General features: G+C 58.4%; 57 protein-coding genes and 3 tRNA genes (2 of these 60 only partly in view). 18 read left to right on the top strand and 42 right to left on the bottom strand.

All coding sequences use genetic code 11. The features are described 5' to 3' along the window. From NH398_RS09610 to ettA, 4 genes are all read left to right on the top strand, one after another. Window positions 1-1127, top strand: partial view of an MFS transporter gene (locus NH398_RS09610; RefSeq protein ID WP_253018117.1) — the 3' portion only. The gene continues 187 nt to the left of window position 1, outside the view; only the last 1127 of its 1314 coding nucleotides appear in the window; the start codon falls outside the window, past its left edge; its stop codon occupies window positions 1125-1127. A gap of 187 nt (window positions 1128-1314) precedes the next feature. After that, window positions 1315-1752, top strand: a complete 438-nt coding sequence (locus tag NH398_RS09605) for a PAS domain S-box protein (RefSeq protein ID WP_139526853.1) — start codon at window positions 1315-1317, stop codon at window positions 1750-1752. 241 nt (window positions 1753-1993) lie between these two features. Further along, complete coding sequence (locus NH398_RS09600; protein WP_044628513.1) at window positions 1994-2206, top strand: PA3496 family putative envelope integrity protein; 213 nt, start codon at window positions 1994-1996, stop codon at window positions 2204-2206. A gap of 186 nt (window positions 2207-2392) precedes the next feature. Further along, window positions 2393-4054 (top strand): energy-dependent translational throttle protein EttA, encoded by a 1662-nt coding sequence (ettA, locus tag NH398_RS09595; protein WP_253018115.1) that lies wholly within the window; start codon window positions 2393-2395, stop codon window positions 4052-4054. Between the two features lie 78 nt (window positions 4055-4132). Here the strand turns inward: ettA and NH398_RS09590 are convergent, their stop codons facing one another. From NH398_RS09590 to phaR, 5 genes are all read right to left on the bottom strand, one after another. After that, on the bottom strand, window positions 4133-4474 hold the full coding sequence (locus NH398_RS09590; protein WP_253018113.1) for a histidine triad nucleotide-binding protein: 342 nt from the start codon (window positions 4472-4474) through the stop codon (window positions 4133-4135). 51 nt (window positions 4475-4525) lie between these two features. Then, window positions 4526-5398, bottom strand: a complete 873-nt coding sequence (locus NH398_RS09585) for a phosphoribulokinase (RefSeq protein WP_159342745.1) — start codon at window positions 5396-5398, stop codon at window positions 4526-4528. Next, on the bottom strand, window positions 5398-5838 hold the full coding sequence (locus NH398_RS09580; RefSeq protein ID WP_253018111.1) for a thioesterase family protein: 441 nt from the start codon (window positions 5836-5838) through the stop codon (window positions 5398-5400). Before NH398_RS09580 ends, NH398_RS09585 begins: the two co-directional genes overlap by 1 nt. A 47-nt stretch (window positions 5839-5885) precedes the next feature. Then, window positions 5886-7172: a phosphoribosylamine--glycine ligase gene (gene purD, locus NH398_RS09575; RefSeq protein ID WP_253018109.1), complete on the bottom strand. Its 1287-nt coding sequence runs from the start codon at window positions 7170-7172 to the stop codon at window positions 5886-5888. Window positions 7173-7241: 69 nt separating this feature from the next. Next, on the bottom strand, window positions 7242-7706 hold the full coding sequence (phaR, locus tag NH398_RS09570; RefSeq protein WP_159342748.1) for a polyhydroxyalkanoate synthesis repressor PhaR: 465 nt from the start codon (window positions 7704-7706) through the stop codon (window positions 7242-7244). A gap of 135 nt (window positions 7707-7841) precedes the next feature. Here phaR and NH398_RS09565 point away from each other — a divergent pair, with 135 nt between their 5' ends. Beyond that, window positions 7842-8552, top strand: coding sequence for a 16S rRNA (uracil(1498)-N(3))-methyltransferase (locus NH398_RS09565; protein ID WP_253018107.1), 711 nt, complete (start codon window positions 7842-7844; stop codon window positions 8550-8552). A 19-nt stretch (window positions 8553-8571) separates the two neighbouring features. Here NH398_RS09565 and NH398_RS09560 read toward each other — a convergent pair whose 3' ends face one another. From NH398_RS09560 to hemH, 13 genes are all read right to left on the bottom strand, one after another. Beyond that, a complete protein-coding gene (locus tag NH398_RS09560) occupies window positions 8572-9069 on the bottom strand; it encodes an ATP-dependent zinc protease (protein WP_253018166.1) in 498 nt (165 codons plus the stop codon). Window positions 9070-9194: 125 nt separating this feature from the next. Next, window positions 9195-10478, bottom strand: a complete 1284-nt coding sequence (locus tag NH398_RS09555; protein WP_253018105.1) for a lytic murein transglycosylase — start codon at window positions 10476-10478, stop codon at window positions 9195-9197. A gap of 59 nt (window positions 10479-10537) precedes the next feature. After that, window positions 10538-10984 (bottom strand): DUF3429 domain-containing protein, encoded by a 447-nt coding sequence (locus NH398_RS09550; RefSeq protein WP_253018103.1) that lies wholly within the window; start codon window positions 10982-10984, stop codon window positions 10538-10540. 2 nt (window positions 10985-10986) lie between these two features. Beyond that, a complete protein-coding gene (locus tag NH398_RS09545; protein ID WP_253018102.1) occupies window positions 10987-12408 on the bottom strand; it encodes a DASH family cryptochrome in 1422 nt (473 codons plus the stop codon). Further along, window positions 12392-12568, bottom strand: a complete 177-nt coding sequence (locus NH398_RS09540; RefSeq protein ID WP_083025732.1) for a DUF2256 domain-containing protein — start codon at window positions 12566-12568, stop codon at window positions 12392-12394. The genes NH398_RS09545 and NH398_RS09540 overlap by 17 nt, the downstream gene beginning before the upstream one ends. A 194-nt stretch (window positions 12569-12762) precedes the next feature. Further along, a complete protein-coding gene (gene mnhG, locus NH398_RS09535; protein ID WP_044628503.1) occupies window positions 12763-13167 on the bottom strand; it encodes a monovalent cation/H(+) antiporter subunit G in 405 nt (134 codons plus the stop codon). Then, entirely contained in the window at window positions 13160-13429 is a 270-nt protein-coding gene (locus NH398_RS09530) for a cation:proton antiporter (protein ID WP_044628502.1), read from the bottom strand. The genes mnhG and NH398_RS09530 overlap by 8 nt, the downstream gene beginning before the upstream one ends. Beyond that, window positions 13429-13902, bottom strand: coding sequence for a Na+/H+ antiporter subunit E (locus NH398_RS09525; RefSeq protein ID WP_159342754.1), 474 nt, complete (start codon window positions 13900-13902; stop codon window positions 13429-13431). The genes NH398_RS09530 and NH398_RS09525 overlap by 1 nt, the downstream gene beginning before the upstream one ends. After that, on the bottom strand, window positions 13899-15500 hold the full coding sequence (locus NH398_RS09520; RefSeq protein ID WP_159342755.1) for a Na+/H+ antiporter subunit D: 1602 nt from the start codon (window positions 15498-15500) through the stop codon (window positions 13899-13901). Before NH398_RS09520 ends, NH398_RS09525 begins: the two co-directional genes overlap by 4 nt. After that, on the bottom strand, window positions 15497-15844 hold the full coding sequence (locus NH398_RS09515) for a Na+/H+ antiporter subunit C (RefSeq protein WP_159342756.1): 348 nt from the start codon (window positions 15842-15844) through the stop codon (window positions 15497-15499). The genes NH398_RS09520 and NH398_RS09515 overlap by 4 nt, the downstream gene beginning before the upstream one ends. Window positions 15845-15877: 33 nt before the next feature. Then, a complete protein-coding gene (locus NH398_RS09510) occupies window positions 15878-16309 on the bottom strand; it encodes a Na+/H+ antiporter subunit B (RefSeq protein WP_159342757.1) in 432 nt (143 codons plus the stop codon). Then, entirely contained in the window at window positions 16302-18650 is a 2349-nt protein-coding gene (locus NH398_RS09505; RefSeq protein ID WP_253018101.1) for a putative monovalent cation/H+ antiporter subunit A, read from the bottom strand. Before NH398_RS09505 ends, NH398_RS09510 begins: the two co-directional genes overlap by 8 nt. Before the next feature lie 200 nt (window positions 18651-18850). Then, on the bottom strand, window positions 18851-19930 hold the full coding sequence (gene hemH, locus NH398_RS09500) for a ferrochelatase (protein WP_253018100.1): 1080 nt from the start codon (window positions 19928-19930) through the stop codon (window positions 18851-18853). 109 nt (window positions 19931-20039) lie between these two features. Between hemH and NH398_RS09495 the strand changes: the two genes are divergently transcribed. Further along, complete coding sequence (locus tag NH398_RS09495; protein ID WP_253018099.1) at window positions 20040-21653, top strand: cryptochrome/photolyase family protein; 1614 nt, start codon at window positions 20040-20042, stop codon at window positions 21651-21653. Continuing rightward, window positions 21650-22054 (top strand): DUF393 domain-containing protein, encoded by a 405-nt coding sequence (locus NH398_RS09490; protein ID WP_159342761.1) that lies wholly within the window; start codon window positions 21650-21652, stop codon window positions 22052-22054. Before NH398_RS09495 ends, NH398_RS09490 begins: the two co-directional genes overlap by 4 nt. A gap of 13 nt (window positions 22055-22067) precedes the next feature. On the opposite strand, the gene NH398_RS09485 is transcribed toward NH398_RS09490, so the two are convergent. From NH398_RS09485 to rnr, 9 genes are all read right to left on the bottom strand, one after another. After that, on the bottom strand, window positions 22068-22370 hold the full coding sequence (locus NH398_RS09485) for a DUF6482 family protein (RefSeq protein WP_253018098.1): 303 nt from the start codon (window positions 22368-22370) through the stop codon (window positions 22068-22070). 139 nt (window positions 22371-22509) lie between these two features. Then, window positions 22510-22803: a hypothetical protein gene (locus NH398_RS09480; protein WP_044628494.1), complete on the bottom strand. Its 294-nt coding sequence runs from the start codon at window positions 22801-22803 to the stop codon at window positions 22510-22512. A gap of 82 nt (window positions 22804-22885) precedes the next feature. After that, complete coding sequence (gene dnaB, locus NH398_RS09475) at window positions 22886-24274, bottom strand: replicative DNA helicase (RefSeq protein WP_139526810.1); 1389 nt, start codon at window positions 24272-24274, stop codon at window positions 22886-22888. Window positions 24275-24432: 158 nt separating this feature from the next. Then, a complete protein-coding gene (rplI, locus tag NH398_RS09470; RefSeq protein ID WP_044628492.1) occupies window positions 24433-24879 on the bottom strand; it encodes a 50S ribosomal protein L9 in 447 nt (148 codons plus the stop codon). Between the two features lie 15 nt (window positions 24880-24894). Then, window positions 24895-25746: a hypothetical protein gene (locus NH398_RS09465; RefSeq protein WP_253018164.1), complete on the bottom strand. Its 852-nt coding sequence runs from the start codon at window positions 25744-25746 to the stop codon at window positions 24895-24897. Window positions 25747-25758: 12 nt separating this feature from the next. Then, window positions 25759-25986: a 30S ribosomal protein S18 gene (gene rpsR / locus NH398_RS09460; protein WP_009097135.1), complete on the bottom strand. Its 228-nt coding sequence runs from the start codon at window positions 25984-25986 to the stop codon at window positions 25759-25761. A gap of 33 nt (window positions 25987-26019) precedes the next feature. Beyond that, on the bottom strand, window positions 26020-26397 hold the full coding sequence (gene rpsF, locus NH398_RS09455; RefSeq protein ID WP_044628490.1) for a 30S ribosomal protein S6: 378 nt from the start codon (window positions 26395-26397) through the stop codon (window positions 26020-26022). 211 nt (window positions 26398-26608) lie between these two features. Continuing rightward, entirely contained in the window at window positions 26609-27403 is a 795-nt protein-coding gene (rlmB, locus tag NH398_RS09450) for a 23S rRNA (guanosine(2251)-2'-O)-methyltransferase RlmB (RefSeq protein ID WP_159342763.1), read from the bottom strand. A 2-nt stretch (window positions 27404-27405) separates the two neighbouring features. After that, window positions 27406-29790 carry a ribonuclease R gene (gene rnr, locus NH398_RS09445; protein WP_253018097.1) on the bottom strand — a complete coding sequence of 795 codons (2385 nt, stop codon included), beginning with the start codon at window positions 29788-29790 and terminating at the stop codon, window positions 27406-27408. A gap of 270 nt (window positions 29791-30060) precedes the next feature. On the opposite strand from rnr, the gene NH398_RS09440 reads away from it, so the two are divergent. The 3 genes from NH398_RS09440 (at window position 30061) to NH398_RS09430 (ending at window position 30454) form a co-directional block, all read left to right on the top strand. After that, window positions 30061-30147: transfer RNA gene (locus NH398_RS09440), tRNA-Leu, on the top strand. An 87-nt stretch (window positions 30148-30234) separates the two neighbouring features. Next, window positions 30235-30321: transfer RNA gene (locus tag NH398_RS09435), tRNA-Leu, on the top strand. A 46-nt stretch (window positions 30322-30367) separates the two neighbouring features. Beyond that, window positions 30368-30454: transfer RNA gene (locus NH398_RS09430), tRNA-Leu, on the top strand. 199 nt (window positions 30455-30653) lie between these two features. Here the strand turns inward: NH398_RS09430 and NH398_RS09425 are convergent. Together NH398_RS09425 and NH398_RS09420 are read right to left on the bottom strand one after the other, a co-directional pair. Further along, on the bottom strand, window positions 30654-31517 hold the full coding sequence (locus tag NH398_RS09425; RefSeq protein WP_253018096.1) for a DNA/RNA non-specific endonuclease: 864 nt from the start codon (window positions 31515-31517) through the stop codon (window positions 30654-30656). 64 nt (window positions 31518-31581) lie between these two features. Continuing rightward, complete coding sequence (locus NH398_RS09420; protein WP_044628486.1) at window positions 31582-31857, bottom strand: Lrp/AsnC ligand binding domain-containing protein; 276 nt, start codon at window positions 31855-31857, stop codon at window positions 31582-31584. A 252-nt stretch (window positions 31858-32109) separates the two neighbouring features. Between NH398_RS09420 and NH398_RS09415 the strand changes: the two genes are divergently transcribed. Further along, the gene (locus NH398_RS09415) at window positions 32110-32424 is read left to right on the top strand and encodes a high-potential iron-sulfur protein (RefSeq protein WP_159342765.1); all 315 of its coding nucleotides are present in this window, start codon (window positions 32110-32112) and stop codon (window positions 32422-32424) included. Window positions 32425-32508: 84 nt separating this feature from the next. Here the strand turns inward: NH398_RS09415 and NH398_RS09410 are convergent, their stop codons facing one another. The 5 genes from NH398_RS09410 to NH398_RS09390 form a co-directional block, all read right to left on the bottom strand. Beyond that, window positions 32509-34071: a SpoVR family protein gene (locus tag NH398_RS09410; RefSeq protein WP_159342766.1), complete on the bottom strand. Its 1563-nt coding sequence runs from the start codon at window positions 34069-34071 to the stop codon at window positions 32509-32511. Between the two features lie 20 nt (window positions 34072-34091). After that, window positions 34092-35381, bottom strand: a complete 1290-nt coding sequence (locus NH398_RS09405; RefSeq protein ID WP_253018095.1) for a YeaH/YhbH family protein — start codon at window positions 35379-35381, stop codon at window positions 34092-34094. A 71-nt stretch (window positions 35382-35452) separates the two neighbouring features. Continuing rightward, window positions 35453-37375, bottom strand: a complete 1923-nt coding sequence (locus tag NH398_RS09400; RefSeq protein WP_159342768.1) for a PrkA family serine protein kinase — start codon at window positions 37373-37375, stop codon at window positions 35453-35455. A 259-nt stretch (window positions 37376-37634) separates the two neighbouring features. Next, on the bottom strand, window positions 37635-38693 hold the full coding sequence (locus NH398_RS09395; RefSeq protein ID WP_253018094.1) for a low specificity L-threonine aldolase: 1059 nt from the start codon (window positions 38691-38693) through the stop codon (window positions 37635-37637). 140 nt (window positions 38694-38833) lie between these two features. Then, window positions 38834-40855, bottom strand: a complete 2022-nt coding sequence (locus tag NH398_RS09390; protein WP_253018093.1) for an NADPH-dependent 2,4-dienoyl-CoA reductase — start codon at window positions 40853-40855, stop codon at window positions 38834-38836. 214 nt (window positions 40856-41069) lie between these two features. On the opposite strand from NH398_RS09390, the gene NH398_RS09385 reads away from it, so the two are divergent. Next, window positions 41070-41987, top strand: a complete 918-nt coding sequence (locus NH398_RS09385) for a DMT family transporter (RefSeq protein WP_159342771.1) — start codon at window positions 41070-41072, stop codon at window positions 41985-41987. Window positions 41988-42030: 43 nt separating this feature from the next. After that, window positions 42031-43599 carry a bifunctional GNAT family N-acetyltransferase/carbon-nitrogen hydrolase family protein gene (locus tag NH398_RS09380; protein WP_159342772.1) on the top strand — a complete coding sequence of 523 codons (1569 nt, stop codon included), beginning with the start codon at window positions 42031-42033 and terminating at the stop codon, window positions 43597-43599. 135 nt (window positions 43600-43734) lie between these two features. On the opposite strand, the gene NH398_RS09375 is transcribed toward NH398_RS09380, so the two are convergent. The 4 genes from NH398_RS09375 to NH398_RS09360 all read right to left on the bottom strand — a co-directional run bounded on the left by NH398_RS09375 (window position 43735) and on the right by NH398_RS09360 (window position 47308). Further along, window positions 43735-44037 (bottom strand): MGMT family protein, encoded by a 303-nt coding sequence (locus NH398_RS09375; protein ID WP_159342773.1) that lies wholly within the window; start codon window positions 44035-44037, stop codon window positions 43735-43737. Between the two features lie 29 nt (window positions 44038-44066). Next, window positions 44067-44675 carry an NAD(P)H-dependent oxidoreductase gene (locus NH398_RS09370; RefSeq protein WP_253018091.1) on the bottom strand — a complete coding sequence of 203 codons (609 nt, stop codon included), beginning with the start codon at window positions 44673-44675 and terminating at the stop codon, window positions 44067-44069. A 185-nt stretch (window positions 44676-44860) separates the two neighbouring features. Next, window positions 44861-46312 (bottom strand): alanine/glycine:cation symporter family protein, encoded by a 1452-nt coding sequence (locus NH398_RS09365; RefSeq protein WP_253018089.1) that lies wholly within the window; start codon window positions 46310-46312, stop codon window positions 44861-44863. A 132-nt stretch (window positions 46313-46444) separates the two neighbouring features. Then, on the bottom strand, window positions 46445-47308 hold the full coding sequence (locus NH398_RS09360; RefSeq protein ID WP_253018087.1) for a LysR substrate-binding domain-containing protein: 864 nt from the start codon (window positions 47306-47308) through the stop codon (window positions 46445-46447). Between the two features lie 125 nt (window positions 47309-47433). Here NH398_RS09360 and NH398_RS09355 point away from each other — a divergent pair, with 125 nt between their 5' ends. The 3 genes from NH398_RS09355 (at window position 47434) to NH398_RS09345 (ending at window position 50344) form a co-directional block, all read left to right on the top strand. Beyond that, complete coding sequence (locus NH398_RS09355) at window positions 47434-48609, top strand: TauD/TfdA family dioxygenase (protein WP_253018085.1); 1176 nt, start codon at window positions 47434-47436, stop codon at window positions 48607-48609. Between the two features lie 32 nt (window positions 48610-48641). After that, window positions 48642-49580 (top strand): ABC transporter substrate-binding protein, encoded by a 939-nt coding sequence (locus NH398_RS09350; RefSeq protein ID WP_253018083.1) that lies wholly within the window; start codon window positions 48642-48644, stop codon window positions 49578-49580. 71 nt (window positions 49581-49651) lie between these two features. After that, a complete protein-coding gene (locus tag NH398_RS09345) occupies window positions 49652-50344 on the top strand; it encodes a TVP38/TMEM64 family protein (protein ID WP_159342778.1) in 693 nt (230 codons plus the stop codon). A gap of 8 nt (window positions 50345-50352) precedes the next feature. On the opposite strand, the gene NH398_RS09340 is transcribed toward NH398_RS09345, so the two are convergent. Next, entirely contained in the window at window positions 50353-52629 is a 2277-nt protein-coding gene (locus tag NH398_RS09340) for a glycosyltransferase (protein ID WP_253018081.1), read from the bottom strand. A 42-nt stretch (window positions 52630-52671) separates the two neighbouring features. Continuing rightward, complete coding sequence (locus tag NH398_RS09335; protein ID WP_159342780.1) at window positions 52672-53100, bottom strand: secondary thiamine-phosphate synthase enzyme YjbQ; 429 nt, start codon at window positions 53098-53100, stop codon at window positions 52672-52674. A 228-nt stretch (window positions 53101-53328) separates the two neighbouring features. Here NH398_RS09335 and NH398_RS09330 point away from each other — a divergent pair, with 228 nt between their 5' ends. Further along, window positions 53329-53820 (top strand): lipocalin family protein, encoded by a 492-nt coding sequence (locus tag NH398_RS09330; RefSeq protein WP_253018163.1) that lies wholly within the window; start codon window positions 53329-53331, stop codon window positions 53818-53820. A gap of 4 nt (window positions 53821-53824) precedes the next feature. On the opposite strand, the gene NH398_RS09325 is transcribed toward NH398_RS09330, so the two are convergent. Then, complete coding sequence (locus tag NH398_RS09325; protein ID WP_253018079.1) at window positions 53825-54742, bottom strand: LysR family transcriptional regulator; 918 nt, start codon at window positions 54740-54742, stop codon at window positions 53825-53827. 132 nt (window positions 54743-54874) lie between these two features. Here NH398_RS09325 and NH398_RS09320 point away from each other — a divergent pair, with 132 nt between their 5' ends. Further along, window positions 54875-55948 carry a tartrate dehydrogenase gene (locus NH398_RS09320; RefSeq protein ID WP_159342782.1) on the top strand — a complete coding sequence of 358 codons (1074 nt, stop codon included), beginning with the start codon at window positions 54875-54877 and terminating at the stop codon, window positions 55946-55948. A gap of 95 nt (window positions 55949-56043) precedes the next feature. Here NH398_RS09320 and wrbA read toward each other — a convergent pair whose 3' ends face one another. Next, on the bottom strand, window positions 56044-56124 hold the final stretch of the coding sequence (gene wrbA, locus NH398_RS09315; RefSeq protein WP_253018077.1) for an NAD(P)H:quinone oxidoreductase. The gene runs 519 nt beyond the window's last position; only the last 81 of its 600 coding nucleotides appear in the window; its start codon lies beyond the right edge, outside the window; the stop codon is at window positions 56044-56046.

Raw genomic sequence — 56124 nt, 5'->3', positions numbered from 1 at the left:
CCTGGCTGCTGGGTATCATCGGTGCGCCGGTGTGGATGGTGGGCTTGCTCGTCCCCATCCGCGAAGCAGGCGCGCTGCTACCGCAACTGTTCGTGGCGGGCTTCATTCGTTTGAAGCCACAGCGTAAATGGGTCTGGGTCGCGGGCGCCACCGTGCAGGCAATCGCCGCCGCAGGGCTTGCTCTGCTTGCTTTGATGGGAAGCGGTGCGATGGGCGGGGCGCTGGTCTTGGCGGCGCTCATACTGCTCTCACTAGCGCGGGGGCTCTCTTCGATTGCCACCAAGGACGTACTGGGTAAGACCATTGCCAAGCGCCGTCGCGGTACGCTGATGGGTTGGAGTGGCAGTATCGCCGGTGCTGCCACACTGGTGGCCGGCGGAATATTGGTAGCCTTCGGCGACCGACCTGGCCATGTTGCCTTGGCTACCCTATTAGGAGTCGCTGCCGGCGGGTGGTTGCTCAATGCGCTATGCGCGGCGCGCATCAACGAAGTGCCCGGTGCCGTGGAAGGCGGCGAAAATGCCTGGGACAGCATCAAGCTCGGGATGTCTCTAATGCGCGAGGATGCCACGTTCCTGCACTTCAACCTTGCCCGGGCACTGCTGCTATCAAGCGCACTCGCTTTGCCCTACGTGGCCCTGCTTGGCCAACAGCAAAGCGGCACCGAACTTGGCGGGCTGGGCATTCTAGTCGTGGTCTCGGGGTTAGCCGCTATGGTGGCCAGTCCGATTTGGGGGAAACGAGCGGACCGTTCCAGCCGCCGGGTGATGCGTGACGCGGCCATCGGCACGGCCATTTGCTGCCTGTTGGGTGCTCTGATTGCGTGGTTGCCGGGCAGTTGGACACAGAGCGTACTGCCCTACGCGGGCGTGTACGCGTTACTGGTGGTGGTTCACCATGGCGTACGTTTAGGGCGTAAAACCTATTTGGTCGACATCGCTAATCAAGACAATAGAGCCCTGTATGTCGCGCTTTCCAACACCTTCACCGGGGTGCTAATGCTGGTCGTTGGTGGCATGATGGGCGCATTGGCACAGTGGCTGGGCAGCGCTATGCTGCTGGTGATATTAGCCTTGACGGCCATCGGCGCCATGCTCAGCGCACAGCGCCTCCCGGAGGCCGAATAGCATTGCCGATTGCAAAGCCGAACCACGCTCGCCATGATGGTCAGCAAATCACGGTGGCTAGCTGTTTTTTTGCTATCCTACCTTTGTTTGATGGTGTGAAAGACTGCATCGTCCTGCACTTAAGAGCGCCCCGCGCTGACGCACAGCGCCACGGCGAAGAAAGACGAGAAGCAACAGGAACCCATTGATGAAACGATCTCCCTTGATAAGCCCGGAGTTACTCGAACGCATTGTTGACGCTTCTGAAGATGGCATCGTCGTTGCAGAGCAGGAAGGTGACGAAAACATCCTGATTTACGTGAACAAAGGTTTTGAACGTTTAACGGGCTACAGTGCGGATGAAATCCTCTATCGCGACTGCCGCTTCCTTCAAAACGAAGATCGTGATCAAGATGCCCTCATGTCGATCCGTGAGGCGCTTCAGGATGGCCGCCCTTCTCGTGAAGTGCTGCGTAACTACCGCAAAGACGGCACGATGTTTTGGAACGAGCTATCGATCACGCCGGTTTACGACGAAGCCGACAAACTGATGTACTACATCGGGGTACAAAAAGACGTCACGGAGCGTGTCGAAGCGCAGTTGGCGCTGGCAGAATTAAAAAAACAGCAAGAGCACGCGGAGTAACGGTTAGCCGCCGTGGGCGCTTACCTTTAGCAAAGAGACTCGAACGCGCGCCTACTGCCCCCATGCCCGCAGTGCTGCAAACATTCTTCAAAAACGCTTGAACTTCCAACCCAGTGGCGCTATATAGCGCCTAGGCGCTTAATGAGCGTTAGGCGCTTCTTGCTTCATACGACGGTCGTATCGGTATGGCGCAAGAAGCCGTTGTGATGCCGGTGCGCCGGCTTGGGTTGGAGGGCATACCATGAGCCGTGACCCCTTAAATCGTGAAACCTACACCAACGACGGGCTTGACGCAGACGAGTTCGACAACCTGGATGCCGTTAACGACGATCACTACGGTAAAAGCAAACCCAGTAAAGCGGATACACTGCGCGCCCGTCGCCAGGTAGAAGCGTGGCTGGAAGAGCGGCGTTTACAGCGCGCAATCGAAGACGATTGGGATGAAGAAGAGTAACGCCTTGCCAATCTGCCAAGCAGTTCCAAGGTAATGACGACCCGAGGGGCACCGAGCGCGTGCCCTTCTTTTTTGGCGCTGCTTGCGCCGCCGGTTTACTGGCCTTTAGCCGCGCTGGGCACTATCATCTGTGCACCAAGCCAGCCTCGTGCTGGTCTCGCTTTTACCACAACCTAACGGATTTCCATGGCGCAATACGTATTCACCATGAATCGGGTTGGCAAAGTAGTGCCGCCCAAAAAGCAAATTCTCAAGGATATTTCCCTCTCGTTCTTTCCTGGCGCCAAGATTGGTGTGCTGGGCTTGAACGGTGCCGGTAAATCCACGCTGCTGCGCATTATGGCCGGTGTCGATAAAGAGTTTGAAGGTGAAGCTCGTCCGATGCCCGGTATCAATGTGGGCTACCTGCCCCAGGAGCCGCAGCTCGACGACGAGAAAAACGTCCGGGATACCGTCGAAGAGGCGCTGGGTGCCATCAAAGAAGCACAGGAAAAGCTCGACGCGGTCTACGCCGCCTACGCTGAACCTGACGCGGATTTCGATGCCCTGGCCAGCGAGCAAGCGCGCCTTGAGAACATCATCGAAGCGGCCGATGCGCACAACCTCGAGCGTAAGCTGGAAGTGGCCGCAGAGGCGCTGCGTCTGCCGCCGTGGGAGGCAAAAGTCGGCCACCTCTCTGGGGGCGAGCGCCGCCGTGTGGCGCTATGCCGCCTGCTGCTCTCCAGCCCGGACATGCTGCTGCTGGACGAACCAACCAACCACTTGGATGCCGAGTCCGTTGCTTGGCTCGAGCGCTTCCTGCACGACTACAACGGCACCGTCGTGGCAATCACCCACGACCGCTACTTCCTCGATAACGTCGCAGGCTGGATTCTCGAGCTCGACCGGGGGCAGGGCATTCCGTTCGAAGGTAACTACTCTCAGTGGCTAGAGCAGAAAGAGCAGCGCCTGACCCAAGAAGCGAAGCAAGAAGCGTCTCGTCAGAAAGCCATCAAGCAAGAGCTTGAGTGGGTGCGCAGCAATGCCAAAGGCCGCCAAGCGAAGAGCAAAGCGCGTCTTAACCGCTTCGAAGAGATGCAGTCGGGCGACTTCCAGAAACGTAACGAGACCAACGAGATCTACATTCCGCCCGGCCCGCGCCTGGGTGACAAGGTCATCGAGTTTCATAACGTCACTAAGCGCTTCGATGACAAACTGCTTTACCAGGACCTCTCCTTTACCATTCCGCCGGGTGCGATCGTGGGCATCGTGGGGGGTAACGGTGCCGGTAAATCGACGCTGTTCAAGCTAGTGACCGGCAAAGAGCAGCCGGATAGCGGTGACGTGGTGATCGGCGACACCGTCGATATTGCCTATGTCGAACAGTTGCGGGACGCGCTGGATGACAAGCAAACCGTTTGGGAGGCGGTATCCGATGGTCAGGATATCCTCAATATCAACGGTTATGAGGTGTCTTCACGGGCTTACGTGGGTCGCTTCAACTTCAAGGGTAACGACCAGCAGAAGCGTCTGGACGAGCTCTCCGGCGGTGAGCGTGGCCGCCTGCAGTTGGCTCAAACGCTGAAGCAGGGAGCCAACGTCCTGTTGTTGGATGAACCCTCGAACGACCTGGATATCGAAACCCTGCGCGCGTTGGAAGAGGCGCTGCTCGCCTTCCCCGGCTGCGCGATGGTGATCTCTCACGACCGCTGGTTCCTGGATCGTATCGCCACGCACATCTTGGCGTTCGAAGGCGACTCTGAAGTGGTGTTCTTCGACGGCAACTACACCGAGTACGAAGAGGATCACAAAAAACGCGTGGGCAATGACACACCTAAGCGCATGAAGTACAAGCGCATCGACGCCTAACGTCGCGTTGCTCGACACAAAAAGCCCTGCTGATGCAGGGCTTTTTTTATGGCGATGGGATCGCGTCTGCCGAATGATTCATCCAGCGGGCCACGTAAACTCACGCCCGCCCAGTAGATGCATATGAATATGGTAGACGGTCTGCCCTCCCATCTCGTTGCAGTTCATGACTACCCGGTAACCCTCTTCGGCAAAGCCTTGCTGCTTGGCGAGCTGCGCCGCGGTGTGCTGTAAGCGACCCACGAGCGCCAAATCGTCGGCTTCGATATCGTTCAGCGTAGGGATATGCTTCTTGGGAATGATGAGCTGATGTGTCGGCGCTTGAGGACTGATGTCATTGAACGCCAGAACGTGCTCATCCTCGAACACGATGTCCGCTGAAATATCGCGGTTAATGATCTTACAGAACAGGCACTCCATCGCAGCCTCCTTACGTTTGGCGCGTTTATGGTCGGTTCGGGCAGCACCGCGTTAGCGAAAACGGCGCTGGGAGAGCAGGTGGCGAACCAGGGGAGCGAGAATCAGCTCCATCGCCAAGGACATACGAGCACCGGGCACCACCAGAGTATGCGGGCGAGTCATAAAGGCGTCTTTGATCATCGCCAGCAGCCAAGGAAAATCCACCGTCGAAGGGTCTCGGAAACGAATCACCACGAACGACTCAGCATCGGTGGGAATATCCTGTACCTCGAAAGGGTTGGACGTATCGACCGTGGGCACTCGCTGGAAATTGATGTGGGTGCGAGAAAACTGCGGCTGGATATAGCGCACGTAGTCATCCATACGCCCCAAAATCGTGTCGATCACCGCTTCCTGGGAGTAGCCGCGCAACTTGGTGTCGCGGTCGATCTTTTGAATCCACTCCAGGTTCATGGTGGGCGCCACGCCTACCAGCAGATCGACGTGACGGGCAATATCGTACTCTTGCGTCACCAAGCCGCCATGTAGCCCCTCATAGAACAGCAGGTCGGTACCGCAGGGCAACGACTGCCACTCGGTGAAGGTGCCCACCCGGTAGCCCGCTTCGATCTTCTGCTTATCTTCTGCATGAATGTAGTGACGAAACGTGCCGGTCCCGTGCTCCCCATACTCGATGAACAGCCCTTCCAGGCGGTCGAGCAGGTTGGCTTCGACGGCAAAGTGGGAGAGTTCGTCCTTGCGCTCCGGCTCTTCGCGAAAAATACGCTTGAGATCATCACGGGTATAGCGGTGAAAGGCATCGCCATCCACCATGGCGGCATGAACGTCTTCACGCAGGAACATACGCTCGAAGCTGCGGCGCACGGTGGTGGTGCCCGCCCCGGAGGAGCCTGTCACCGCGATAATGGGATACTCTCGTGACATTATCCCCCCCTGGCATCCGCAAGCGTTTGCTTGAGCGCATCTGGAATCGCCACCGGACGGCCTGCCGCCAGGTCCAGCAGCAGTTTGGTCACACGTGCAGTCGCCACCACGTCGCCCGTCTCTGCCTTGGTAACCCGCTGGTAGACCGTCAAGGCTTTACCCTCTGGTTCGGGCACCGCCGTTTCGATCACCAGCGCATCAGGAAAGCGCGCCTCCTGCTGATACTGCACGACGAGGTCTACGACCACGCTGGGATAACCGTGCATATCCCACTCCGGTAGATCCAGAGACGCAAAGGCCTGCACTCGCGCTTCATGGAGCAACGACACCAAGGCATCGTGCCCCAAGTGGCGGCCATAGTTCATATCCGTCACCCGCACCGTCAGCGGATGACGGTGAATGACCGCTGCCAAAGTGAAGTCCAGCGAGACACGCTCCATTGCTCTACTCCTTGTCGGGTGACGATATGACCTCGAAAAGCCGCTATTTACTGCTCCCGCGCGATGGCACGGAACGCGATATCACGACGAAATTCGACGCCGTCCCAGTGAATCGCGTTAACGCCTTGGTACGCCTGCTGCTGAGCCGCCGACACGCTATCGCCCAGCGCTGTTACACACAGCACACGCCCACCGGCCGTGGTGATCTCACCGTCTGCATTTTGCGCCGTCCCCGCGTGGAAGACCTTGCACTGCGCCCGTTCGGCATCGGCCAAGCCGTGAATCACGTCGCCTTTACGGTAATTGCCAGGATACCCACCAGCGGCCAGCACCACGCCCACGGCTGCGCGGGGGTCCCACTCGCACTGTTTGCCGGCCAGCTCGCCTTTGGCGCCTGCCAGGCAGAGCGCCGCCAGATCCGAAGTCAGACGCATCATGATCGGCTGGGTTTCTGGATCACCGAACCGGCAGTTGTACTCGATCACTTTAGGGTTGCCCTGTGGATCGATCATCAGGCCTGCATACAAGAAACCGGTATACGCATTTCCCTCTGCCGCCATACCACGCACGGTGGGCAGAATGACCTGCTCCATGATCCGCGCATCGACCTCTGGTGTGACGACGGGCGCCGGTGAGTAGGCCCCCATGCCCCCGGTATTGGGGCCGGTATCGCCGTCGTAGGCACGCTTGTGATCCTGGCTGGTGGCCATGGGCACGACGTTGTCGCCATCCACCATGACGATGAAGCTCGCCTCTTCACCTTCGAGAAACTCTTCGATGACGACACGGGCGCCCGCATCACCAAAGGCGTTGGCTTCGAGCATATCGCGGATCGCCGCCTCGGCTTCGGCCTCGCTCATGGCTACGATGACGCCTTTACCCGCCGCCAAGCCGTCGGCTTTGATGACGATCGGCGCGCCCATGTCGGCTAGATACGCCAACGCAGGCTCTACAGCCGTGAAGGTTTGATAGGCCGCTGTGGGAATAGCATGGCGGGCCAGAAAGTCTTTGGTGAACGACTTGGACCCTTCGAGCTGAGCCGCGCGCTGGCTGGGGCCGAAAATCGTCAAACCGGCGGCTTGGAAGCGGTCTACGACGCCTTCGACGAGCGGCGCTTCAGGACCAACGACGGTCAACGCTACCTGCTCTTGCTGCGCAAACGCCACCAGAGCCTCCAGGTCGGTTGCGCCAATCGCAACATTGGTCAGCTTGGGCTCTGTCGCGGTGCCTGCATTGCCAGGCGCGACGAACACCTGCTCGACATCACGGGATTGGGCAAGTTTCCAAGCCAGAGCATGTTCGCGGCCACCGCCACCGATCATCAAAACTTTCATGGGTATCCTTCTCAAACGGGAGAGCGTCGATGGGCGGCATTATGCCACAACGGACCGTAAAACGTGGCCTTAGGAACGCTTATCCGACGTATCGTCATCGTCCGATGGATTGGGCTGATGGAGCGCGTTTTGCCAAAAGCGCATATTCTCTTCGGCCAACTCACGCATGAATTCCATGGGCGAGTGGCGCATGGCTTGCTGCCACTGAGTCTGCATGCGCTTTTGCTGCTCCAGCATCAGCTGCGTGCCCTGCTCCAAATAGCGCGCCAACGGCAGCGGTGACGACATGTCATACACACGAATCAGCTGCGCCAATAGATCGTTTGAAAACACTTCGGCTTCACTATCCGCCTGCTCTTGTTCGATAATGATCGACAGTAGAATGGTGCGCGTCAGGTCCTCGCCGCTTTTCGCATCTTCGACGCGAAACGGCTCTTCTTCAATGATGAGACGCCGCAGATCCTCGAGCGTGACGTAACGGCTCTGCTGGGTGTCGTACAACCTGCGGTTGGCATATTTACGAATTACGCGCACAGCGCATCTCCTTAAACGCGATAAAGGCTTTTGTCGCCGTTGCTGCTATTGTGCCTGCAACACGCGCCCATGCAAGCCAGCTTAGCGGATTAGTGGTGGTAAGCACGCCTTTCCTTTGACCAATAGACGAAGACTATGAATTTGATACTGCTAGACCCGAGCGAGGTCGACGCTCACCACGCTCGGATTACCGATGCGCGCCGCTTGACCCATCTGCATGACGTGCATCGCGCCCAGGAGGGAGACCGACTCACAGTAGGCATTCAGGGCGGTGCCATGGGAAAGGCCACGCTGGTAGCGCTCAGCCCTGACCAGGCGCTGTTCGCACTGGAGGAGCTCAAGGAGACGCCACCTCCCGCCCTGCCCGTTCATCTCGTGCTGGCCCTGCCACGCCCGCGTATGTTGGCGCGAACGCTGGAGCACGTCACGGCGCTGGGCGTGAAAGAGATCACGTTATTGCATACGAAACGGGTCGAGAAAAGCTACTGGCAATCGCCAGAGCTTCGGCCCGACAAGATTCACCAGCACCTCGTGCTGGGCCTTGAACAAGCGCGGGATACGCAGCTGCCCAACGTGACGCTGTGCAAAGGGTTCAAAGCGTTTTTAGAGGAGCAGCTTCCCGAGCTGTTGGCAGAGCGCCGCGGGCTGGTCGCCCACCCCGGCATGGAGAATGCCTGCCCACGCGGTATCGATACGCCAACGCTGCTGCTGGTCGGCCCAGAAGGCGGGTTCATTCCATGGGAAGTCGAACAGCTAATTCAAGCAGGGTGCGAAGGCATGCACTTGGGGCCACGTATTCTGCGCGTCGAAACAGCCGTGACGGCGCTGCTGTCACGGCTGTTTTGAGTCATGCCTAATTAGACGATCAAGACTGCTTGTCTTCTGGGTCGTGGGGAACGTAGGGGGCGTTTTCTCCACACCCGGGCTCTTGCAGGAAGGTATTACGCACGTCTAACAAGCCTAAATGACTGATGGTGCGGCGTCCTAGCAGCAGCGGGTAGTTCATCTCTTCACGGTTGCGTAGGCTGAACTGCTCTTCATACACGGTATCGCCCATGCAAACATCCATGAGCACGACCGGACGCTCGTCGCGGCCACCAGCGCCTCGAACGGTTTGTTCACGGTAGAGCGGACGCTCGATCTGGTCGCTGAACGTTTCACCACTGTCTTGGTCTTCCAGCTTCAGGCGAAAGCGAACCCACTCTTCCCCCTCTTTTTCGAACATTTCAATGTCGCGGGCATCCAGTGAAGAGGTCAACGCACCGCTATCCAGCTTGGCTTTGACGGCAATTCCCCACGGCTCGATGTAGGCGTTTTCGACCCAACCAAACACCTTGTCTTCCGCTTGCGCGCTCGTTCCCATAAGTAAAGCACTGGCCAGCACGCTGGCTCCCCATACTCCTAGACCTGCTTTTCCCATAACGACTCATCCTTGGTGAGGCATTGACGATTCGAATCATGCGTAACAACCGTAGCCGCGCATATTACCTAGCGCAGCCGCTCCAGCAGCGACTGAGTCGCAAAGCCGTCCGGTACGAGCCCTTGGTCGCGCTGAAACGCCCTCAGGCCCGCTTGGGTATTCGGCCCCATGATGCCATCTGCCGTACCCACGCCGTAACCGGCCTCGTTCAACCGCTGCTGGAGCGTTCGGACATCGTCTCGCGTCAAAGGTGCCTCATCTCTTGGCCATGACTGTGCGATGCCGTCACGGCCAGCGATGGCATCAGCCAGTGTCGCCACCGCCAGAGCATAGCTCGTGGCGTTGTTGTAGCGCAGAATCGCACGGAAGTTGGGACCGACGATAAACGCAGGACCGCTCGCTCCGGCAGGAACGATGACCGCAGCGCTATCGAAAGTCGGCAGCTCGCCACGAACGGCACGCACGCCCTGGGCAGCCCAGTCGGCGCTGCTCTTGCGGTCGGTTTGCGCGTAATCAAAGTCGTCGGGTAGCCTGACCTCGGCGCCCCAGGGTTGGCCTGCCTGCCAGCCAGCGCGCGCCAGATAGTTCGCCGTCGACGCCATGACATCGGGAATACTGCCCCAGATATCGCGTCGCCCGTCATCATCGCCATCCACGGCGTAGGCTTCGAAACTGCTGGGAATGAACTGGGTATGCCCCATCGCCCCGGCCCAGGAGCCTTTCATCTGCTCGGCCGCAATATCCCCTTGATCGATGATACGCAGCGCTGCCAGCAGCTCACCCCGGGCGAACTCCCGGCGGCGGCCGTCGTAAGCCAGTGTTGCGAGGGATTCGAGCGTCGAAAAATCACCAAAATTGCTGCCGTAGTTACTCTCGACGCCCCAAATCGCTACGATGATCTCAGCGGGCACGCCATAGCGCTGCTGCATCGCCTGAGCAGTGTCGCGATGTTGTGCGAGCTTTTCCTGACCGTTGGCGACACGCGTGCTCGATACGGCGCTGTCCAAATATTGCCAAATCGCGCGGACGAACTCAGGCTGGTAACGATCTAACTCAATGACCCGTTCGCGGTAGCGCAGCCCATCGAACGCCGATGCGAGGGTCGCCTCGCTAATGCCTTGGTTCGCCGCATAGCGGCGGAACTCGCGGAGCCACTCATTGAAGTTACCGTAGCGCACCTCTTCGGCCGCGCGGGCATCGACTTCCGTCATGAGCTGGGGGCTAGCCATCACTGCAGGGGCGTAAAAAGTGGCTGCCGCCGCAGCGGCCAACAGCGGCCATAGCAAATGGCGGCGGGTACGTACTGAACCATTGCGTGTCAATGACTTGGGGCTTGACGTCATAGTACTCATCTCTCGGCAATCCTTAGCGTGAGGCTGATGATGGCTCAGAAACAAGCGAGTTACCAGCCTCAGAGAGACAAGCGCCACAACACGATAAGATGGAATATGGCGACGACCGCCGTTAGCACACAGCGCAAGGTGAGGTACCACTTGGGAAAGCCTTCGCGCCCTTCCCGGCTAATATCGTAGCCCCCCATCAACAGAAATCCTGCCAACAGTACCCAAAGCCCGGTCACCGTGTTGAACAGCAAAGCAGGCCACGCAATCAGGCTGGGCACCATGGCCAGTACTAGCCGCCGTACGTTGTTGTCACGGGGCACTTGAAGCGCACTGCCCCAATGAATGCCCCCTAAAAACGACAAAATCACGGCGCTGTAGTAAGTAAAGCCATAGATGGCACTGACCTGCCAGACAGGCGGTGCCCACCAAGCGGCGAGACCGCCACCGATGAACGGCAGCAGCCCCGCCAAGCCCAATCCCCAGGCGACGCGCCGATCACTCTCCATTAACGCCATCGTTACTCATCCGTCTCTTCGAATTCGGTTGCGGCAATCAACCAGCGCTGCCACTCATCCGGTAGCACGCAGGGCGGTTGAAATTGAGAAGGCGCCACTCGCCAGGGCTGTTGGCGCTCCAGACCGAAGGGTAACGATTCCAGCGCGGGTAACCAATAGGCCACGTACAGCCCTTTCGGATCGTAATGCCCTGCTTGCTTCAACACATTGAAATAGCGATCCTGACGCGGATCACGCCCAACCCCGGCAATGTAGCGCCAATTGCCCCAGTTGCTGGCCACGTCGTAGTCGATCAGGCAGTGCTCGAACCACCAAGCGCCTAGCCGCCAATCTACCTGCAAATCTTTTACCAAGAAGCTGGCGACGTTCTGGCGGGCACGGTTGGAAATCCAGCCGGTTCGCTTCAATTCGAGCATGGCCGCATCAATGAACGGCACGCCGGTCTCCGCGTTGCGCCAAGTGTCGAAGGCTTCGCTCGCTGGCGGCAGCGACTCCCGACCAAACAGGGAGGCCCCTTCCAACTGTGCGGCGCGGTGAAAGTAGTCGCGCCATAGAAGCTCGAAGACAATCCAGTAGCTCGATTCGCAGCTACCGTGTTCGGACTCCCATGCTTTGACTTCTCGATGCGCTTGACGAGCAGACAAGCAGCCACGGGCAAGCCACGGAGAAAAACGCGTCGAAAAGTTGGCACCCAATAGACCGTTACGCGTTTTCTTGTAAGACTCCGCCCCGTTCTGACGCCAGATATAGTGCTGTAATCGGTCATTGGCCGCCGACTCGCCGCCCACGAACACGAACCCCTGACGCTGGTCGGGCTGCCATGCCGCACTGGTTTCACACACGGATTTTAACGGCGGGAAACCGCGCGGCGCGCCTTCGGGCCAACACGGTAAGGTGATTGGCGCAGGCTTGGGAGCCGGTATTTCACACTGCTTTTCGACGCTACGCCGAAAGGCAGAGAAGCTGGCTGGCAGGTCTGCTAGATCGAACGGCAGCGCAGCGGCATCGATCAAGTAACCGCTATCCGCACGATAGAGCTGACAGCCTTTGGGCAGGTTGGCAGCCGCACGGGTGATGTTATCCGACTCTTCACAGCCGGAGTGTTCGGCTACCCGCACTTGCCGCGCATTGAGCGTGGTCGCCAACTCGACCACGACCTCGGCCGGGTCGCCAATACGCACTAACAGATCGCTGCCACGCTGCAACAGCTCGCCACGCAGTTCCATCAGGCTTTGCCATAAAAAGCGCAGCCGCGCTGGACCCAGCCTGGGCGTGGACTCCCCCGGCACGGCAGCCGTTAACCAACGCTGGTCGAGCACGTACAGACAAAGCAGCTGGTGTGGGGAATGTTCGAAATGTAATAAAGGATTGTCGGCAACGCGCAGATTGTCCTGCAGCCAGACAATATCAGTCGTGCTGTTCATGCTCTTGCCTCCTCGGCGTGCTGTGCTGCTTGGCCTCGCGACGGCAGCGTTCGCTGCAGAAGCGCACCTCGTCCCAGCAGCGCGCCCATTTTTTCCGCCAAGTAAATGGGCGCTGGCATTGAACGCAGTCTTTTTGCGGTAAGTCTTGTTTACGTCTCATCTATTCATCTCGCTGCGTGCTGGCTGTGCCACGCTACGCCGTAATACATGGACATAATAACTTATACAGTACAATTATTGTATATAAATTGACACCTCGACTTTGCCGTAACACGCACCTGCGCTCTTTTACGATGGGCATAAAAAAAGCCACCCAACTCGGGTGGCTTCCATCGATAACGTTGACTCCTAACGTTAGTCGGGATCGGTATTACGTGGGTGACGCTTAGCGTTTTCTTGCGTCTCCATACCGCTTTTCAGCTCGTGGGTGAGCGGATCGTAGTTAGGGCGCAGCTCATCTTTGACCGTGCCGCTCCAAAGCCGAGAGCCCACGAAGTAGCCAGCTCTGCCAATCACGTGGGCGGCAATGGGCGCAGTGATCAAGATGAATACGATGATCGCGAACGAACGCGCGACGACCCCTACCTCGGCAAAATGCATGGCCGAGGCCAGCATGATGAGGATTACCCCGAGGGCCGCCGCCTTGGTGGTGGCGTGCATGCGGGTCAACAAATCGGGCAAGCGCAGTAACCCCACGGCAGCCAACAGCATGAAGCTCGAGCCGGTGAGCAGCATGGCGCCCTTGATGACGTCAATCATCCCGCGGCCCTCCTCGTTCCAAAAAGCGTGCAAAGCCAATGGCAGCCAAAAAGCCCATCAGCGCGATGACGATGGCCGCATCCAAAAAGCTGGAGACGCCCGATTGAATGGCATACACGCCGACCAGGCCTACGACCGTCGTCGAGAACAGCTCCAGCGCCACGACGCGGTCTGGCAGGCTGGGGCCGCGGACCACGCGCACGAACGTGAGTACCAGCGCGAGCCCCATAATCACCTGACTGATTAAGATCACGGTTTCCATTAACGAAATAGCTCCAGTGCACGGTGTTCCATCTCTTTCAAGTTGCGTCGTAGCTCCTCTTCGTCATCTAGGAACATCGCGTGGATATACAGCACCTTACGATCATCCGACACGTCCAAACTGAGGGTCCCAGGCGTCAGGGAAATCAAATTGGCCACCATGGTAATCTCCATCTCGGTACGCGCCGAAAGCGGCAAAGCGATGACCCCTGGCTGCATGTGCCACGGCGGCGTCAAGATATCGAACGCCACGCGCAGGTTAGCCTGCACCAGCTCTTTGATGAAAAATCCAAGAAAGCCAATGAAGCGCGGCACGCGGGCCGGATAGCCCTTCAACCCGTCGACTTGAGGCTCGATCAGCAGCAACGCGATGTAGCCAAAAATCATCCCCACCAATAAGTTCAACCCGGAGAAATCGCCGCTGAGCAGGACCCAGGCCAAACCAAGCAAAAGGTTCCAAATGGCGCCCGTCATGGTGTCTCCTCCAGGTGGTTATCGACACGTTCGGCTTGTATGTCGACGGGCTCCAGCAGCGCCGCTTCTGCACTGGCGGAGGCGCCCAGAACCGCTTCGATATAGCCTGAAGGCGTCATCAACTGCTCCCCTATTTGGTTCATCACCAGCATGAGGGGCTCTGCAAAGACGCCAATCAGCAGCGACATCGTCGCGAGCACCACGACAGGCAGATACATCATCCACAGGCTAGGCTTCAATAATCGCCCATCGTCCCCTGTCGGAGTCGGCGTTTGCGGCACTTGGTTCTCCTCCGGCAGCGCTTTCCAGAACACTTCGTTCCAGATCTTCACCATGGAGTAGAGCGTCATCAGCCCCACGGCCAAGGCAATGCCGGTCGCCACGTATGCCTCGGCCTCCAGGCCTGCACGCACCAGCACGAACTTCGCAAAGAAGCCCGATAGCGGTGGGATGCCCGCCAGAGAGAAAGCGCTGATGAAAAACGCCACGGCCAGCCAGGGACGCTCACGATAGAGTCCGCCCATCTTCTTGAGCTGATACGTGCCCTGCAGGCGATGTGTAATACCGCTGATCAAGAACAAGTTCGTCTTGACGATGATGTTGTGCATGATGGCGAACACGCCGCCGGCAATCGCCAGCGGTGTGTAGAGCGCCAGCCCCAACAACATATAGCCAATTTGGCTGACGATATGGAACGAGAGGATACGTCGAAACTCGTACTGGGCGGCGGCGCCCAATACGCCGGTCACCATGGTGATGACCGCCCCCCACAGCATGATGTCCTGAAGGTAGCCCATGGTCTGATCGAAAATCAGCGTGAACACCCGAAACAGCGAGTAAACCCCCACCTTGGTCAGCAGGCCCGCAAACAGCGCGGAGACCGCCACAGGCGGCGTATGGTAAGAGGCGGGCAACCAGAAAAACAGCGGAAAAGCGGCCGCCTTGATACCAAAGGCCACCATGAACATCACTGCCAACACCTCGACCATGCCGCTGTGTTCGGCGACATCCATGCGCAGGGCGATATCGGCCATGTTGAGTGTCCCCACCGTCCCGTAGAGCAACCCAACGGCACTGAGGAAAATCACTGACGCCAGCAGGTTGAGCGTCACGTACTTGATGGCCCCTTCCATCTGCGCGCGTTCGCCTCCCAGCGTCAGTAGCGCAAACGAGGCCACCAGCATGACTTCGAACCACACATAGAGGTTGAAGATATCGCCAGTCAGAAAAGCCCCCGCCACACCGGCCAGCAGCAGATGCATGAGGGGATAGTAGCCAAACCGTTCATGCCCTCGACCAGTGGTCGCCAGCGAGTAGACCCCCATGGCCAAGCCAATGATCCCGGTGAGCAGAATCATCACCGCACTGAGCATGTCGGCGACGAGGGTGATGCCGAACGGCGCTGGCCAGCTACCCATTTGCATGGTGATGTAGCCATCCTCCAACACCGCGACAAACAGCCAAAGGCTCACGAGGAATAACGCGACATTGCCCGCGACGGCGATAAAGCGCTGCATGGGCCGCGAGCGCCAGAACATCAGCGAAACGGCCCCCGAAAGCAGCGGCAGTAGAATGGGAAGTGCGACTTCAGGCCTCACGTGTCGGTATCCTTCATCTTGTCCAAATCATCTGCCTTAACGATTTCGTAGGCCCGGCGAATCAGCACCACCGCAAACGCCAGCACCCCAAAAGCAATCACGATGGCGGTCAACACCACCGCTTGTGGCAGCGGGTCAGCGACTTCGCCAAGCGGCTGCATCATCCCCTCGGGGATCAGCGGCGGCGCACCTCGGGTCATCCCAGCGGTGGTAAAAATCAGCAAGTTGGCGGCGTTGGAAAGCAGCAATAAGCCAATCACCAGCTTGACGATGGAGCGGCGCAACATCATGAAAATAGCGGTCGCGTATAGCAGGCCAATCGCCAATGCCATCAACGGTTCCATGGGTATCCTCCTGCGGTCATCGGAAGGGGTAACTCAAGGCTCATCTTTATCCACCTCCATCAGCGCCATGACCATGCCGGTGACCGAGCCCAGTACCGCCAAGTACACCCCGATATCGAAAATCAGCGGCGTCGAGGCTTTGAAGTCGATCACCGGAATCGTCCACCACTGGGCGGTAAGAAAGGGTTGCCCCATGAACCACGCGGGTACCACCGAGATCATCCCCAACAGCAGGCCTGCGCCAATCAAATCCCGTGGGTCGACCATGCGCAGCACCTCCTTGGTGGCACTCACCCCAAAGGCGAACAGGTACAAGGTGAAGGCGCCCGCAGCCACTAGCCCAGCAATAAAGCCGCCCCCCGGCTCATCGTGGCCTCGCAGTAACAGAAATACCGAAAACATGAGCTGCAGCGGCATAAGAAAGCGCGCCGCCGTATTCAAAATAATCGTGCCTGACTTAACCATCGTAGGGCTCCTTCACGCTGGCTTTCTCGCCGTCCGCGGTGTTGCCTGCCTTTCCACCGTGGCGAAGCTTCAGCATGGCGATCACGCCAATCGCGGCCAGCGCCAACACGAACATCTCACCCAGCGTATCGAGGGCACGGTAATCGACCAAGATGACGTTGACGATATTCCGGCCATGGGCAAGCGGTGCGCTGTTTTCCACCATATAGGTCGAAATGGTTTCGAACTGGTCGATGCTCCAAGCGGTCATGATCAGCAGGAAAATCAGCACGCCCATGGTTGCCGCCACGGCCCCGTCGCGAATGCGCTCCAGATGGGTGGAGAGGTTGGAGAAACGCGGCAAGCGGAAGAGCACCAGTACCAGAAGGATGACCGTCATGGTCTCCACGAGCAGCTGCGTGATCCCGAGGTCTGGCGCGCTGAAGAGAATGAAGATCAGCGCAATCGAGAAGCCCATGATCCCCACGGATACCACCGCCCCCAGGCGGGAGCGTGAAATCGTGGCAAACAGAGCCCCCATGGCCATGGTGCCCACCACGATCACTTCGTGAAAACGCACGTCTAGCGTAAGCGCCAGCTGAGGCGAATGGCGCAGTAGGATGGAGTTACCGATCAGCGCAATGAGCACCACCAGCATGACCAGAATGTAGTTACGCATGTAGCCATTTTGTAGCACGCGCGTTTGCCATTCCGAAAAATGCACGATGCCGTTCATAAGCCCTTCATAGCCCGCTTCAGGGCCGTAGCGCATCACGGGCGACAATCTGGCTAGCTGGCCGCGCACGCTGTCCCACCGTTTGAAGAGCAAGAAACCGAGCATCAGGCTAACCACCGACATGATCAGCGCCACATTGATGCCATACCACAACGATAGCGAGACCGGCAGTGACTGCCCCGCAACGGCCGTGGCGGCCGACGTCAATAACGCGTCAGCCCCCAACATAGCTGGCGCCAAACCCAGCGCGAGGGAGCCAAAGGCTAGCAGCGCGGGGCCAATCAGCATGCTCAGCGGCGCCTCATGGGGCGTTTGGGGCGTCTCATGGCGTGCGCCATAAAAAGGTCTCAGCGCGATGATGGCCGCCACCGCAATGGTCAGCACGGCGGCTAGGAAGGCAAACACCACCAACATCCATTGAACGCGCTCGGCGCCTAGCGCTGCTTCCAGCATCAGCTCTTTACCGATAAAGCCCAGCAGCGGCGGCACCCCCGCCAGAGAAAGCGCCGCCACCATGGCAATCACTGCCGTCACGGGCATGACGCTGCGTAGCCCTCCCATGGCAGTCACGTCTTTGGTGCCCGTTTCATGGTCCAGAATACCCGCAACCATAAACAACGCTCCTTTATACAAGGAGTGGGCCAGCAAGAAGGTGACAAACGCGGTCATGGCGTACTCCGAGCCAATCCCCAACAGCATGGTCAACGTTCCCAGCGCCATGACCGTCGAGTACGCCAATAGCTTCTTGATATTGGTGTGGTGAATCGCCAGGAAAGCGCCGGTCAGCATGGTCGTCGCCCCGACCACAGAGAGCAGCGTCATCCACATGGCCGTGCCGCCCAGTTCCGGCTGCAGCCGCGCCAGTAAATAAATGCCCGCTTTCACCATGGTGGCAGAGTGCAGATAAGCCGATACGGGGGTCGGAGCGGCCATGGCGTTGGGCAACCAAAAGTGAAACGGGAACTGTGCCGACTTGGTAAAGGCCCCCAGCAACAGACAGATCAGCATAGGAGTGTAGAGAGCATGCTGACGCAGGTCTTCATCTGACTGCAGAATCTCATGGAGCGACCAGTGACCGCTGGATACCCCCAGTAGCACCAGCCCGGCCATTAGGGCCAGGCCTCCGGCGACCGTGACGAATAGACCTTGCCGCGCAGATTTACGCGCCTCGATATCCGTGTGATTGAAGCCAATCAGCAGATAAGACGTGATGCTGGTCAGCTCCCAAAAGATAAAGAGCGTGAGCAATCCATCGGCGAGTACGAGTCCCAGCATGGATGCCATGAAGGCAACCAGGGCCAAGTGGAAACGAGCGACATCGGGGTGGCCTTTCAAATAGCCACCGGCATAAACCAGTACGCAGGTGCCGATCACCGTGATCAGCAAACCAAACAGCAACGACAGGCCATCGAGCAGAAAACTCAGGCTGATACCCAGCGAAGGCACCCACGCCCACGCCAACAACTGCGGGCCTTCTTGGAGGACCAGAGGTGCCTGACTCAGCAGCCAACCGGCCAGGAGCGCCGGAAACAGCGCAAGCACGAGGCTTGCGCGCTCTCCAAACCAGCGGTTGAGCAGCGGCGACAACGCTGCCAACACGAAGCCCATTAATACGGCAAATTGCATCCGACGCTTTCTCCCTAGTGACGTTTTTTCATCCTAACCAGCGGCTTACACATTTGCATAAGCTGCTTGAGCGTTGAATAAGTGTGATTTTATATACACAAACCTTATACCAGCCCTGCTTCGTTTTCTAGAAAAGTCGGTTCCAATAAAAAACCGCCTAGCGCGATACGCTAGACGGTTTTGATAGCAACCGTGTGACGTTACGGTGTCGGCAGCCAGCCTGACAGCTCGTTATTGACCACCGCCAGCAAGGCGTCGATATGATCATCACGATCATTCAAGCAGGGAATGTAGCTGAAGGTTTCACCGCCAGCCTCCATGAAGCTGTCGTGGATCTCCTCTTTGATCTCTTCCAGGGTTTCCACACAGTCGGAAGAAAACGCTGGAGAGAGGATGGCAATATGCTTGTGCCCCTGTTTCGCCAGCTCGGCAACGTGATCCACCGTTTGCGGACCCACCCACTTCTCAGGGCCAAACTGGGACTGGAAAGCGGTATCGACCTCCTCTTTGCTCAGCCCCAGCGCTTCACGCAGTAGACGCGTGGTTTTCTGACACTGGCAGTGGTAAGGGTCCCCTTCCATCAAATAGCGCTCCGGCACGCCGTGATAGCTCGCCACGAGCTTGGTAGGACGGCTCTCGAAGCCGTCGTACGCCTCTTGTACCGAGTTAGCCAACGCCTGAATATACGCCGGATGCTCGAAATAGGCCGGTACGGTACGGATATAGGGCTGCCACTTCATTTTCATCAGCGTGCGAAACGCTTGGTCATTGGCAGTAGCGGTAGTGGGCGAGCCGTACTGCGGATAGAGCGGGAAGAAGACGATGCGCTCACAACCCTTCTCTTTCATGCGTTTGAGCACGCTGTCCGTGGAAGGATTGCCGTAGCGCATACAGAAATCGACCTCGACATCGTCGCCGTAAAGCGCTTTCAGGCGCTCGGTCATTTTTTCCGTTTGCGCCCGAGTGATGGTCAGCAACGGGCTTTCGTTCTTCTCGTTATTCCAGATGCTTTTGTACGCGTTGCCCGAGGAGAACGGACGCTTGGTCAGGATAATGAGCTGCAAAAGAGGCTGCCATTTCCATCCGGCATAATCTACGACTCGTTTATCAGACAAGAACTCGCTGAGATAGCGGCGCATGGACCAGTAGTCGGTGGCATCGGGCGTTCCCAGGTTCGCTAGAACGACGCCCACCTTGGCGCGGGGAACGGCAGGGTGGCTGCTGGGCGCGTGGGCCAAGCGCCCCTCACCAGGTTGATCCTTCACGATGCTATCGGCCATCTCGCTAACTCCTCGGGTGTACGTAATGGGCAAAATCTTAACACTTTTCGGCAAAGTCGCGGCATAAAGTTATACTATCAGCATTATTTGTATAACTGCAGGCCAACTCATGTCCAAGCCGTTACTCCTGGTACTGGGTGATCAGCTCACGCTGACGCTGCCAACCCTTCGCGAAGCGCCTTCCAACGCGGTGGTGGCGATGTGCGAAGTGGCCGAAGAGGCACGCTACGTGCCGCACCATCTGCATAAGATCGGTCTTTTCATGGCCGCCATGCGCCACTTTGCCGACGCCTTGAGAGACAAAGGCTATACGGTGCACTACAGCCGCATCAATGATGGCGATAACACCCAGTCGCTGATAGAAGAAGCCGAGCGGCTCGCCAACCAGTATGGCTGTGATGAAATTCGCGTTACCCGCCCCGGCGAGTGGCGGCTGTGGAACGATATGCAGCAGCGCCAACATAACGCCCTCCCCTGGCAGCTATGGGAAGATGACCGCTTCTTCACCACACCGGACGACTTTTCACGCTGGGCGGAGGGCCGCAAACAGCTGCGCCTAGAGTACTTCTACCGCGAGCAACGCAAGCGCACCGGCCTGCTCATGGAAGGCGACACGCCGGTTGGCGGGCAGTGGAACTACGACCATGACAACCGCGAGCCCATCGACGCATCGCTGAGCTTTCCTGCGCTGCCTAACCACGGCAAGGATGACGTGACTCAAGCAGCGCTCCAGGATGCCGCTGACCACTTCCCTGATCACATGGGAACGATGGAGACCTTCAACTTGCCGGTCACCCGGCGGCAGGCACTGGTCGACCTGAATCACTTCATCGAACACGGGCTGGCAGACTTTGGCCGCTATCAAGATGCCATCAGCGACCGAGAACCCTTTTTGTATCACTCACGCCTCTCTGCAGCGATGAATATCGGTCTGCTCTCACCGATGGAAGTGTGTGACGCCGCCGAGGCGCACTACCATGCTGGCAAAGCGCCTATCAATGCGGTAGAGGGTTTCATCCGCCAAATACTCGGCTGGCGCGAATACGTGCGCGGGCTCTACTGGACGCAAATGCCCGGATACAAGCAGGCAAACCAGCTAGGCTTCACCCGCGAGCTGCCCGGGTTTTACTGGGACGCCAACACCGACATGCGCTGCCTCCAACGCGCCATTCAAATGACCATCGACAATAGCTACGCGCATCATATTCAGCGCCTCATGGTCACCGGCAACTTTGCTCTGCTGTGCGGCGTCAAGCCTGAAGCGCTGTGCGATTGGTACCTCGCCGTATATGCCGATGCTTGCGAATGGGTCGAACTGCCCAACACGCTGGGCATGGTGCTGCACGCCGATGGTGGCTTGATGGGCTCCAAGCCTTACTGCGCCTCGGGTAAATACATCGACAAAATGTCTGATCACTGCCAACACTGTCGCTACTCCCCTAAACAGATGACCGGCCCCAAAGCCTGCCCCTTCAACAGCCTTTACTGGCATTTTTTGGAAACCAATGCGGAACAGCTCAACCGTAACCCACGAATGAAGCTCATCTATGGATCGCTAGGACGCATGAAAGAGGAGAAGCGCGAGGCCATTCGCCAGCAGGCCGAGCAATTCCTTGCCAAACTACCCACCAGCGCCGGTTACGGCCAACCGGCGCACACGAAGGGCTATGCCTCTACAGCCCAACACTCCTCCTCTACGTCTGACTCGGAGAAACGCTCATGAGCCGCTTCGCCACGCTAGATGCCCAGGCCCCGGTCACGCTCTACCATGACGGGCACTGCCCCTTTTGCCGAGTGGAAGTCGCTTGGCTTGCCAAACATCGCCATCGGTCACGCGTTCGGCTCGTCGATATTCAGAGCAGCGAGTTCAAACCAGAGGAGGTAGGCCGCAGTTTCGACACCATGATGGGTCAACTGCATTTGCAAGATCGCGAGGGGAGATGGTTCATCGGTATGGACGCCAGCCGGGCCCTCTATGCGGTGTTGGGCTACCGGCGGCTGGTAAGGCTATCTTGCTTACCGGGCCTGCGCAGCATGATGGATGCAGGCTACCGTTTCTTTGCCCGTCGCCGTATTCGGCTGGGGCGGTGGTGGGAAAAACGTCAGGGTAACGCCGCTCAATGATTCAGCGGAGGAATTAAAACACCAGAGGCATACGCGAGGTGAGCGGCGCGCTGTAATGAGCGTCGCGACCGATCACTTCGTCTTGGGGCACGTGCTGCACCAAGTAAGCGCGATGAATGCCTGCGCGTTTTAGCTCTAAATAAACGTCGTCCAGTGAGCGAAACAGCATCGGCTTGCCGCGCTGCATCAGCATGTGACGCTCGCCTTCGACATCTTCCAGCTCGACTTGATAAAAACGGCTACCCGAATGGGTAATGACACGAATTTCGAAATTGTCGTGATTCGCGACGAACTGTTTTAACGCTTTCATTTCCATGGTTCCCTCCTGTTATTGGTCATCGTCATGGAGCACAGCATGACGTGGCTCCATGACAATTATATTACCTTGGCACTAACTGCCTAAGACGGCAATAACAGAAAAGAGTTCCTGCCTTTATCGTCAACTTATGGTCGACTTATTGATACTCAGACGGGTCGATCGCCTTGCCCAGCGAGTTACGATCGATCCAGTTACCGCCTTTGGTCTCTTTGTAACGAAAGACCACTTTATCGCCCACCGCGACGGGAAGTTCAGCATCTTCGGTTTGGTAGCTGTACTTCTCCCCTTCCACCACCAAAAAGTAGCGATAAAGGTCGGGCATGCCCAGCCACTCTTTGAAAGGGCCTTCGCGCTCTAGCGACTGGAGCTCACCACGGCCTTCCAGTTTCGGAAGACGTTTGCGGTTACCGCGCCTAAAACCACCTGCCATTTGTTACTCCTGTCTCTCTATCTGCTCGAGGCGAACTGCTCATGAGGGTGCGCATTATACGTTCTCCCCCATGACGCTCAAGTTAATCGCCAAACGCTTCGCCGTAGCTGTCGGGTGCCAAGTCCTCGAAGCGCGTGTACTTGCCTATGAAGGCCATGTGGACGGTGCCAATCGGCCCGTTACGCTGCTTACCAATGATGAGCTCCGCAATACCCTGGTTATCCGGGTTGTCCGGGTTATACACCTCATCTCGGTATACGAAGGCGATGACGTCCGCATCCTGCTCGATCGCGCCCGACTCCCTCAAATCCGACATCACGGGTCGCTTGTTGGGGCGCTGCTCTAGCGAGCGGTTCAGCTGCGAAAGCGCCACGACCGGGCAGTTGAACTCTTTTGCCAAGCCTTTCAAAGAGCGCGAAATCTCGGAGATCTCCCCCGTACGGTTTTCGGAAAAGCCGGGGATCTGCATCAGCTGCAGATAGTCGATCATGATCAGCGCCATGTTGCCGTGCTCACGTACGATACGACGCAGCCGCGAACGCATCTCGTTGGGTGAGAGCGCGGCGGTATCATCGATGAACAGCTGCTTGTCTTTTAGAAGATTGACGGCCGACGTAAGTCGCGGCCAATCCTCATCTTCCAGCTGGCCCGAGCGAACTCGCGTTTGGTCGATGCGCCCCAGTGAAGAGAGCATACGCAGCATCAGCGATTCTGCGGGCATCTCCATGGAAAACACCATGACCGGCTTGTCGCTGGAGATGACCGCGTGCTCGACCAAGTTCATGGCGAAAGTCGTCTTACCCATCGACGGACGCCCGGCGATGATCACCAAGTCGGAGGGCTGCAGGCCAGAGGTCATCTCGTCCAGATCGCGGAAACCAGTGGAGAGGCCGGTCATCTCCCCTTTGAGGTTGAAGAGCTCATCGATGCGGTCGACCGCTTTGGTGAGCAGGTCGCTCATACCGATCGGGCCACCGGTTTTGGGGCGCTCTTCGGCAATTTGAAACACCAGCCGCTCTGCTTCGTTCAACAGCTCATCGGCAGGTCGCCCCTGCGGCGAGAACGCCCCTTCGGCAATTTGGTTAGCTGCCCGAATCAGCTTACGCAGCGTGGCACGTTCGCGAACGATATCCGCGTAGGCGCGTATGTTGCTGGCCGAGGGCGTATTGCGGGCAAGCTCCGCCAGAAACCCAAGCCCGCCGACGGTATCCAACTGGTCCCGCGCTTCCAGCGCTTCAGAAAGCGTGACGACATCGAGCGGCTGTCCCGATTCCGCCAAGTGAATCATGACGTTGAACACCAAACGGTGCTCATAGCGATAAAAATCGTCTGCTACCAAACGCTCGGATACGTTATCCCAGGCTTGGTTATCTAGCATGAGCCCGCCTAACACCGACTGCTCCGCCTCTAGCGAGTGCGGCGGCAGCTTTAACGCCGCCGTTTCTTGATCAGCAGAGGGCTGGTCCTGCATAGCGAGCTCCTTAAAAGTAACGCATTGCCAACGGCGCTTATCTTAGCCGGGCTGCTTCCTTCACACCACTGGCCGAATCACACTCGTCAGCGGCTCAGAAAAGACAAAGGGCGCGGGAGGTCCCGCGCCCTTTAAGGCGTTAGCGTTGACGAGCGAGATTACTCGGCGACAACCACCACGCGTACAACGGCGTCCACTTCTGCATGCAGGTGGAGGTCGATGTCGTATTCGCCAGTTTGACGAATCGGGCCCTGCGGCATACGCACTTCGCTCTTGGCAACTTCGATGCCAGCAGAGGAGATGGCGTCGGCCAGATCACGCGGACCGATAGAGCCGAACAGCTTGCCTTCGTCGCCCGCTTTAGAAACCAACGACAGTTCGATGTCGTTCAGTTGCTCAGCGCGTGCTTGGGCTTCTGCTTTACGCTCAGCGGCTTGAGCTTCGAGCTCGGCACGCTGTGCTTCAAACGCTTCTACGTTTTCTTTGGTGGCCGGTACGGCTAAGCCGTAAGGCACCAAGTAGTTACGACCATAACCGGGCTTAACAGTGACCTTGTCACCCAGGCCGCCCAGCTTACCAATGTTGTCGAGCAGAATGACTTCCATCTCGTAAACCTCTTGTCAATTGCTGCGGGCAAGGCGTGCGCGAACGTTCGCGAATGTATCGATCAGCCCCAACAGCAGCACAATGAGAATCGTGGGCCAGGTCGTGATCAGCAGCACATAAAATGCTACCAGCCACAGCCCGTTCATCCCCTTTATTCCAATAAACCCGTGCACTAACGCAATACCGGCTATCAGCAGCGGAATCCAGCTAAGCATGGCCAGCGCCTGCGCACCTAGCACCATACCTGCCACCCCAAGCACTACTAAAATAGCGAGTTCTTTGGGAGTCAGGCGCAGCGCATGGAACTCCTCACGAAAGCCGCCTGGGTTATAAAGCCCAGCCTGCCAGCTGCGTGCTAGCGCCAAACATGCGATGGCCGCTAACAGCACAACCAACCCCGTTACGCCCCCGATCACCATGGAGGCCAGAGTCGTCGTGTCGACGCCTTGGTTGGCAAACTCTGTGAGCATGCGGTCGATCTCTTCCGAGCTCTCGCGCAACTGCTCCAGCATGAGCTCTGTGCCGCCCGGTGGGCTGAAGATGCCAAGCTGCACCATGACCGCGGCCGCTAAGGTGCCAACGATCAAGGCTTCACTCCAGCGCATCCTCTCGCGCAATATGACCGCCATGAGCGAAACGAGTAGTACGCTCGCCAGCGGAATCACATCACCCTGCGCCCACCAGAAACCGGCTGGTAATGCCGCAGCGATAATGACGGGAAGCGCGGGAGCAAAGCCCTTGCGCAGCGTCACTAACGCCGCAATGGCCGCACCTAACCAAAACAGCCAGGGCACTAACGCTGCTAGCGCTGCCCCGCCTGCGGCATAGGGCGTACCACGCATCAGCCATCTTGCTAGTGCCAGCATCACGTTAAACGCTTACTGGTGGCTATCGGAGTAGGGCAGCAGTGCCAGGTAGCGTGAACGCTTGATAGCGGTCGCCAGCTGACGCTGATAGCGTGCTTTGGTGCCGGTGATGCGGCTCGGAACGATCTTGCCGGTTTCGGTGATGTAAGCCTTCAGCGTGTCGAGATCTTTGTAGTCGATCTGCTTGACGCCTTCAGCGGTGAAGCGGCAAAACTTACGGCGACGGAAAAAACGTGCCATGGACTAGCTCCTTAAAACGTGCGGTGGATAAAATCAGGCAGTTTCTTCAGCTTCAGCGCGCGGTTTTTCTTCGCGACGCGGACGCTTTTCTTCTGCCGGCTTCATCATCGGAGACGCTTCGGTGATCGCTTCTTTGCAACGAACGACCAAGCTGCGGATGATGGCGTCGTTGAAACGGAAGATGTTCTCGATTTCTTCGAGAGTCTCGCCGGTGCACTCAACGTTCATCAGCACGTAGTGGGCTTTGTGGATCTTGTTGATCGGGTAAGCCAGGTGACGACGGCCCCAATCTTCCAGGCGATGCACAGTACCAGCGTTTTCGGTAACGATGCTGGTGTAGCGCTCGACCATAGCCGGCACTTGCTCGCTCTGATCCGGGTGGACCATAAACACGATTTCGTAATGACGCATGGAATCTCCTTGCGGTTTGGCAGCTTCCGATGTGCGCTGGGGCAGATACCTCAACGGCGACAGGGAAGCAAGGAGTTAACTGAAATGCCCTTTCTAGGCCGCGAACAGCCGAGATAGCGCATCAAGCAGAACTGTTGATCGTACAGATGAGTTATCCATACGAACGCCCGCTTATGAATAAACGGGCGCAAGCATTCTAGTGGGCTGGCCGCTAACTTGCAAGCTGCCGCTGGCGAACGGCTTCAAACAGGCAGATACCGGTGGCCACAGAGACATTCAAGCTCGACACCTGCCCGGCCATGGGCAATTTGGCGAGATTATCGCAGGCTTCGCGGGTCAAACGGCGCATGCCCTTCCCTTCGGCGCCCATCACCAGCGCGGTAGGACCGGTCATGTCGATCTCGAACACGCTGGCCTCCGCCTCACCGGCGGTACCGGTAATCCAAACACCCGCATCTTTGAGCTTGGCCAACGTGCGCGAAAGATTCGTGACCTGATAGACCGGCACGACTTCTGCAGCACCGCAGGCCACTTTCCTGACCGTGGCATTGAGCGGCGCGGCTTTGTCTTTCGCCACGATCACGCCGTGGGCGCCGGCGGCATCGGCGCTACGCAGGCAGGCACCGAAGTTATGCACATCGGTGACGCCATCCAGCACCAGCAACAGCGGCGGTGCGGATGCCTGCCAGGCACGCAGTTTCAACCACAGCGACTCTTCACCTTCGGGCATCAAAGGGGCACAAAATGCCACCACGCCTTGGTGCGCTGCGCCCTGGGTGAGCTGGTCGAGCACGTCACGGGGCTGCTCTCTGATACGCGCACCACCGGACTGGGCCGTGGCGACCAACTCTTTCAAACGGTTACCCGCCCCCTGCTGAACCCACAGCTCCTGAGGGGACTCGCCACGCCCTAGCAAGCTCTCCAGCGCGTGAACGCCGTACACGTGATCCAAGCCATCCGGCGTGCGAATGGCCGTACGCGGGGGACGTCGAGACGACGACTTCATGCTCACCCCTTTTTCGCTGATGGTTTGCGCGAGCCGTTGCGCGTACGGCGCGGGCCACGACGCGTTGACGGCTTATCCTGGGCAGCGGCTGCCTTGGGGCCACCACTTTCACCACGACGCTTACGCGGCTGGCGACGCGGGCGCGGTTTGTCATCGGCCAAGCCAAAGTCGATTTTCCGGTCATCCATGTCCACGCGCGCCACCTGAACGGTCAAGCCATCCCCCAGGCGGTAGGTGGTGCCGGTACGCTCCCCTTTCAGGCGATGCTTTTCGGCTTCGTAGTGATAGTAGTCCGACGGTAGCGAGGTCACGTGTACCAAGCCCTCGACATAGAAGTCATCGAGACGCACGAACAGGCCAAATTGGGTCACCGAGGCAATCGTACCTTCGAAAGTCTCTCCGAGCTTATCGGACATGAACTCACACTTGAGCCAGCTCTCGACATCGCGGGTAGCTTCATCCGCACGCCGCTCGGTCATCGAGCAGTGCTCGCCCAGCTCCAGCATTTGTTCGAAGGTATAGGGGCACCATTTGCTCGGTGGCTCTACCGGCGCACCCTCTACCCGCACGACCGTATTGGTTTGACGCGGGCCACGAATCACCGAGCGAATGGCGCGGTGAACCAGCAGATCCGGATAACGGCGGATCGGCGAGGTAAAGTGGGCGTACGCCTGGTACGCCAAACCAAAGTGGCCTTCGTTCTGAGGCGAATAAACGGCCTGATTCATCGAGCGCAGCATGACCGTTTGAATGATATCGGCGTCCGGTCGGTCGGCAATGGCTTCGCGAAGCGCTTGGTAATCTTGCGGCGTGGGCTCGTCGCCCCCTCCGACGGAAAGTCCCAGCTCACTCAAGAACAGGCGCAGCTTGTCCAAACGCTCGGGCGTGGGACGCTCGTGAATACGGTAGAGCGCTGGAAGGTCGTGCTTGTCCAGGAAGCGCGCCGTGGCCACGTTGGCGGCCAGCATGCACTCCTCGATGAGCTTGTGAGCGTCGTTACGGGTACGCGGCACGATTTTTTCGATCTTGCGCTCGTCATTGAAGATGATCGCCGTTTCCGTGGTATCGAAATCGATCGCGCCACGCTCTTCCCGAGCAGAGCGCAGTAGGCCATACAGCTCGTGCAGATTTTTGAGCGGCTTGACCAGTTCCGCATGCTCACGACGCAGCGCCTCGCCCTCCTCGCTCTCGCCGTCCAACATCGCCGCCACCTTGTTATAGGTCAGGCGTGCATGGGAGTTCATCACGGCTTCATAAAACGAGTAGCGACTGATGGCGCCGGTTTTGGAGATGTTCATCTCGCACACCATCACCAAACGATCGACGTGAGGGTTCAGTGAACAGAGGCCGTTGGAGAGCAGCTCTGGCAGCATCGGCACGACCTGCCCCGGGAAGTAGACCGAGTTCCCTCGCGTGCGCGCCTCATCATCCAGCGCAGTGCCGGGGCGTACATAGTGGGAAACGTCGGCAATCGCCACCAACAGTTTCCAGCTGCCGGACTTGGTCTTCCAGGCACAGACTGCGTCGTCGAAATCCTTGGCGGACTCATCGTCGATGGTGACGAGCGGAATATCACGCAAATCGACGCGATGCTGTTTATCCTCCTCCAAGACCTCTGCAGAGATGTCGCTGGTTTGATCCAGCACCTCTGGCGGAAACTCGGCAGGGATGTCGTAACTGCGGATGGCAATATCGATCTCCATGCCGGGATCCATACGCTCGCCCAGCACTTCGATCACCTCACCCACCGGCTGCACCCGAGTAGCGGGCTGCTGCACGATCCTGGCCGAAATGACCTGACCATCCTTTGCCCCCCCACAGGAGGTGTGCGGAATGATGACTTCTTGCGTAATGCGCGGGTTTTCGGGAATCAGCACCCCAAACTCCGGGGTATTGCTGCGGTAGACACCCACGATGGTTTGGGTATTGCGCGCGATGACATCGGCGATGGTGGCTTCGTCACGGCCGCGACGGTCACGGCCACTGATGCGCACCAGCACATGATCACCGTGAAAGACACGACGCATTTGACGTGGCGGCAACACGAGATCTGGCTTCTTACCGTCATCCCGCAGCACGAAACCAAAACCATCGCGATGCCCCAAGACCTTACCTTTGATTAGGTCGAGCTTGTCGATGAGCGCGTAGGCGCCACGACGGTCCCGTAGCACCTGCCCGTCGCGCTCCATGGCCGCCATGCGCCGACGCACGGCTTCGAGATGGTCTTCATCCTCGATGCCCAGCATGCGGCTCATGTTTTCATGGGTAATGGGCTTGCCATAACTTTCTAAGGCAGCCAATAAGTATTCGCGGCTGGGCGCAGGGTTATCGTACTTTTGCGCCTCGCGCTCGGCGTGCGGATCATCACTCAACGTCCAGTACTTCATGCGATCAACATCCTTGATGGCGTTTGCGGGAGGCGGACAGTTAGCGCAGCGGCTTGGCACTGCGGGCGGGATTCGGTATCGACGCTATTGGCGTCGGCGCAAGCGGTTAATGAGCTAGCGCGTGTCATATTTTGTTTGGTCATGGGCGCAGTATAGCGCTGCCGGTTCAATCACCCAACCACCTAACGCTGCATTGATATGATTTCAGTGTTAAAAAATTCGCCTCAGGGCTTGCATTTAACCACGGCCCCGGTATCATATGCGCCACTTGCCCAGATGGCGGAATTGGTAGACGCGCTAGCTTCAGGTGCTAGTGACCGTATGGTCGTGGAGGTTCAAGTCCTCTTCTGGGCACCAAATAACATCATGTTATCCCCTTTTCATGACGTTATAAGGTGCAGCGGCAAGTTAGCGGTAACAGCAGTAGAAGGTTAGTTTGTATTCGCCCAGGTGGCGGAATTGGTAGACGCGCTAGCTTCAGGTGCTAGTGACCGTATGGTCGTGGAGGTTCAAGTCCTCTCCTGGGCACCATGCGAATACAAACGCTGCGCTGTAACTGCAAACGAAAAGATGATGCGCCCAGGTGGCGGAATTGGTAGACGCGCTAGCTTCAGGTGCTAGTGTCCGTACGGACGTGGAGGTTCAAGTCCTCTCCTGGGCACCATAACATGGTCCCTTCCGCATCACTCTTTCATCTATGCTATCCCCTCTTGTTTTTCTTCTTCTCTGTGTATTTTTTCTAGTATAAGTCACGTGCCCTATGCGCTTTTCCGATCACCGCCCTAGCGTGGTGTGTTGTAGCGCCAGCACGTTAACACGGTGGCGCATTGCGACGAGCGAGGGTCAAGCCCCCGCCCGCCTATTTACTGATAGCGCCCGGGACGACGCGCCACCTCTTCCAACGCCCAGCCTTGGGTGCGCAACTCACCTTCGAGTACGGATTCCATTGCGGGTGTCAAATCAGGAAAGAAATCCAGTCCCGTTCGCGCTTCCACCTCATCGATAGTGACGAGATAGTCATCCAGCGGCTCGTTGCCTCTTACGTCTTGAGGCATGATGAACGCTAGCGCTAACGGCGCCTCTTCGTGAGGGGCGACGATGATTTTATAAAACGCCGACGGCACTTCCACGAAACCCACGCGATTGAACACGTTATCCATAAAGTGCTCCGGGTAGATGGGCCCGGTGATTACCTGCAAGCGCTCGAAGCGAGGGGCAAAGTGGTCCATGACCGACTCTTCCAAACGCTGCCAAAGCTGACGATTCAAATTAGGCCGTTGAGGCGCCATGTTGCTCATCAAAAAGGTATCGATTTGCGCACGGCGGCCATGCACGGCGGCAATGGCATAGTTGGGGGCTAGATGCCCTCGGTCGTAGCCACTGCCGGAATAGCTGTCCGTATCTACGGGCCATAGCGTGCGCCAGTCTGCTTGGAAATTGGGCCGACTGCCGATGCGCGTATTGTCTGGCACGGCGGTGACTTGGTAGCTGACCCACAGCGCCCCGACGCGTACATCCGACCATCCCGCTAAAAACCCATCGTTGCGCAATACGCGATGAAACGTCGTCGGTTGAAACGACTCCCACGTGGGCACGCCTTTCCACGTGTACGCATCTTGATGTTGACGGCCCTGAAACTCCCACAGACCAGTACCTACGATTACAAACAGCACAGCAATGCCCAGACGTCGCCCTTGGCGACGCCAGCGCACGAACGAATTCCCCAACGAAGTCACTCCCCTACGATATTCTTTTCATCCACTCGTCTATCCGTTGCCGCGATAGCGAGGGTTACCAGCCGAGTGAAAACATGGTTTCCAGATCGTGACGAGAGTGCACCTGCATGGCGTTCAACGTTTCAGTATCGCTGATCCCCTCTACCGCATTGAGACGCTCGGTGACCAGTTCTGCCAAGCTCTCGAAGTCACGGGTGCGGGCAATGGCGACTAAGTCGTAACGACCACAGGTAGAGTAGACCTCACTGATCCCCTCTACATCGGCTAGACGCTCGGCCACTGCTTTTACCTGGCCTTTTTCGGTATTGATCAAGATCACTGCGTTCTGCATGGCGCCCTCGTTGCTCATGAAAGGTGGATATCAGGCTACGGGGCGAGTATAGCAGCCTGCGGGGTAGGGCCAAGCGCTGCTCACCTGCGTGGCTAATTGTCGCGCTATTTATAAGGTTATTCGCACTAATTTTGAGCATGCGCTAGCATGTACCTTAGACCTCCGATTTATAAGACTTGTCGGAGTATTAAGAGGTGGACCACCACCCGATCACCGTAGCAAAACGTCAGACCGTGACGATAAGGAGACACCATGGCTAATCAGAGCCGTCGTAAGTTCATGCGTAACAGCGTGCTAGGCCTCGCCGCCCTGCCGTTTGGTGCTGGAATCCTGTCGAAGACTGCTTTTGCCCAGGAACTCCCGCGTTTGGATCCCTCCTCACCTACCGCCCAGGCGCTCAACTACGTTGAAGTGGCCAGCGAAGCCAGCGATCACCCTGCTTACGAAGAGGGCGAACTCTGCTCTAACTGCATGTTCTTCAATACCGATACGCAAGGCTGCCAGCTGTTCCCCGAAAACAGTGTCGCCCCGGAAGGTTGGTGCCAATCCTGGACCGCCAAAGCGTAATACGCTGTGCCAGCGATTAGAACGACTCACCCCGCGCCTTGCGCGGGGTGATGACGTTTGAAGACATATAAAACACGTTCGCCATCAACTCGCCTCTTTGCTCTCCTCTTCTACCGGCCAGTGGTAGCGTCGTGTCACTTTTCCCTCCTCCATGGACACCAAGTGTACGGGGAACCCCCACAGCTGCTGTAAATGGCGAATCACCGGGTATACGCTTCGGCCCAAAGGGCGGCGATTGTCTTGAATATGGTGCAGCGTCAGCGAGCGATCTCCTCGGATGGCGGCTTCCACCACCTGAATATTGGGCTCGCGAACGGAGAGCGCGTATTGGCTGGAGAGCGCCTCCCGAACACGCTTGTAGCCCCGATCGTCATGTATCGCGGCGACTTCCAGCGTCTCGGACTGATCATCATCGACGATCAAAAAGAGCTTTAGGTCGCGAATGACTTTGGGGGAGAGAAACTGCTGAATGAAAGACTCATCCTTGAAGTTGCGCATCGCGAACTCCAGGGTGTCTCGCCAGGGGCTGCCCGCTATGTCGGGGAACCACTCACGATCTTCCGCCGTCGGCGCGTCACATATCCGCTTAATGTCCATGAAGATGGCAAAACCCAAAGCGTAAGGGTTCAGCCCGCTGTAATAGGGGCTATCGAACCCCGGCTGGTTGATGACCGCCGCGTGGGACTGCAAGAACTCCAGCATCAGCCCTTCATCCACCTTGCCTTCATCGTATAGCCGGTTCATCAACGTGTAGTGCCAAAAACATGCCCACCCCTCGTTCATTACCTGCGTTTGCCGCTGCGGGTAGAAGTACTGCGCCAGCTTACGCACGATACGTACGATCTCACGCTGCCAAGGGGCCAACAGTGGAGCATTCTTTTCGATGAAGTAGAGCAGGTTCTCCTGGGGCTCTGAGGGGTAGCGACCGCCCGTATGCAGTCCCAACGGGTCGTCGTCGCTGTGCAAGCTACCCGGCAACGGTGCCATGCCAGCCGGCGGCTCGGGGATCGTTCGCCACAGCATGTTGACCTGGGTTTGCAGGTACGCCTCGCGCTCGTCTTGGCGTTTGGCCTCCTCCTCCGCCGAGATAGGTGATGGCCGCTTGTAGCGGTCTACCCCGTAGTTTTGTAGCGCATGACAGGCATCCAGCAGTTGCTCGACGGCGTGCACGCCGTGGCGCTCTTCGCACTGCGCGATGTATTTGCGGGCAAATACCAGGTAATCGACGATGGACTCCGCATCGGTCCAAGTGCGGAATAAGTAGTTGCCCTTGAAGAAGGAGTTATGACCGTAGCAGGCGTGGGCAATGACCAGCACCTGCATCATCAAAGTATTCTCCTCCATCAAGTAGGCAATGCAGGGGTTGGAGTTGATCACCAGTTCATAGGCCAGCCCCATTTGTCCCCGTTTATAGGCCTGCTCCACGGCAAGAAACTGCTTCCCGAACGACCAGTGGTGATACCCCACCGGCATGCCGACGCTGGCGTAAGCATCCATCATCTGCTCGGTGGTGATGACTTCGATCTGATTGGGATAGGTATCCAGCCGGTACTCATCGGCGAGCCTGGCGAGTTCCTCGTCGAAGCGCTCCAGCACGCTGAAATTCCAGTCCGACCCAGTGGCGATGGGCTTGCGGGTTACACTCATGGCGCCCTCCTCGACTCGTACTACCGCTCTTGGCTCAGGCGGCGCTTGAATAGCTCACGAAACACGGGATAGATATCGACCGCATCGACGATCTGGCGCATGGCAAAGCGCTCGGGAAACTGCGCCGCCACGCTTTCGTACTCGTGCCAAAGCGACTGATGATCGTGCGGGGTAATCTCCACATAGGCGTAGTACTGCAGCTGAGGCATCAACTGCTTCACCAGAAGATCACGACAGATGTTGGAGTCGTCGTCCCAGTTGTCGCCATCGGAGGCCTGCGCTACATACAAATTCCACTGGCCGGCGGGGTAGCGTTTTTCGATGATCTTATTGACCAGGTTCAACGCGCTGGAGACGATGGTGCCGCCGGTTTCGCGAGAGTAAAAGAACTCCTCTTCGCTCACCTCTCTGGCAGCCGTATGGTGACGTACGAACACCAGCTCGACTTTTTCGTAATGCTTTTCCAAAAAAAGGTAGAGCAGTAAGAAAAAACGTTTGGCGATGTCTTTATGGTTCTGCGTCATGGAGCCCGAGACGTCCATGACGCAAAACATCACCGCTTGGCTCGACGGCTGTGGCTGGGCAGCCAACTGGTGGTAGCGCAAATCGTAGGTATCGATGAACGGAATGGCGTCGATACGCTTCTCCAGTCGCTCGATCTCCGCTTTGAGCTCCACGATTCGCGCTGGGTTGCGCAACACCGAGTCTTTGCGCTCCTCGGCCGCCAGCGCCTCTTGCGCCTCCTTCAAGGCACGCTTGATGGGCGCACGCATGGCGATACGCCGTGCGTAGGCTTCACGCATCGAACGGGTAATGCTGATGCGTGACGGCACCCCGTCTCGCGCCAGCCCTGCGCGCACCATTTTGATCTCTTCCAGCGACTTTAGCGGCTTGCGCTGCAAATGGGGCAGCTCCAAGCCGTCGAACACAAACTCCAAGAACTCTTCACGGCTGAGGGTGAAGGCAAACTCGTCGTTTCCTTCCCCCTGGTTGGAGGCGCCGCCCTCGCCCACTCCATTGCCGCCCCCCTGGCCCGCCGGGCGACGAATCTTATCCCCCTCCAGAAACTCCTTATTACCCGGCGAGACGATATTACGCGCCCCGCCCGGCCCGTGCTGAAACACGGGCTCTGAAATGTCCTTGGCAGGAATCGAAATTTTCTCGCCACGCTCCATGTCGGTGATGGAGCGGCGGTTGACCGCCTCCTCCACCGAGCGCTTGATGTGCTTGCGATAACGCTCCAAGAAGCGCTGCCGATTGACCGCGCTCTTGTGCTTAGCGTTAGGTCTGCGATCAATAAAGTAGGTCATTCGACCTCCTCAACACCTCGATCTTGAGCGCCGACTCTTGGCGCTCTTGTGTGCGGGCCGACAGCGGCCCGCTACTGAGACTTACGCACGCGCAGGTACCATTCGGAGAGCAGCCGCACCTGTTTTTCGGTATAGCCACGGTCCACCATGCGCGCCACGAAATCCTCGTGCTTTTTTTGATCCGACTTCGACGCTTTGGCGTTGAACGAGATCACCGGCAACAGCTCTTCGGTGTTGGCAAACATCTTGTGTTCGATGACGCCTTTCAGCTTCTCATACGACTGCCAGCTAGGGTTCATACCGTTGTTTTGCGCCCGCGCCCGCAACACGAAGTTCACGACCTCATGGCGGAAATCTTTCGGGTTGGAGATACCCGCCGGTTTCTCGATCTTCTCGAGTTCCTCGTTCAGCGATTGGCGGTTGAGCAGCTCGCCGGTTTCAGGGTCACGGTACTCCTGGTCTTGAATCCAGAAGTCGGCATAGGTCACATAGCGGTCGAAGATGTTCTGACCGTACTCGCTGTAAGACTCGAGATACGCGGTCTGAATCTCTTTGCCGATGAAGTCCACGTAACGCGGGGCCAAAAACTCCTTGATGAAGCCCAGGTAGCGCTCGAATACTTCGGACGGCAGCTGCTCGCGCTCCAACGCCTGCTCCAACACGTACAGCAGATGCACCGGGTTGGCCGCGACTTCGGTACTATCGAAGTTGAACACCTTGGAGAGAATTTTGAAGGCAAAGCGGGTCGAGAGGCCCTGCATGCCCTCGTCTACGCCTGCCGCATCGCGGTACTCCTGGATCGATTTGGCGCGCGGGTCGGTGTCTTTCAAATTCTCCCCGTCATATACCCGCATCTTGGAGTAGATGCTGGAGTTCTCCGGCACCTTGAGCCGCGACAGCACCGAGAACTGCGCCAGCATACGCAGCGTATCCGGCGCGCAGGGCGCTGCGTTGAGGGAAGAGTCTTCCAGCAGCTTTTGATAGATCTTGATCTCTTCCGACACCCGCAGGCAGTAAGGCACCTTGACGATGTAGACGCGGTCCAGGAAAGCCTCGTTGTTGCGGTTATTACGAAACGCCTGCCATTCCGATTCGTTGGAGTGGGCCAGAATCACGCCATCGAAAGGAATCGCGCCCATGCCTTCCGTGGGGTTGTAGTTGCCCTCTTGGGTGGCGGTCAGCAGCGGGTGGAGTACCTTGATGGGTGCCTTGAACATCTCCACGAACTCCATCAGCCCCTGGTTGGCGCGACAAAGCCCGCCTGAGAAACTGTAGGCATCCGGGTCGTCTTGGGAGTAAAGCTCCAACTGACGAATATCCACCTTACCGACCAGCGACGAGATATCCTGATTGTTCTCGTCCCCCGGCTCGGTTTTGGAGATGGCAATTTGATTCAGCCGTGACGGATAGAGCCGCACCACGCGGAACTGGGAAATATCGCCGCCGTACTCTTTTAGGCGTTTGGCGGCCCAAGGCGACATGACGCTGCGCAGATAGCGTGCAGGAATGCCGTACTCTTGTTCCAGCAGCTCGCCATCCTCTTCCGGTGAGAAGAGCCCAAGGGGCGATTCATAGACCGGCGAGCCTTTGATGGCATAGAAAGGAATGCGCTCCATCAATAGCTTCAGGCGTTCGGCCAACGACGACTTACCGCCGCCGACCGGACCCAGCAAGTAAAGAATCTGCTTGCGCTCTTCGAGCCCCTGGGCCGCGTGGCGGAAATAAGCCACGATCTGTTCGATGGCCTCTTCCATGCCATGAAACTCGGCGAAGGCAGGATAGCGGCGAATCACCTTGTTCGAAAAAATGCGTGATAGACGCGGGTCTTTCGCCGTGTCGATCACTTCAGGCTCGCCTATCGCTTCCAGCATGCGCTCGGCGGCGCTGGCATACACCTTAGGGTCGCGGCGACAAAGCGCCAAGTACTCCTCAAGGCTCATGTCCTCTTGCTGAACGCGGGCAAATCGGTCTTGAACGTGATCAAAGATGCTCATGGAACTCTCCTGTGGCCCATCCCCCAGCGCGACCGCCAAGCCAATACCCCAGGCGGCGTGCTATTTGAGGTGTCGCTCTATCAGCGTAGTCAGCATTAGCAAAAAGTGATGACATCACCTTCAACGCAGCGCATCTGACCGCTGAGATAAACTTATGAGCATCGGAGGAGAGCTTTAGTTGCGTTGAATTCTACAGAGCACTACAACGCAACACGCCACCGCAGCGGTGGCGTGCAGGCGGTCCAAGAGCCGCATCGAGCTAGGCAGCGGGGGACTGCTCCAGCACCTCTTTGACGTCGGCCAATAGCTGGTCGAGTAATTCAACGGTGGTGTTCCACGCGCACACAAAACGCGCTCCGCCAGCGCCGATGAAGGTGTAAAACGTCCACCCTTTGGCTTTCAACGCTTCGATGGCGTGAGGCGGCAATTCAACGAACACGCTGTTCGCCTGGGTGGGGAACATCAGCGAGACACCCGGCAGCGCCTGCAGCCCCTCTGATAGATAGCGTGCCATGGCGTTGGCATGTTCGGCGTTGGTCAGCCACGCACCGCTCTCCAACAACCCCAGCCACGGCGCTGACACATAGCGCATTTTCGACGCCAACTGCCCCGCCTGCTTGCAGCGGTAGGAGAAGTCTTCCGCCAGCTCGCGATTGAAGAATAGGATCGCCTCGCCAAACGCCAAGCCGTTTTTGGTGCCCGAGCAGCACAGGGCATCGACCCCTACCTGCCAAGTCAACTCGGCAGGCGAAGCGTTCAAACTGGCGCAGGCGTTAGCAAACCGCGCTCCGTCCATGTGCAGACGCAAATCATGCTTGTCCGCCATGGCGCGAATGGCCAACAGCTCCTCACGGGAGTAAACGGTGCCGACTTCGGTGGCCTGGGTGAGCGAGACGACTTTCGGTTTCGGATAGTGAATGTCGCTGCGCTTGGTGACCAGCGCTTCGATCCCTTTGGGGGTCAGCTTGCCATTCGCCCCCGGGGAGGTCAGCAGCTTCGCGCCGTTCGAGAAGAACTCAGGGCCGCCGCACTCGTCGGTTTCGATATGCGCCAGCTCATGACAAATCACGCTGTGGTAGCTGCGCCCCATCGCCGAGAGCGCCAGTGAATTGGCTGCAGTGCCGTTGAACACGAAAAACACGTCGCAGTCGTAGTCGAACATTTCCCGAAAACGGTCGGCGGCGCGGGCGGTCCAGCGATCGTTACCATAGGCGAGATCGTCCGCCTGATTGGCTTCGAGTAAGTACTGCATTGCCTCTGGGCAGATACCGGAGGTGTTATCACTGGCTAAAAATCGTGGGGTACACTCCGAGGGCATGACGATAATCCTTTTGTCTGGCGGTCGTGCGGCGCAGGCTGGGTGCCACCCGCGCCTTAAATCCCTAACGTGGCTTAGTGGTTAGGGTGATTCATCAGTCTATCGCCATTTTGCCGTCAACGTCACGCCCCCAATGAGCGTTACAGCGACGCCGCCAACCGTGTGCCTTGATCGATGGCGCGCTTGGCATCCAGTTCGGCCGCTTCCGCAGCGCCACCAATCACATGCACGCGCCCGCCCACCTGTTGCAGCGGGGTCATCAGGTCACGCACGGACTCTTGTCCCGCGCATACCACGATGGTGTCCACCTCAATCACCTGCTCTTGTCCGTCGCGGCGAATGTGCAAACCGGCATCATCGATACGTACATACTCGCAGCCAGTCAGTGTTTCTACGCCGCGCTGCTTGAGCGAGGCACGGTGTACCCAGCCCGTGGTCTTGCCCAGGTGTTTGCCCGGCTTAGAGCTTTTCCGCTGCAGCATCACGATGCTGCGCGGTGAACGCGGCGGCTGCGGTGCTTTCAAACCGCCCCGCTCGCACACTGCCAAATCCACGCCCCACTCGTCGCACCATGCGGCCACCTCCATGGCGGAGTGCCCCTCATGGGAAAGCAACTCAGAGACATCGAAACCAATGCCTCCCGCGCCGATCACCGCCACGCGCTTGCCCACCCGCTCAGGCTGCTCGATGGCATCGGCGTAGCTCAGCACGCTGGGGTGGTTAGCGCCGGGTAGCGTCAACTCACGGGGCACGACCCCCGTGGCCATCACGATCTCATCGAAATCGGCCAACGCCTCTGCGGTGGCGTCGGTATTCAGCCGCACATCGACGGCATGTTTCTTCAGCATCACTCGGAAGTAGCGCAGGGTTTCATTGAACTCCTCTTTGCCCGGAATTTTACGGGCATAATTGAACTGCCCACCCAGCTCGGCGCGACGCTCGAAAAGCACCACGGCGTGCCCACGGCTGGCCGCTGCCACCGCCGTGGCCAACCCCGCCGGGCCGCCGCCAACGACCGCCACCCGCTTGGGCGTTTGCGCCGGTGCCAGGGAAATCTCGGTTTCGTGGCAAGCGCGGGGGTTGACCAAGCACGAGGTCAGCTTGCCCATGAAGGTGTGATCTAGGCAGGCTTGGTTGCAGGCGATGCAGGTATTAATTTCCTCCGACAAGCCGGCCTCGGCTTTACGCACCCACTCCGGGTCCGCCAAAAACGGACGCGCCATCGACACCATATCCGCATGGCCGTCTGCCAGTACCCGCTCGGCCACCTCCGGCATATTGATGCGGTTGGTGGTGATCAGCGGAATCGACAGCGCCGTGCGCATGCGTCGGCTAACCTCGGTAAACGCCGCCCGTGGCACGCTGGTGACAATGGTGGGCACCCGCGCCTCGTGCCAGCCAATGCCGGTATTGATGACGTTCGCGCCAGCGGCTTCAATGGCCTGGCCCAGCTGTACGACCTCGTCCCAGGAGCTGCCCTCTTCCACCAAATCGATCATCGAGAGGCGGAAGATCAGTAGGAAACGTTCGCCAACGGCCTGACGAATACGCTTGACAATCTCAACCGGGAAGCGCATACGCCGCTCGAAATCGCCACCCCAGTCGTCGTCACGCTGGTTGGTGCGGCGGCAAATAAACTGGTTGATCAAATAGCCTTCCGAGCCCATCACCTCAACGCCGTCGTAGCCCGCCTGCTGGGCGAGCGTAGCGCAGCGAACATAGTCGGTAATTTGCTGCTCGACGTCGTCACTGGAGAGCGCCCGAGGGGTAAAGGGATTGATCGGCGCTTGCAACGCCGACGGCGCGACCAGCTCGGGGGAGTAGGCGTAGCGCCCAGCATGTAAAATCTGCATGCACAAATGGCCACCTTCGGCGTGAACCGCTTCGACCACTTGGCGATGCGCCGCGACCTGCGACGCATCCGTCAGCGCGTTGGCGCCCTGAAAGACCGCCCCTTCGGGGTTCGGCGCAATGCCGCCCGTGACGATCAAGCTTACCCCTGCACGCGCCCGCTCTGCATAGAACGCCGCCAAGCGCTCGAAGCCGTTCGGCGCTTCTTCCAGATTGGTGTGCATGGACCCCATCAAGACGCGGTTGGGCAGCGTCAAGTGGCCGACGGTCAGCGGACGAAACAGATGCGGATAAGCTGGCGCTGGGTGCATCACGGCGCTCCTTTAATGTTATTGAAACGGCTAGCCATTCGTATTCAAACAAGCGTATGACATAGCGAGTTCGACGTACAGACTTTTAGCCGCCCCGTGGGGCTGCTCTTTGGTATAGCTCAGCGGTTTGCCCAACGCCTTCCCCTTGCTCATCGCGGCAAAGCGCGTCACATTAACCGGCTAACGATAAGGGACTGTTTTAAGGGAACGTGCTATGCCATTGATTTACTTTTTACCGCCGCTGGCCACGGTGCTGATCTGGTCGGGTAACATGACCATCAACCAGCTGACCGTGGGTGCGATTGCCCCTAGCAGCATCGCCTTTTTGCGCTGGCTGCTGGCGCTGCTGGTCATGACCCCCTTCGTGCTACCCGCCGCTCTGCGCCATCGCCAGGAGATACAGCGTAACTGGCCGAAGCTGGCACTACTGGGCTTGCTGGGCATGGGATTGTGGCAAGGCCTCGCCTACGTGGCGGCAGAGACCACCACCGCCACCAACATGGGCATTTTGGCCGCCATGGTGCCACTGCTAACGGTGCTGCTCAGCGCTTTGATTCTCAAGGAACCCCCCACGCTGGGCGGTGTCGTAGGCGGCGTGCTCGCCTTTATCGGCGTCACCGTGCTGCTTGGCCGCGGCAACCCGCTCTCACTGCTGCAGTTGGAGGTGGCTCAAGGCGACGCGCTGATGGTGGTCGCCGCCACCTGCTACGCGCTATACGGTGTCATGCTCAAGCGCTGGGCGATGAACCTGCCTCCTTGGGTCATGCTCTATGCGCAGGTCTGCTTTGCCGTCCTGTTTTTATTACCGCCCTACGTGATGGGCCCCATGACACCGGTGGATGGGCAAAACGTGTGGTTGATCCTTTACGCAGGCATTCCCGCCTCGGTCATCACGACGTTTTTATGGATGCGTGCGGTACGTCAAATCGGCGCCAACCAATCGAGTATCTTCATCAACCTCATGCCACTGTTTAGTGCGCTGATTGCCATGGCGCTATTGGGTGAACAGGTATCGGGATTCCACTTCATGGGTGGGCTGTTAATTCTTGCCGGGGTAATCATGGCACAAACGCTGACACGCCCGTTGGTACGTGCCGCCGCCCCTCATAAAACGCGCAGCGCGCAGCAGTGATACAATAGGCCAACTTCATTCGACGACTGGGAACCCCTGAACTATGTCCCTAGAAGAACTGCACCTTAACCTGCGTAACCTTGCCAGCGACGACTACGGCCAGTTGAAATCGCTCATGGACGCGGTGTATCACGACATTGGTGGCGCTTGGCCGAAGCACACCATCGACAAGCTGATTCAGGAGTTTCCTGAAGGTCAGATTGCCATCGAGGATGACGGCGTGCTGGTCGGTGTGGCCCTCACCGTGCAGGTGGATTACGACGAGTTCTCCAACCCGCATAAGTACGACGATCTGATCGGCCATCGTGAAATCATCCTGAACGATCAGGATGGCGATGCCATGTACGGGCTGGATGTTCTGATTCACCCGGACTACCGCGGCTACCGCCTGGGCCGCCGCCTGTACGAAGCGCGTAAAGAGCTGTGCCGCTCGCTCAATCTGCGCGCCATTTTGGCAGGCGGGCGTATTCCCGAGTATCACCAGCACGCCGCCGAGCTGACGCCTGCACAGTACATCGACAAAGTCTCTCGCAAAGAGATCTATGACCCGATTCTGTCGTTCCAGCTCGCCAACGATTTCCAGGTCAAGCGCCTGCTGCGCAAGTACCTGCCGGAAGATGAGCAGTCCCGTGGCTACGCCACGCTGTTAGAGTGGAACAACATCCTGTTCGAGCCCGCTGAAAACGTGCTGGACACTCGCCCAACGCAGGTGCGCGTGGGGGCGGTGCAGTGGCAGATGCGTGAATTCGCTTCCGTGGAAGCGGCGCTGCAGCAGATCGAGTACTTCGTCGACGCGCTGTCGGATTACCAGAGTGACTTCGCCGTCTTCCCGGAGCTGTTCACCACGCCGCTGATGGGCCTCCAAGATCGTGCTGCCCAGAAAGACCAAATGGCGGCGATTCGCTTTTTGGCGGGCTTTACCGATCGTTTCAAGAGCGAACTGTCACGCATGGCGGTCTCTTACAACATCAACATCATTGGCGGTTCGATGATCGAGGTGGGTGACGATGACCGTCTTTACAACGTGGCCTACCTGTTCCACCGGGATGGCGAGGTCGAGAAGCAGCTCAAGCTTCACATCACCCCGCAAGAGCGCCGCGACTGGGTGATCGAAGGGGGCGACAATCTGCAGGTCTTCGACACCGACGCAGGGCGCGTGGGCATCTTGATCTGTTACGACGTGGAATTCCCGGAGCTGGGCCGTCTGCTGGCCGACCAGGATATGGATATTCTCTTCGTACCGTTCTGGGTCGACACCAAAAACGGCTACCTGCGCGTGCGCCACTGTGCACAGGCCCGCGCCATCGAGAACGAGTGCTATGTGGTCATTTGTGGCAGCGTCGGCAATCTGCCTTCCATCGAGAACCTGGACATTCAGTACGCCCAATCGGCGGTGTTCACGCCGTCCGACTTCGCGTTCCCCCACGACGCGGTACTGGCTGAAACCACGCCCAACACGGAGATGATTTTCTTCTCCGACTTGGACCTCACCCGCCTCACCGTTGTACGTGCCGAAGGCTCGGTCACCAACCTGAAAGACCGCCGGAAGGATCTCTTCGATCTGCGCTGGCGCGATTGGTCGTGGAAATCTGGCAGTAAGCAGGAAGACTAAAGACAGTCGACCGACATCACTGCGCATAAAAAACGCCGCCCACCGGGCGGCGTTTTGCCATTCACAACTCGCTATTCACAACTTTCTATTCACACCTCTCCATTTACCACTTACAAATCACCACTCACCACAAAGCTACTCATCCGGCCAAACAAGGTGGCGCGGCACGCGGCCTTTGGCGTCGAACGCTACGCCCTCGGCACGCAGCTTTTCGTGCTGGCGTGCCGCGCCGCCGTGGTCAGCCAGTTTGAGAGACGCCGCAATCACACGATGCCAGGGCAACTGGTGCCCCTCGGGCAAGTGGCGCATGGCCGACCCCACCATGCGCGCCGTGGCGCCTTCGGTCATGTTGGCAATGCGCCCGTAGGTCGTCACCCGGCCCGACGGAATTTGATCGACAATGGTGTAAATCTGTTCGAGCAGTTCCGGGCGCGGCATGACAACCTCGTTTGGCTTATGGCGTTGGTTTAGAGCGCTTCGACGAGCTGATCAATGGCTTGGAAGGCTTCTTTCAGGGCAGCATCGCGGTGAGCGTCGCCCATGTTCAAACCTTCGGCAAACACCACTTCCACATCACTGATGCCCATCAGGCCCAGCATTGTTTTCAGGTGTGGCGTTTGGCTATCGAACTCGGTGCCCGCGTATTGACCGCCACGAGCAGCCAGAATAATGGCCCGCTTTCCTTCGATCAGCCCCTGCGGGCCGTTTTCAGTGTAGCGGAAGGTTTCACCGGCGCGCAGCACGCGGTCAAACCACGCTTTCAGCTGGGAGGGAATGCCTAGGTTGTACATCGGCACCGCCAGGACTAGCACGTCGTTAGCACGCAGCTCCGCCAGCAGCTCATCAGAGTGAGCGGCAAGCGCCTGCTGTTCAACGGTGCGCTCTTCAGCCGGGGTCTGCCACGCACCGAGCTCTTCGATGGCGAGGTGCGGAAGCGCGTTGGCGACCACATCGCGGTGGGTAACGGCGACGCCATCGCGTGCAGCGGCCTGCTGTTGAAAATGAGTCGCCAGCGCGTTGGACTGGCCGTTGTCACCAAGGATAGAAGAGGTCACTAACAGTGCACGAGTGGTCATGAAAATTCCTTGAAAATCAGTGGTAAGGTTAGGCGCTATTCTACGGCGCTTTTGACGAAGCAACAGCGCAACGTTTTCCGAGTTTCATTCGACAAAATCGAATCTTCTGACCTCATGAAAACGCCCCGCCCCACGCTGCACTTTGGCAACGTGAAGCGGGGCGTTAAGCACTTAACTCGCGCCTGTTACTTCTGCTTAGGCCACGCGTTGGGATCGACCTTTTTGGCCAGCTTCGGGAACTGGCTGGGGTCGAAGACCGGCTCTTTACCCGCCTTGAGCTGAGTGTCGTAATCTTTGAACAGCGCGAAGGCGATGGGCGATAGCAGCAGAATCGCCACCAGGTTGATGATTGCCATCATCCCCATGGAGAGATCCGCAAAATTCCAGATCGCCCCCAGGCTGGCCACGGACCCCACCATGATCATGCCCAGCACGGCAAAGCGGTAAATCATCACCGCCAGCGGCGCACGGCGGCCCGCCAGGTACTCGATGTTGGATTCGCCGTAGGAGTAGTTAGCAATCACCGAGGTGAAGGCAAACAGCAGGATGGCAATGGCGATAAACATGCCGCCCCAATCGCCCACGTGGCTGGACAGCGCCATCTGCGTTAGCTGAATGCCGTTATTCTCTTCACCCGCTAGCAGCTCAGGGCCCGCCATGATGATGATGGCCGCCGTCGCGGTACAGATCACTAGGGTATCCAGAAAAACGCCCAGCATTTGAATGAAGCCCTGGGCAGCCGGGTGGTCCGGGCGGGTGCTAGCGGTCGCTGCCGCGTTAGGCGCAGAGCCCATGCCCGCTTCGTTAGAGAACAAGCCGCGCTGAATACCGTTCATGATCGCTTGGGAAATGGCATAGCCCATCGCACCGCCGGCCGCCTGCTCGATACCAAAAGCGCTCTGCACGATCGTCATGATGGCAGCGGGTAGGTCGCTGATATTGAGCGCCACGACGACCAGCGCCAAGATCAGGTACAGCAGCGCCATCAGCGGCACCACTAACTCAGCAACTTTCGCAATCGACTTCAGGCCACCGAAGATGATCGGCGCGACGATGGCCATCAAGACTAACCCCATGGCCCAGGTGGGAATGGCAAATGCCTGCTCCATGGCCTGGGCGATGGAGTTGGCCTGTACGCTGTTGAACGCCAGCCCAAACGCAATAATCAGGCAGATCGAAAACAGCACCGCTAGCCAGCGCAGTCCCAAGCCGCGTTCGATGTAGCGCGCCGGGCCACCGCGGAAGGTGTTATCGCCATGGTCAGTTTTGTACGCCTGGGCCAGCGTGGATTCTACAAAGCTGGTGGCCATACCCACCATGGCGGTCATCCACATCCAGAAAATCGCGCCCGGGCCACCGAAGTAGATGGCGACGGCCACCCCGGCCAAGTTGCCCGTGCCGACGCGGGCGGCAAGGCTGGTCGAAAGCGCCTGAAACGACGAGATACCGCCGTTGGATTCCCGAGAGCTGCGCAGCAACTTGAACATATGGCCGAAGTAGCGAATCTGGATGGCGCGGGTCATGACCGTGAAATAGAGGCCAGCGCCAATAAGCAGATAAATCAGCACGCTGCCCCACAACAGCCCGTTGCCGCGATCCACCATCGCGGTCAACAGGGGAGGAAGAGTAAAGTCCATAGGAAACACGCCTTTTTGAAACAATGAAGGCGCATCATTCTTCACGGTTGCACCAAAATGGCAAGAAAATTGGCAAATTTCCTGCCCAGCAGTCGTAACCTCTGCTGGATGCCTCAAGCTCACGAAGAAGACTTAACGAGACGCTGCCAGCCACTCCCACACGTCTGCCGCCTCATCGCTGACGTGGCGCTTGCTGGGCCGCACCAGCCAAAAACGCTCATCGCTGGGTACGCCCATATCGAAGGGGGCCACCAAATCATCACGCTGCTCCAACAGTCGACGGTGCGTGAGCGCCACCCCGCCGCCCTGGCTGGCGAGCGCTAGCGTCATCACCTGATTATCGCACGTTAGCGATAGACACTCAGACTCCAAGTGGGTCATACCCGCCGCCTGCAGCCAACCCGGCCACCCAACGCCAAAGCCCACCGCATGCAATAGCGTGTGTCCTGCTAAATCGGCGGGTTCGTTCAGCGAGCGGGCCAGCGCGGGGGAGCACACGGGCAACAAATGCTCGTCGCCCAAGGGCAGCATCTCCAGCCCGCTCCACTCTCCCCGACCGTAGCGGATCTCGATGTCGGCCCCTTCGGGCCCAAAGTCGTCGGGCCAAATCGCGCTGACCAAGCGCAGCAAAATCGTTGGTTTCTCTCGATGCAGGGCCACGAGCCTTGGCGCGAGCCAAGATTGTTGGATCACCGGCGTGGCACGTAGCGTCACCGGCCGTTCGCTGGTCACACCGAACACCTCCGAGGTCCCTTCACTGATGCGTGAAAACGCATCGTGAATGCTGGGCAGCCACGCTTGACCTGCCGGGGTCAACGAAAGGCTGCGCGCGTGGCGAACGAACAGCTTTTGCCCCAGGCGATCCTCCAGCAGCCGAATGCGCTGGCTGATGGCGGCCTGGGTCACGCCCAGCTCGTTACCCGCCGCCGTAAAACTCAGGGTGCGGGCGGCCGACTCAAATGCTTGTAGCCATAACAGCGGGGGGAGTGAACTCATGAAAAAGCAACCTATAAGTTAAACAGGGTCTTTGGGGCCAGATTCATCGTTTGTCACTGCGCAAGGGACTCCGCATCCTAACAAGCAAATCGAGCAATACGTCACCTACCTACAGCGAGGCCCCTATGACCAGCGTACTAGCCGCCCCGGAAAAGCGTTCAGCTCCTCTAATGAGCGAACTCGCGCCTTATGACCATGGCCCGGCACTCAACGATGCCACGCTTACCGACAGCAGCCTTGCGCTGACCTGGGAAGACGGTACGCGAACGACGCTGCCTCTGCTATGGTTTCGCGACCACTGCGCCTGCGCCGAGTGTCGCCACCCGCAAACCCGCGAACGCCTCTACCTACCGCTAGACGATATCGAACAAGCACCCAGCGTTACCTTGGCCGATGGTCACCTCTACTTGCAGTGGCAGGATGGTCATGTGAGTGCCTTTCATAGCGGCTGGCTGTACCAGCGCCGCCCTGAGGCAACACGCTTTTCTGCACTGCCCGACCCGCAGCCGTGGCGCGACGACTTCTTCCCAGAGCGCGTTCGCCACGCCGACTTTCTGACCCCAGAAGGCGAGACAACCTGGCTGACCGCCCTGCTACGCGACGGCTTGGCGCTAGTCACCGACGCACCGCTGGTGGAAGAGGAAGTCAGCCGCCTTGCCGAGCGGATTGGCCCGCAGCGCGCTACCAACTTTGGCGGGCGATTTAATGTTCGCTCCAAGCCCAACCCCAACAACGCGGCCTATACCGCTGTCGGTCTACCGCTGCATATCGACTTGCCCAACTGGCAGCAGCCGCCGGATATTCAACTGCTCTACTGCCTGCAAAACGACGCCAGCGGTGGCGAGTCGCTGTTTGCTGACGGTGCCCGAGTGATCAATGCCCTACGCGAACAGGACCCGGAAGCGCTGGCTATTCTCAGCGAAACGCCCATCGATTTTCGCTTCCAGGACGACACACACGATATCGCCATCAAAGCCCCAGTGATCACCCTCGATAGCCAAGGCGAGCTGGTGGAGATACGTCTCAATAACTGGATACGCGACACCCTCCACCTGCCCGTTGAAAAAATGGCGGACTGGTACCGCGCCTATAAAGTGCTGTGGCAGCTCTTCCACAGCGACGTTCACCAGCTGGAGTTCACCCTAACACCGGGCCAGATGGTGGCGTTCGATAATCGTCGCGTGCTTCACGGCCGCCGGGAGTTCGATCCCAATAGCGGTGCTCGCCATCTTCAGGGCACCTATCTAGACCGCGATATGCTGGCTTCGCGCCTGCGTGTTCTCGCTCGTACCACCGCGTAATCACAATAACCTAAGCAAGGAGATCCCCTTACATGACGCGTTTAACCCGTCCACTCGTTTCTACGATTGCCCTAAGCTTGGCAGGCGTTACCACCCAAGCCGCCCTTGCCGACGACGCCACGCTCGATTTCGGCGTCCCGGCTTGGCCCGGTATTACGGTAAAAACCGAAATTGCCGAGCAGCTCCTTAACCCGTTGGGCTATGACACTCAAACCCACGAAATCGGCCTGCAGGTGATCTACCAAGGCATGGAGAGTGGCGACGTCGACGCCTTTTTAGGCGCTTGGCTACCCGCACAAAAAGAGATGTTCGAACCGCGCAAAGCCTCTGGCGTGCTCACCGATGTCGCCAACAACGTCGATGGCGCTCAGATGACGCTGGCCGTACCGGCGTACCTGCATGAACGCGGCATTCAAAGCTTCGCGGATTTAGATGAACACCGTGATGAGTTTAACGGCCAAATTCATGGCTTTGGCGCAGGTTCGGCGGCGAGTGAGATTCTCCATAACGCGATGGATAACGACACTTGGGGACTGGGCGACTGGAGCTTAGTGGATACCAGCGAAGTGGGCATGCTCTCCGCCGCTCAAGATGCGATTTCCAGAGAAGAGGCCATTGTGTGGGTCGGTTGGACGCCCCACTGGATGAACCTTGAGCTGCCCATGCGCTACCTGGAAGACCCGGAAAACCTGTTCGGTGAGAACAACGGCGAAAGCGACGTACGAACCCTACTGCGCAGCGACTACGCCGATGCCCACCCGGCACTGGTCACGTTCTTTGAACAGTTTAGCTTTACCGCAGACGAGCAGAGCTGGATGATCCAAGCCTTTGGCCAAGAGGAACGTGACCTTGCCGAGGTGGCCCAGCAGTGGATCCACGACCACCCCGAGCGCGTGGAAGCCATGCTGGCCGATGTGACGACCACCGAGGGTGACACTGCTTGGCCGGTCATTGAAGCGCGCCTACCGTAACGCCTTCGTTCACCCCGCCGCCGCAGTGGCGTATGCTATCGCTCTTTTGCCAAACAGGCGGTGGGGATGGAATGTCACGGACGTTGCTAAAAGGGCTAGGCTTACTGATCACGCTGGTGATACTAGGCGTGATGTGGCGCTACCTGCAGCAGCAAGGGCTGCTGACTCAGACGCATCTCGAAGAACTCACCAACACCATTAGCCAGTGGCAACGAGCCCCTTGGATGTTTGCCGCCGTTATGGCCGTGTACACCAGCTCGCTGTTAGTGATGTTCCCGTTGAGCTTGCTGGTCGTGTTGACCGGCTTGTTGTTTGGCCCAGTGTGGGGCTTGGCCTACGCCACTTTGGGTACGCTGAGTTCCTCGGTGGTCTCTTACTGGGTGGGACACTGGCTGGGGCGAGATGCCCTAATGCGCTACGGCGGCCGCCACCTGCGCGGGCTTTCCGGCTACCTCTCCAAGCGCGGCATCCGCACCATGACGGTCATTAACCTGCTGCCACTGGCTCCCTTCACGCTCACCAACATGCTGGCCGGGGCGTTTCATCTCAATTTCCGCGACTACATGATCGGCTCGACGCTTGGCATCGTGCCGGGGCTGGCGGCGGTCATTCTGCTCGGCAGCCAGTTAGGCGCGCTGTTCACCGCCGCCTCCAAGCAGGAGTTGGCACTGGCCGTAGCCGGTTTGGTCGCGGGCATCGGCTTGCTTTGGCTACTCAAGCGCGTGGCGACTGCCCGTACGGCCAACAAACGACACGACGCCTAACGTCTCAGTCAGCCACGTTGCTTGGCCTCGCCCTCTTGTGAAGGATGCTCTGAAGAGTCGTGCTTCGCTAGCACCTCGGCATAAAAATGCGCGACGGCACCGGCAAACTTGGCAATATCGTAGTCAGCGGAGAAGGTTTTTGCTTGGCTGCCTAGGGTATCGCGTAGTGCCTCATCCTCGGCCAATTCCACCACACGCTGCCCCCACTTCTGGCGGTTCTGCGGCGTTTTAAAACCGTTGTAGCCATCGCGCACCACGTCATCGATACCGCTTGAGCGTACGGCGACCACCGGAAGCCCAGCGGCCATGGCCTCTAAAATCACCATGCCTTGCGTTTCAGAGGTAGAGGCAAACACAAACACATCCCCCACGTGATAATAGAGCGCCATCTCTTCCGGTGGCACGGCACCGACCAAGGTCACCTGCGCGTCTAAACCCAGCGTGTCGATCTGTGTTTGAATCGCCTGACGATCCGGACCGTCGCCTACCAACAGCAAGCGCAGCGCTGTGTTCCTCTGGCGTTTTAGCTCCGCCAGCGCTTCCAGCATAAAGCCGATGTTCTTCTCTTTGCTGATGCGGGAGACACTCACCAGCACCGTATCGTTGGCCGCGATATCCAACTGCTGACGAAGCGACGCCACGTCATCCTCATCGGCATCGGCAAAGCGCGCGGCATCGATACCTGTGGGCTGCACCAGCGTCGGCGTCTTGACCCCGATCATGCGCAGATACTCCTCCGCCGAATAGGTCGGCACGATGACACCCTGGCAGCGGTTGGAGAAGCGCTTGATCAGGTAGTGAGATATCAGGTTGCGAAATAGCGCCCCCGGCAGCGGTACGAAGTGGGCATAGTGCTCCAAGCGAGTATGGTAGGTATAGATGACCGGCACTTTCAGCCTGCGCCCCATCCACAGGCCCATCGACCCCAGCCAGAACGGATGATGCACGTGAATCACATCGGGTTTGAACGCACGCAGGCAGCGGCGAAAACGGGCGCTAAACGGATTGGTCAAGCGAAACTCACGCTTCTCCCCAAACGCCATGAGCGTTGGCACGCGCACAATGGTGTCATCATCCTGCCATGGCTCTCGGTAGCGCGGCACCAGGAGCTGAACACGGTGGTTAAGGTCGCCCAGCCCCTGACGCAGCCGCTCCACCGATACCGAGACACCGGATACGAAAGGAAAGTAGTTGTTCGAGACCATCGCCACCCGCAGGCTTTTTTCCAGGTAGGGCGTGGGGTCGATGTCGAAATCGGGGTAGTAGTCGCGCTCTTCGAAAATCAGCCGATACAGGCGCATGGCCAGCAGTGTCAGCAGCCCAACGATCAGCAAGAACCGTGGATAGCTGACGTAGAAGAAGGCATAAATCGTCGAGCCCACGCTGCTCAGCATACGCCACCAGCCGGGGCGGTCGACGTTCAAACGAACGGGCGAGATGCCCACGCTGCCGCCCGCGACTTCCACCACCACGTAGTGATGGAAGCTCTCATCGGCATCCAGCAGCAGGCCACCTGCGCCCCCCGTGGTGACGTAGTTTACCCCGTTGACGGTTTGCTGGGCATAGAGCGAAAGATTGGCGGAGAACACCGTATCGACCCCATGGCGCTCGGCCAATCGCATGATGCCTTCGGCAAGCCGAGGGTCGTTGAGGTAGTTGTCCTCTTCAAACAGCGGGGCATCCTGGATGACGTTATGCAGCGGCAAGCCGACGAACACGAACCGATGGGCCGCGTCAGAGGCGGCCAGCTCGCGCTCCAACCAATCTAGCTGCCAGGAGGTCGACGATTTGCCGGTGCCGTCTAGAAAGATGAAGTGGCTATTGCCCGCCACGAACGCGTAGAAGTGTGGGCCGAAGTAGTCGTAAAACAGGTAGCTGCCGAAGTCGCTGTCTTCGTTATCGCCATAGGTCAGCAGGTAAGGCATATCCAGCAGCTCTAGGCTGTGGGTGATCGCCTGATAGCTCTCCTGCTGCCCCCCGCTCACCGCATTGCCCGCCGACACCATGAAGTCGATGTCTCCCTGGTTCAGCAGCGGGATGATTTCGTCTTGAAAGACGTTCACCGAGTTATTGATGTTGCCCACCACCGCAAAGCGGTAGGCATCCCGCCCCGCCAACTGGTCGCGTATTTCGGCGACTTCGCGCGTGTGCAGCGACTCGAATTCGGGTTCGGCGACGTAGAGCCACACCTGATGAATGATCAACCCCGCCACTAGCGCAAGGTTCAATACGAAAAACAGCCTCAACCACCGCTGGCGGGAGAGGCGAAAAAGACGTCGAGGCATGTCGGGGCGCTTATCTCAAAAAAGTCATTCAATGGACTGCCGCTAGGGCGCAGTACAGCCGTTCAATGTGGCCAGTAAGCGGCGCGAACCACCCTGTTCACGGTGCTCACCTAACCACACCCCTTGCCACGTGCCAAGCGCTAAGCGGCCATCGCGGACCGCGAGGCTAAGCTGAGTGCCCAGCAGGCTAGAAGCCACGTGGGCGGGCATGTCATCGGGACCTTCCAAGGTGTGGCGAAAATAGCTCAGCTCTTCTGGTACCAACCGGCGAATGAAGGCATCTAGATCATGGCGAACGTCTGGGTCGGTGTTCTCATTGAGGGTCAGCGAGGCGGAGGTGTGCATGAGCTGCAAATGCAGCAGCCCCTGATGGCACTCTGCCAAACAGGGCAGCGCTCTGGCGATCTCGTCGGTTATCAGATGAAAGCCGCGGGGCATTTCCGGTAAGTGGATCTCCTGTTGATGCCACATAATCACTCCTTTGTTATATGCATTGTCAGAGGATACGGTAACAGACATACCATAGCCTATTTCATTTACCTGCCGCATCGGGCCACCGTGAGAGACATAGCGTCCAGTGGCCCACCCTGATAGGTTTAACGTTTATTGTTCACCGTAAGGAGCAAGATGATGACACCCGCATCGCGGCCAAGGAACCTGGCCACGCTGGCAGCCATCGCCGCTACCGGCACTCTCTTGATGGGCTGCACTGGCATTCCCGAGGGCACCGAACCGGTGACCGGATTCGAGCTAGAGCGCTATCTAGGCGAGTGGTATGAAATCGCTCGCCTGGACCACTCCTTTGAAGAGGGGCTGGACTGCGTCACCGCCACCTACAGCCTGCGCGACGATGGCGGAGTGAAGGTAATCAACCGGGGCTACAACCTGGAAGAGCAAGCCTGGGACGAAGCCGAGGGGCGCGCCTACTTCATCGATGACGAGAGCGTGGGGCGGCTGAAGGTCAGCTTCTTTGGCCCGTTTTACGGTGGCTACAACGTCCTCGAACTGGATGACGACTACCAGTGGGCCCTGGTGGCAGGCCCTAACCGCGACTACCTATGGATTCTGGCCCGTACGCCAACCTTAGAGCCCGACGTGGCGCAGCGACTACGCCAGCGCGCCGCCGAGTTGGACTTTCCCACCGACGAGCTGATCGATGTGGTGCAGGATCAAACCTGCCCTGGCCGCTGATCGATTAGCTCTTCGGCAAGGCGGGCACCCGGCCCGCCATTTCACGCTGTAAGAAGTCGATGAACGCGCTGATGCGCGCCGGTACGTGACGGCGGTGCTCGAAGACGGCGTAAAAGTCAGCGCGCACGCCCTGCCATTCGGGCAGCAGCGTGTGCAGCGCGCCGCTGGCGAGATGCTCGTTCACATCCCACCAGGAGCGCAGCATCACTCCGTGGCCATCCAGCGCTAGGCGGGTCATGACTTCGCCGTCGTTACTGGCCAACGGCCCGCTGACCTTTACCGCCTGACGCTGCGACGAATGCCGGTGCTCGAAGCGCCAAAGCGGAAAGTCGCTATCGTTCTCGCGCACCACCAAACAACTGTGCTGAGCAAGATCGCTCGGTGCGTTCAAAGGCGGCATCCTGGCCATGTATTCCGGCGAGGCGCACAGCACGCGTCGGTTGGGCAGAATGCGCTTGGCGACCAGACGCGAATCCGGCGGTTCACCAATGCGAATGCCCACGTCAAAACCGTGATCGCTCAAGTTGAGCGGAAAGTTGGTCAGCTCCAGCCAGCTCTCCACGGCGGGGTGCTCGATGCAAAACCGCGACAGCAGCGGCGCGATATGCCGTCTGCCAAAGCCAAAGGTCGCGTTGATCCGCAGTCGACCGGCCAGCGCTTGGTTGGCCGTCTCACCCAGCGCACTCTCCAACGCCTGCAGCTCTTCCAAAATGAGACCGCCTTGGGAAAGGTAGCGCTCCCCTTCCGCAGTCAGCGTCAGGCGGCGAGTGGTACGCGCCGCAAGCGTCACGCCAAGCCGGGCTTCTAGCTGCTTTAAGCGCTTGCTGACAGCCGAGAGTGACAGCCCCAACTCACGGGCCGTGGCGGTCAAGCTCCCTGCCCGAGCAAGCTGCTGAAAAAAGGCGAGGTCATCCAGCATCATGGGATTCTTCACTTTAAGGCAACAATAGCTTGCATAGTAGCCTGATTATCTCGTCGCCAACAGGCGCTACACTTCTACCAAGCAAATACACCCTGCCTTTCTCGCGACATCTAACAACACAAGGAGCTCCCCATGGCCCATCGTATTGCAGTCATCGCTGGCGACGGTATCGGTACCGAAGTGATGCCCGAAGGCATCCGCGCGCTGGAAGCCGCCGCCAAACGCTTCGACATTGACCTGGCATTCACCACGTTCGAGTTCGGTAGCTGCGACTACTACCTGGAACACGGCCAAATGTTGCCCGACGACTGGTTCGAGCAGCTCAAAGACTTTGATGCACTGTTTTACGGAGCCGTGGGCTGGCCAGAAAAAGTGCCGGACCATATTTCACTGTGGGGTTCGCTGCTGCAGTTCCGTCGTCAATTCGACCAGTACATCAACCTGCGCCCCTGCCGATTGATGCCCGGCATTAAAAGCCCGCTGGCGGGACGCAAGCCCGGCGACATCGACTTTTACGTAGTGCGTGAAAACACCGAGGGCGAGTACTCCAGTATCGGCGGCAAGATGTATGAAGGCACCGAGCGTGAAATCGTCATTCAGGAAACGGTGATGAGCCGTACCGGCGTTGACCGCGTGCTGAAATACGCCTTCGATTTAGCGCAAACCCGCCCGCGTAAAAAGCTTACCTCGGCCACGAAGTCCAACGGTATCTCCATCACCATGCCCTACTGGGATGAGCGCGTAGCCGAAATGGCCAAGCAGTACCCCGAGGTGGCGGTAGATAAGTTCCACATTGATATCTTGACCGCCAACTTTGTGCTGCACCCCGACTGGTTCGACGTGGTGGTGGGCAGCAACCTGTTTGGCGATATTCTTTCCGACTTAGGCCCGGCCTGCACCGGCACCATCGGCATTGCACCCTCCGCCAACATCAACCCGGAAGGCAAGTTCCCCAGTCTATTCGAGCCGGTACACGGCAGCGCGCCGGATATCGCCGGGAAAGGCATCGCCAACCCCATTGGCCAAATCTGGTCTGGGGCAATGATGCTGGAACACCTGGGCTATAAAGAAGCGGGCGATGCCATGGTCGATGCCATTGAAGCGGTGCTGAGCGAAGGCGATAGCCAAGTGCTCACCCGCGATGTAGGCGGCAAGGGCACCACGGAAAGCTTGGGCAAAGCCATTGCCGAGCGGATTGGCGGCTAATCTCCCCTACAAAAACAACGCCTCACAACGAGCAACGCCTCGCTGCATTAACAGCGAGGCGTTGCTCGTTTTCGGTTAGCATTTTTAGCTAACGATTAACTCGCCAGCTTAGCGGCAATCTCAGCCACGTGTTTACCCTGGAAGCGGGCGATTTTCAGCTCGCGATCATCCGGCTG

The sequence above is a fragment of the Halomonas sp. CnH100-B genome (assembly GCF_024124605.1).
GTDB lineage: Bacteria > Pseudomonadota > Gammaproteobacteria > Pseudomonadales > Halomonadaceae > Vreelandella.
This window is presented reverse-complemented; position numbering and strand designations above follow the sequence as displayed.

Bases quoted from the DNA above. Each gene is read 5' to 3' on its own strand.
- NH398_RS09605 (WP_139526853.1), top strand. From the start codon at position 1,315: ATGAAACGATCTCCCTTGATAAGCCCGGAGTTACTCGAACGCATTGTT.
- NH398_RS09600 (WP_044628513.1), top strand. From the start codon at position 1,994: ATGAGCCGTGACCCCTTAAATCGTGAAACCTACACCAACGACGGGCTT.
- ettA (WP_253018115.1), top strand. From the start codon at position 2,393: ATGGCGCAATACGTATTCACCATGAATCGGGTTGGCAAAGTAGTGCCG.
- NH398_RS09590 (WP_253018113.1), bottom strand. From the start codon at position 4,474: ATGGAGTGCCTGTTCTGTAAGATCATTAACCGCGATATTTCAGCGGAC.
- NH398_RS09585 (WP_159342745.1), bottom strand. From the start codon at position 5,398: ATGTCACGAGAGTATCCCATTATCGCGGTGACAGGCTCCTCCGGGGCG.
- NH398_RS09580 (WP_253018111.1), bottom strand. From the start codon at position 5,838: ATGGAGCGTGTCTCGCTGGACTTCACTTTGGCAGCGGTCATTCACCGT.
- purD (WP_253018109.1), bottom strand. From the start codon at position 7,172: ATGAAAGTTTTGATGATCGGTGGCGGTGGCCGCGAACATGCTCTGGCT.
- NH398_RS09565 (WP_253018107.1), top strand. From the start codon at position 7,842: ATGAATTTGATACTGCTAGACCCGAGCGAGGTCGACGCTCACCACGCT.
- NH398_RS09560 (WP_253018166.1), bottom strand. From the start codon at position 9,069: ATGGGAACGAGCGCGCAAGCGGAAGACAAGGTGTTTGGTTGGGTCGAA.
- NH398_RS09555 (WP_253018105.1), bottom strand. From the start codon at position 10,478: ATGAGTACTATGACGTCAAGCCCCAAGTCATTGACACGCAATGGTTCA.
- NH398_RS09550 (WP_253018103.1), bottom strand. From the start codon at position 10,984: ATGGCGTTAATGGAGAGTGATCGGCGCGTCGCCTGGGGATTGGGCTTG.
- NH398_RS09545 (WP_253018102.1), bottom strand. From the start codon at position 12,408: ATGAACAGCACGACTGATATTGTCTGGCTGCAGGACAATCTGCGCGTT.
- NH398_RS09540 (WP_083025732.1), bottom strand. From the start codon at position 12,568: ATGAGACGTAAACAAGACTTACCGCAAAAAGACTGCGTTCAATGCCAG.
- mnhG (WP_044628503.1), bottom strand. From the start codon at position 13,167: ATGATTGACGTCATCAAGGGCGCCATGCTGCTCACCGGCTCGAGCTTC.
- NH398_RS09530 (WP_044628502.1), bottom strand. From the start codon at position 13,429: ATGGAAACCGTGATCTTAATCAGTCAGGTGATTATGGGGCTCGCGCTG.
- NH398_RS09525 (WP_159342754.1), bottom strand. From the start codon at position 13,902: ATGACGGGCGCCATTTGGAACCTTTTGCTTGGTTTGGCCTGGGTCCTG.
- NH398_RS09515 (WP_159342756.1), bottom strand. From the start codon at position 15,844: ATGGAACCGTTGATGGCATTGGCGATTGGCCTGCTATACGCGACCGCT.
- NH398_RS09510 (WP_159342757.1), bottom strand. From the start codon at position 16,309: ATGGTTAAGTCAGGCACGATTATTTTGAATACGGCGGCGCGCTTTCTT.
- NH398_RS09505 (WP_253018101.1), bottom strand. From the start codon at position 18,650: ATGCAATTTGCCGTATTAATGGGCTTCGTGTTGGCAGCGTTGTCGCCG.
- hemH (WP_253018100.1), bottom strand. From the start codon at position 19,930: ATGGCCGATAGCATCGTGAAGGATCAACCTGGTGAGGGGCGCTTGGCC.
- NH398_RS09495 (WP_253018099.1), top strand. From the start codon at position 20,040: ATGTCCAAGCCGTTACTCCTGGTACTGGGTGATCAGCTCACGCTGACG.
- NH398_RS09490 (WP_159342761.1), top strand. From the start codon at position 21,650: ATGAGCCGCTTCGCCACGCTAGATGCCCAGGCCCCGGTCACGCTCTAC.
- NH398_RS09485 (WP_253018098.1), bottom strand. From the start codon at position 22,370: ATGGAAATGAAAGCGTTAAAACAGTTCGTCGCGAATCACGACAATTTC.
- NH398_RS09480 (WP_044628494.1), bottom strand. From the start codon at position 22,803: ATGGCAGGTGGTTTTAGGCGCGGTAACCGCAAACGTCTTCCGAAACTG.
- dnaB (WP_139526810.1), bottom strand. From the start codon at position 24,274: ATGCAGGACCAGCCCTCTGCTGATCAAGAAACGGCGGCGTTAAAGCTG.
- rplI (WP_044628492.1), bottom strand. From the start codon at position 24,879: ATGGAAGTCATTCTGCTCGACAACATTGGTAAGCTGGGCGGCCTGGGT.
- NH398_RS09465 (WP_253018164.1), bottom strand. From the start codon at position 25,746: ATGCTGGCACTAGCAAGATGGCTGATGCGTGGTACGCCCTATGCCGCA.
- rpsR (WP_009097135.1), bottom strand. From the start codon at position 25,986: ATGGCACGTTTTTTCCGTCGCCGTAAGTTTTGCCGCTTCACCGCTGAA.
- rpsF (WP_044628490.1), bottom strand. From the start codon at position 26,397: ATGCGTCATTACGAAATCGTGTTTATGGTCCACCCGGATCAGAGCGAG.
- rlmB (WP_159342763.1), bottom strand. From the start codon at position 27,403: ATGAAGTCGTCGTCTCGACGTCCCCCGCGTACGGCCATTCGCACGCCG.
- rnr (WP_253018097.1), bottom strand. From the start codon at position 29,790: ATGAAGTACTGGACGTTGAGTGATGATCCGCACGCCGAGCGCGAGGCG.
- NH398_RS09420 (WP_044628486.1), bottom strand. From the start codon at position 31,857: ATGCAGAACGCAGTGATCTTGATCAATACCGAAAAAGGCCAGGTAAAA.
- NH398_RS09415 (WP_159342765.1), top strand. From the start codon at position 32,110: ATGGCTAATCAGAGCCGTCGTAAGTTCATGCGTAACAGCGTGCTAGGC.
- NH398_RS09410 (WP_159342766.1), bottom strand. From the start codon at position 34,071: ATGAGTGTAACCCGCAAGCCCATCGCCACTGGGTCGGACTGGAATTTC.
- NH398_RS09405 (WP_253018095.1), bottom strand. From the start codon at position 35,381: ATGACCTACTTTATTGATCGCAGACCTAACGCTAAGCACAAGAGCGCG.
- NH398_RS09400 (WP_159342768.1), bottom strand. From the start codon at position 37,375: ATGAGCATCTTTGATCACGTTCAAGACCGATTTGCCCGCGTTCAGCAA.
- NH398_RS09395 (WP_253018094.1), bottom strand. From the start codon at position 38,693: ATGCCCTCGGAGTGTACCCCACGATTTTTAGCCAGTGATAACACCTCC.
- NH398_RS09390 (WP_253018093.1), bottom strand. From the start codon at position 40,855: ATGCACCCAGCGCCAGCTTATCCGCATCTGTTTCGTCCGCTGACCGTC.
- NH398_RS09385 (WP_159342771.1), top strand. From the start codon at position 41,070: ATGCCATTGATTTACTTTTTACCGCCGCTGGCCACGGTGCTGATCTGG.
- NH398_RS09380 (WP_159342772.1), top strand. From the start codon at position 42,031: ATGTCCCTAGAAGAACTGCACCTTAACCTGCGTAACCTTGCCAGCGAC.
- NH398_RS09375 (WP_159342773.1), bottom strand. From the start codon at position 44,037: ATGCCGCGCCCGGAACTGCTCGAACAGATTTACACCATTGTCGATCAA.
- NH398_RS09370 (WP_253018091.1), bottom strand. From the start codon at position 44,675: ATGACCACTCGTGCACTGTTAGTGACCTCTTCTATCCTTGGTGACAAC.
- NH398_RS09365 (WP_253018089.1), bottom strand. From the start codon at position 46,312: ATGGACTTTACTCTTCCTCCCCTGTTGACCGCGATGGTGGATCGCGGC.
- NH398_RS09360 (WP_253018087.1), bottom strand. From the start codon at position 47,308: ATGAGTTCACTCCCCCCGCTGTTATGGCTACAAGCATTTGAGTCGGCC.
- NH398_RS09355 (WP_253018085.1), top strand. From the start codon at position 47,434: ATGACCAGCGTACTAGCCGCCCCGGAAAAGCGTTCAGCTCCTCTAATG.
- NH398_RS09350 (WP_253018083.1), top strand. From the start codon at position 48,642: ATGACGCGTTTAACCCGTCCACTCGTTTCTACGATTGCCCTAAGCTTG.
- NH398_RS09345 (WP_159342778.1), top strand. From the start codon at position 49,652: ATGTCACGGACGTTGCTAAAAGGGCTAGGCTTACTGATCACGCTGGTG.
- NH398_RS09340 (WP_253018081.1), bottom strand. From the start codon at position 52,629: ATGCCTCGACGTCTTTTTCGCCTCTCCCGCCAGCGGTGGTTGAGGCTG.
- NH398_RS09335 (WP_159342780.1), bottom strand. From the start codon at position 53,100: ATGTGGCATCAACAGGAGATCCACTTACCGGAAATGCCCCGCGGCTTT.
- NH398_RS09330 (WP_253018163.1), top strand. From the start codon at position 53,329: ATGGGCTGCACTGGCATTCCCGAGGGCACCGAACCGGTGACCGGATTC.
- NH398_RS09325 (WP_253018079.1), bottom strand. From the start codon at position 54,742: ATGATGCTGGATGACCTCGCCTTTTTTCAGCAGCTTGCTCGGGCAGGG.
- NH398_RS09320 (WP_159342782.1), top strand. From the start codon at position 54,875: ATGGCCCATCGTATTGCAGTCATCGCTGGCGACGGTATCGGTACCGAA.